37 protein-coding genes and 1 pseudogene are annotated in these 57,671 nt (G+C 42.8%); 19 read left to right on the forward strand and 19 right to left on the reverse strand.

Annotated features, from left to right (window positions below):
• Positions 1-68 precede the first annotated feature (68 nt).
• Positions 69-296, reverse strand: a complete 228-nt coding sequence (locus GL182_RS24160; RefSeq protein WP_205603694.1) for a hypothetical protein — start codon at positions 294-296, stop codon at positions 69-71.
• A 210-nt stretch (positions 297-506) separates the two neighbouring features.
• On the opposite strand from GL182_RS24160, the gene GL182_RS19890 reads away from it, so the two are divergent.
• Together GL182_RS19890 and GL182_RS19895 are read left to right on the forward strand one after the other, a co-directional pair.
• The gene (locus GL182_RS19890) at positions 507-1,394 is read left to right on the forward strand and encodes a hypothetical protein (RefSeq protein ID WP_163381541.1); all 888 of its coding nucleotides are present in this window, start codon (positions 507-509) and stop codon (positions 1,392-1,394) included.
• 180 nt (positions 1,395-1,574) lie between these two features.
• Entirely contained in the window at positions 1,575-3,428 is a 1,854-nt protein-coding gene (locus GL182_RS19895; RefSeq protein ID WP_163381542.1) for a ChbG/HpnK family deacetylase, read from the forward strand.
• 300 nt (positions 3,429-3,728) lie between these two features.
• On the opposite strand, the gene GL182_RS24345 is transcribed toward GL182_RS19895, so the two are convergent.
• From GL182_RS24345 to GL182_RS19905, 3 genes and pseudogenes are all read right to left on the reverse strand, one after another.
• Positions 3,729-4,487 carry an energy transducer TonB gene (locus GL182_RS24345; protein WP_240469902.1) on the reverse strand — a complete coding sequence of 253 codons (759 nt, stop codon included), beginning with the start codon at positions 4,485-4,487 and terminating at the stop codon, positions 3,729-3,731.
• Between the two features lie 9 nt (positions 4,488-4,496).
• Positions 4,497-5,249: pseudogene (locus GL182_RS24525) on the reverse strand (M56 family metallopeptidase); the annotation flags it as partial.
• Positions 5,246-5,617 carry a BlaI/MecI/CopY family transcriptional regulator gene (locus tag GL182_RS19905; RefSeq protein WP_163381544.1) on the reverse strand — a complete coding sequence of 124 codons (372 nt, stop codon included), beginning with the start codon at positions 5,615-5,617 and terminating at the stop codon, positions 5,246-5,248. The pseudogene GL182_RS24525 and the gene GL182_RS19905, both read right to left, overlap by 4 nt.
• A gap of 962 nt (positions 5,618-6,579) precedes the next feature.
• Between GL182_RS19905 and GL182_RS19910 the strand changes: the two genes are divergently transcribed.
• Together GL182_RS19910 and GL182_RS19915 are read left to right on the forward strand one after the other, a co-directional pair.
• Complete coding sequence (locus GL182_RS19910; protein WP_240469908.1) at positions 6,580-7,566, forward strand: M56 family metallopeptidase; 987 nt, start codon at positions 6,580-6,582, stop codon at positions 7,564-7,566.
• Positions 7,567-8,247: 681 nt separating this feature from the next.
• Positions 8,248-9,057 carry a sugar phosphate isomerase/epimerase family protein gene (locus tag GL182_RS19915; protein WP_163381546.1) on the forward strand — a complete coding sequence of 270 codons (810 nt, stop codon included), beginning with the start codon at positions 8,248-8,250 and terminating at the stop codon, positions 9,055-9,057.
• A 115-nt stretch (positions 9,058-9,172) separates the two neighbouring features.
• Here GL182_RS19915 and GL182_RS19920 read toward each other — a convergent pair whose 3' ends face one another.
• On the reverse strand, positions 9,173-10,825 hold the full coding sequence (locus GL182_RS19920) for a TonB-dependent receptor (RefSeq protein WP_163381547.1): 1,653 nt from the start codon (positions 10,823-10,825) through the stop codon (positions 9,173-9,175).
• A gap of 271 nt (positions 10,826-11,096) precedes the next feature.
• Here GL182_RS19920 and GL182_RS19925 point away from each other — a divergent pair, with 271 nt between their 5' ends.
• From GL182_RS19925 to GL182_RS19950, 6 genes are all read left to right on the forward strand, one after another.
• Positions 11,097-13,907 carry a DUF6797 domain-containing protein gene (locus GL182_RS19925; RefSeq protein WP_163381548.1) on the forward strand — a complete coding sequence of 937 codons (2,811 nt, stop codon included), beginning with the start codon at positions 11,097-11,099 and terminating at the stop codon, positions 13,905-13,907.
• Between the two features lie 26 nt (positions 13,908-13,933).
• Positions 13,934-14,845: an isochorismatase family protein gene (locus GL182_RS19930; protein WP_163381549.1), complete on the forward strand. Its 912-nt coding sequence runs from the start codon at positions 13,934-13,936 to the stop codon at positions 14,843-14,845.
• Positions 14,846-15,033: 188 nt separating this feature from the next.
• The gene (locus GL182_RS19935) at positions 15,034-18,132 is read left to right on the forward strand and encodes a SusC/RagA family TonB-linked outer membrane protein (protein WP_205603695.1); all 3,099 of its coding nucleotides are present in this window, start codon (positions 15,034-15,036) and stop codon (positions 18,130-18,132) included.
• 81 nt (positions 18,133-18,213) lie between these two features.
• On the forward strand, positions 18,214-19,872 hold the full coding sequence (locus GL182_RS19940) for a RagB/SusD family nutrient uptake outer membrane protein (RefSeq protein WP_163381550.1): 1,659 nt from the start codon (positions 18,214-18,216) through the stop codon (positions 19,870-19,872).
• 280 nt (positions 19,873-20,152) lie between these two features.
• Positions 20,153-20,590 (forward strand): Hsp20/alpha crystallin family protein, encoded by a 438-nt coding sequence (locus GL182_RS19945; RefSeq protein ID WP_163381551.1) that lies wholly within the window; start codon positions 20,153-20,155, stop codon positions 20,588-20,590.
• Between the two features lie 44 nt (positions 20,591-20,634).
• Positions 20,635-20,832: a hypothetical protein gene (locus tag GL182_RS19950; RefSeq protein ID WP_163381552.1), complete on the forward strand. Its 198-nt coding sequence runs from the start codon at positions 20,635-20,637 to the stop codon at positions 20,830-20,832.
• A 424-nt stretch (positions 20,833-21,256) separates the two neighbouring features.
• On the opposite strand, the gene fdhD is transcribed toward GL182_RS19950, so the two are convergent.
• Together fdhD and GL182_RS19960 are read right to left on the reverse strand one after the other, a co-directional pair.
• Positions 21,257-22,129: a formate dehydrogenase accessory sulfurtransferase FdhD gene (gene fdhD, locus GL182_RS19955; RefSeq protein WP_163381553.1), complete on the reverse strand. Its 873-nt coding sequence runs from the start codon at positions 22,127-22,129 to the stop codon at positions 21,257-21,259.
• The gene (locus GL182_RS19960; RefSeq protein ID WP_163381554.1) at positions 22,126-24,399 is read right to left on the reverse strand and encodes an FdhF/YdeP family oxidoreductase; all 2,274 of its coding nucleotides are present in this window, start codon (positions 24,397-24,399) and stop codon (positions 22,126-22,128) included. Before GL182_RS19960 ends, fdhD begins: the two co-directional genes overlap by 4 nt.
• A 625-nt stretch (positions 24,400-25,024) precedes the next feature.
• On the opposite strand from GL182_RS19960, the gene GL182_RS19965 reads away from it, so the two are divergent.
• The 7 genes from GL182_RS19965 (at position 25,025) to GL182_RS19995 (ending at position 37,753) form a co-directional block, all read left to right on the forward strand.
• The gene (locus GL182_RS19965; RefSeq protein WP_163381555.1) at positions 25,025-29,161 is read left to right on the forward strand and encodes a two-component regulator propeller domain-containing protein; all 4,137 of its coding nucleotides are present in this window, start codon (positions 25,025-25,027) and stop codon (positions 29,159-29,161) included.
• Positions 29,162-29,358: 197 nt separating this feature from the next.
• Complete coding sequence (locus tag GL182_RS19970) at positions 29,359-30,378, forward strand: glycoside hydrolase family 43 protein (RefSeq protein ID WP_163381556.1); 1,020 nt, start codon at positions 29,359-29,361, stop codon at positions 30,376-30,378.
• Between the two features lie 465 nt (positions 30,379-30,843).
• Positions 30,844-31,995 carry a DUF4856 domain-containing protein gene (locus tag GL182_RS19975; RefSeq protein ID WP_163381557.1) on the forward strand — a complete coding sequence of 384 codons (1,152 nt, stop codon included), beginning with the start codon at positions 30,844-30,846 and terminating at the stop codon, positions 31,993-31,995.
• Entirely contained in the window at positions 31,985-33,109 is a 1,125-nt protein-coding gene (locus GL182_RS19980; protein WP_163381558.1) for an imelysin family protein, read from the forward strand. Before GL182_RS19975 ends, GL182_RS19980 begins: the two co-directional genes overlap by 11 nt.
• Positions 33,110-33,118: 9 nt before the next feature.
• Positions 33,119-34,474, forward strand: coding sequence for an HTTM domain-containing protein (locus tag GL182_RS19985; RefSeq protein ID WP_240469903.1), 1,356 nt, complete (start codon positions 33,119-33,121; stop codon positions 34,472-34,474).
• Positions 34,471-36,897 (forward strand): TonB-dependent receptor, encoded by a 2,427-nt coding sequence (locus GL182_RS19990; RefSeq protein WP_163381560.1) that lies wholly within the window; start codon positions 34,471-34,473, stop codon positions 36,895-36,897. Before GL182_RS19985 ends, GL182_RS19990 begins: the two co-directional genes overlap by 4 nt.
• Before the next feature lie 514 nt (positions 36,898-37,411).
• On the forward strand, positions 37,412-37,753 hold the full coding sequence (locus GL182_RS19995) for an EthD family reductase (RefSeq protein WP_205603696.1): 342 nt from the start codon (positions 37,412-37,414) through the stop codon (positions 37,751-37,753).
• A gap of 160 nt (positions 37,754-37,913) precedes the next feature.
• On the opposite strand, the gene GL182_RS20000 is transcribed toward GL182_RS19995, so the two are convergent.
• The 9 genes from GL182_RS20000 to GL182_RS20040 form a co-directional block, all read right to left on the reverse strand.
• Positions 37,914-38,849, reverse strand: coding sequence for an alpha/beta fold hydrolase (locus tag GL182_RS20000; RefSeq protein WP_163381561.1), 936 nt, complete (start codon positions 38,847-38,849; stop codon positions 37,914-37,916).
• Positions 38,850-38,906: 57 nt separating this feature from the next.
• Entirely contained in the window at positions 38,907-40,277 is a 1,371-nt protein-coding gene (locus GL182_RS20005) for an FAD-binding oxidoreductase (RefSeq protein WP_205603697.1), read from the reverse strand.
• A 152-nt stretch (positions 40,278-40,429) separates the two neighbouring features.
• On the reverse strand, positions 40,430-40,657 hold the full coding sequence (locus GL182_RS24530; protein ID WP_163381618.1) for a helix-turn-helix transcriptional regulator: 228 nt from the start codon (positions 40,655-40,657) through the stop codon (positions 40,430-40,432).
• A 34-nt stretch (positions 40,658-40,691) separates the two neighbouring features.
• Positions 40,692-41,108 carry a type II toxin-antitoxin system VapC family toxin gene (locus tag GL182_RS20015; protein WP_163381562.1) on the reverse strand — a complete coding sequence of 139 codons (417 nt, stop codon included), beginning with the start codon at positions 41,106-41,108 and terminating at the stop codon, positions 40,692-40,694.
• Entirely contained in the window at positions 41,108-41,335 is a 228-nt protein-coding gene (locus tag GL182_RS20020; RefSeq protein ID WP_163381563.1) for a hypothetical protein, read from the reverse strand. The genes GL182_RS20015 and GL182_RS20020 overlap by 1 nt, the downstream gene beginning before the upstream one ends.
• Before the next feature lie 221 nt (positions 41,336-41,556).
• Positions 41,557-42,654 (reverse strand): nickel-binding protein, encoded by a 1,098-nt coding sequence (locus GL182_RS20025; protein ID WP_163381564.1) that lies wholly within the window; start codon positions 42,652-42,654, stop codon positions 41,557-41,559.
• Positions 42,655-42,786: 132 nt separating this feature from the next.
• Complete coding sequence (locus tag GL182_RS20030) at positions 42,787-45,225, reverse strand: outer membrane beta-barrel protein (RefSeq protein WP_163381565.1); 2,439 nt, start codon at positions 45,223-45,225, stop codon at positions 42,787-42,789.
• 731 nt (positions 45,226-45,956) lie between these two features.
• Positions 45,957-46,322 carry a carboxypeptidase-like regulatory domain-containing protein gene (locus GL182_RS20035; protein WP_163381566.1) on the reverse strand — a complete coding sequence of 122 codons (366 nt, stop codon included), beginning with the start codon at positions 46,320-46,322 and terminating at the stop codon, positions 45,957-45,959.
• Between the two features lie 443 nt (positions 46,323-46,765).
• On the reverse strand, positions 46,766-48,157 hold the full coding sequence (locus GL182_RS20040; RefSeq protein ID WP_240469904.1) for an FAD-binding oxidoreductase: 1,392 nt from the start codon (positions 48,155-48,157) through the stop codon (positions 46,766-46,768).
• A gap of 252 nt (positions 48,158-48,409) precedes the next feature.
• Here GL182_RS20040 and GL182_RS20045 point away from each other — a divergent pair, with 252 nt between their 5' ends.
• Entirely contained in the window at positions 48,410-49,837 is a 1,428-nt protein-coding gene (locus GL182_RS20045) for an FAD-binding oxidoreductase (RefSeq protein WP_163381567.1), read from the forward strand.
• Between the two features lie 71 nt (positions 49,838-49,908).
• Complete coding sequence (locus GL182_RS20050) at positions 49,909-50,787, forward strand: SDR family NAD(P)-dependent oxidoreductase (RefSeq protein WP_163381568.1); 879 nt, start codon at positions 49,909-49,911, stop codon at positions 50,785-50,787.
• 429 nt (positions 50,788-51,216) lie between these two features.
• Here the strand turns inward: GL182_RS20050 and GL182_RS20055 are convergent, their stop codons facing one another.
• From GL182_RS20055 to GL182_RS20065, 3 genes are all read right to left on the reverse strand, one after another.
• Positions 51,217-51,750, reverse strand: a complete 534-nt coding sequence (locus tag GL182_RS20055) for a VOC family protein (RefSeq protein ID WP_163381569.1) — start codon at positions 51,748-51,750, stop codon at positions 51,217-51,219.
• Positions 51,751-52,038: 288 nt separating this feature from the next.
• Positions 52,039-54,804 (reverse strand): response regulator, encoded by a 2,766-nt coding sequence (locus tag GL182_RS20060; RefSeq protein WP_163381570.1) that lies wholly within the window; start codon positions 54,802-54,804, stop codon positions 52,039-52,041.
• Between the two features lie 362 nt (positions 54,805-55,166).
• Positions 55,167-57,635, reverse strand: a complete 2,469-nt coding sequence (locus GL182_RS20065) for an outer membrane beta-barrel family protein (RefSeq protein WP_317167819.1) — start codon at positions 57,633-57,635, stop codon at positions 55,167-55,169.
• Positions 57,636-57,671: the final 36 nt, after the last annotated feature.

Raw genomic sequence — 57,671 nt, forward strand, 5'->3', positions numbered from 1 at the left:
AAGGGATGCGTTACGTTTGGCTTAATTTTAAAGAAGAGGAAAGGCAGCACCATTAGTTCTCCGAACCATTATAGATTTTGCCCGAAGGTCAGCAAATTGTTATCTGGATCGAGCAGGGAAAATTCCTTTTGCCCCCAGCCCTTGGCTGCCAAATGCCCATTTGTATGAATGGGTATGTTTTTGTCAAGCATTGCCTGATTATTGTAATCATAGACCTTTGCAGCAGGAATATCAAAACCAGGCAGTAAACCTTTGATGTATCTTTCTGACCTCAAAGTTTTTTTTATCAGCCTCATTTTAAGATTTAAATAAAACCTTTTTAATATTTATTTTTACAGCGATTTCTTATAGGGTTACTAGTATGCATTGATGGAGAAGACCTTTGATGTTTGAGAAACCTCAAAGGTCATCGACACTTTTAATCAGGGTTCTTTAAGCAACTTTGAAAAAAATTACGTCTTAGTTTCAAAAGAAAAAGTTATTTTAGCCTAGAATCCTAAAAAAAAATGAAAAACTGGTACCGGACAATCTTTCTACTTTTGGCCCTTGTGTCTGCTTGTTCTATAGACGGGAACGAGGGTACACCTGAGGATTTGAAATTGATAAACCAGGGCAATGTGGTACTTGATCTTTCCGACATTGATTATTATGATTTTTCTACCCATGTCGTTTACCTCAAGGAAAACAACAGGCTTAAAGGAGATTTTGATCAACTACATGGTGCCAACCTTGTGGTAAATGGATCTGAGATTTATCCGCTCAAAATTCATGATCTTTATTCGTCAGCGATGCCTGTTGGGCCACATATCCAAAGCTTAATAGATAATTTTGGTGACTTTGCATTCAGAATTAGCTTTAGCGACTTTCCAGATGGGTTCGGCAGTAGTATTCAAGACCCCAGGGCGGATGCAAGAATAAAATCTGCATTAAAGAAACACCATAAATACCGGGCTGGACTTTCCTTAGAAGCCGAATCCATTTTGCGACAGGGAAATCAGATAAAACTTAAAATCAAAATAAGAAACCTGGACAGCCAAAACTATTATTTTTTAGATCCAAATAAAATGGGAGATGCCCTGTTTCATTATTTTACCAATGGGCTTGTGTTTTTTGATCCACAGGAAATGGAATATCAGCAAAACAAAGTAAAACATGAACAACCCGAATCCATCCAATTTTGGTCTTTGGATTGGATGTCTGTCATCAAAGGAAAAGAAAGCAAAACATTCGAATTTACCTACCCTTTTGAAAATGTACCAACAGGAAGAGACTTGAAGTTTTCTTTTTTCTTTCCGAGTCCTGAACGCAGTATACAACTAGGGTCAGATTTGGACCAGCAAAATGGAAGGATTTGGTTAGGTAATGTTGGACTGGAGTGGACCAAAAAGTTTTGAATTATAAATTTATTCAATTTCTGAGATTTTTTTCGGAAGAATATTCCTGTCACTATTTATTAGTTAACCTTCTTTTATAAAATAAAACAGGTTCTTGATCCAATTTCACCTGACATTTGAAGAATATAATGAGTCGTTAACAAAAATTTGTTATTTTCCTGTTCCCAAAAAAAACGATCCATGAGCCAATTCAAAATAACCTTTCCCATTCTATTTTTTACCCTTTTGTCTTTTCTTTCCCCTGCCCAGGAACTTTCAGGACCAAGGCTCATTGTCAGGGGTGACGATATGGGCTCCTCCCGTTCCTCCAATTTGGCCAGCATAGAAACCTTCGTTAATGGGATCGAAACATCCATAGAAGTGATGTCAGTGGCTCCCTGGTTTCCTGAGGCAGCGCAATTGTTAAGAGAAAATACGGGCATCGAGGTCGGCCTGCACCTGGCCATTACCAGTGAATGGGATGGTGTCAAGTGGAGGCCCCTAAGTAATTGTCCCAGTTTGACGGATGACGACGGGTATTTACTTCCTTTGATAAGACCTAACCCAAATTATCCCGGACTGGCTATTTTGGATAATCCCTGGAAGTTGGGGGAGGTGGAGCAGGAATTCCGTGCCCAGATAGAGTTGGCCCTGAAGCATGTTCCTCAGATCAACCACCTTTCCGGCCATATGGGATCTACCGGATTTCACCCTGATGTGGCCAAAATGGTAACCCGCCTTGCAGCGGAATATGACCTTCTCCTGATCAGCCCTGACTTAATGCAGGAATTGAATATTTCCCGAGCTACCTATGAGGGGCCAAAGGGAACAACTCAGGAAAAGGAGGATTCTTTTATCCGCATGTTGGAAAATCTGGAGGCCGGAAAGACCTACCAGTTTGTAGACCATCCAGCCTACGATAATTTGGAAATGCAGGGGGTAAGCCATGTCGGCTATGAAAACGTGGCATCAGACAGACAGGGGGTCACCGATACCTGGACCAGTGAAAAGGTAAAGAAAGCTGTTGCCGAAAATGGGATTGAACTGGTCAATTTTAACACCATAGCCAAAGCTTTGCCCAGAAGTGATCCGGAAAAAGAAAAGATAAATCCCATAGCGATAACCGACTACCTTGAAGCGGTCCAGGAAAATGAACAGGACCTTCACAGCCTAATGATCCTTAGAAATGGGAAAGTGGTATTCGAGCATTGGTTGGGAGACAACGCAGCCAATAAGTCCCATGTCATGTTTTCCGTCAGCAAGACATTTACGGCTACCGCCATCGGTTTTGCCATTCAGGAAGGGCTGTTGGATGTGTCCGATCAGGTTATTTCCTTTTTTCCGGACAAACTACCCAGTGAAATCAGTACCCATCTGCAGGCACTGGAAATACGGCATTTGCTGACCATGACCGTAGGCCACGATGTGGATCCGACTGGGGCAATACGCAACAGCACTGATTCGGATTGGATAAGGGCTTTTTTGGCTTTTCCCATGGAGCACAAGCCTGGGGACCAATTTGTTTATAACAGCCTGGCAACCTACATGTTGTCTGCCATCCTTACCAAAGTAACCGGAGAGCAGCTGTTGGATTACCTGCAACCGAGGCTTTTCAGGCCTTTGGGAATAACAGGAGCCATTTGGGACGAAAGCCCTCAGGGGATTGCTATCGGAGGCTGGGGGCTTAAGGTAAAGACGGAAGATATGGTCAAATTGGGCCTCTTTTACCTTCAAAAAGGCCAATGGAAGGGCCAGCAGCTCCTGGCAGAATCCTGGTTTGATGAAGCAACTGTGGCGCAAGTGCCATCGTTACCCGCTGGTGCCGATAGAGATGAATTGAAAATCAATGCCGAAGATTCCGATTGGTTGCAGGGTTATGGCTACCAGCTATGGCAAAGTCGGCACAATTCCTACCGGGCAGATGGTCGTGATGGGCAGTTTATCCTGATCCTTCCTGAAAAAAATGCGGTAATTGTAACTACTGCCAATATTCCCAATATGCAGGCAGAACTTAATCTGATTTGGGAGTATTTATTGCCGGCTTTTGGGGAATAGCTTTTTTTCAAGAGACCCCTAAAAATCTATTGGGAAATCATTTATTGGCCAGTAAGTAGGAGCAAGTTGTAGTTTCGGCTATGAAACATGGAGATTAAAATACATAAGGGGAATCTTATTCTTAATTTAATAATCCCTATGTCTGCTAAGTCCCTAAGTGGTTTAAATATAACCGGAATTGGATTTCGCTTTTAAAGAAGCATAGTGCAAGTAGCAGCTATGGTTTTTTAAAATGGTGGATTAGGAATATGTCCATATGTGCACTTGTCTAAATGGTAGGATTTTTTTAACAACCAAATTTCAATTTCCTTGTAACTTCACAGACTGATATCCCACAAAGCTGGCCAAAAGGTTCTGGGATGGATTGGCAGATATCGTAAAATCCCCGTTTATATCCGTTACTGTACCTTTGGTAGAATCCACAATCAGGACGGTTGCCCCTGGAAGCGTATTTCCCTCTGGGTTTCGCACTTTACCCGTCCAAAGACCATCCGCATAGTTGGCATCAACTTCCAACCTACCGTTTCTTTGCTCTACTCCCTCAACGATTACTTTACCTATAGGGTGACCGTCATGACCTACCTTTTCCTTATCAAGGATAAAGTGTATGGGCAATACCATTTGTACCCTGACCGGGCGGCCCCCTTGTATACCCGGTTTGAAATCCGGAGAATTCCTTACCACCCTTTCAGCTTCCTCCTCACAGCCACCTGCAATCTCGTTCATGGCCGATACGTTGGAAACGGAACCGTCTTTTTCCACCACAAACTGTACGACAACCTGTCCTTCAATGCCATTTCTCCGTGCCCGAAAAGGATACCCGATGTTCTCTATGACATACCTGTAAAAGTCTGTCATCCCACCATTAAATTCAGGCTGTGACTCAACCACAAAATAGGTGTCATCCGTGGCCTGATCTTGTTTTTGGCTTGTAGAAGGCACAGGTATATGCTGGGCATTAATTTCCAATGAAATACCTGCGATAAACAATGAGGTTAATAGGCTGAAACTGAAAATTCTCAATTGCATACGCTTTTTGGTTAAGGGTTTGTTCATCATGATTAATCGGTTTTTTAATGCGGAGGAAGATATTGAACTGGTCAGAATTTCCAAGTTGTTATTGACGGCAACTTCAAGCAAGAGCTGTTTGTACTTTGTTGGATGAGCAATTTTTTGGACTTCTTGATCAGCAAGGTATTCGTGGTTAAGAACCATGGCTTTTTTTACGAAATACACCACGGGGTTGAACCAGCATAAAGCCGTCAGTAATTCCATCCAAATAAGGTCAACATGGTGCCGATTTGCCATGTGGTATCGTTCATGTGCTAGAATCATTTCAGTCTCTAAACTGCATTTTTTATAAAGATTTGGGGGCATGAAAATGTAGTTGCCAAAACTAAAAGGGGATGAGACTTTTTCTGATAAAATCAGCAATGCTCCGTGAATGTGCTGCACTGAGGCATTTTTTGTCCAGCTAATTAACCGGTTCAGCGCTTTTATTTTTTTTAGAAGCAGAAAGAAGAACACCGGGATGTAAACAACAAGAAACCATTGTATCGGTGAGAAAGGGGCTTTATGACTTGTATAGGATTGGTTAACCGTGGTAGATTGAGGAAGGTCAATAGGAAGATAATCAATCTGTACAGGGTTTTGCTGCGGCAAAAATATCGGAATATTAAGGAAAGGAATGATCATGGCGGCGGGAATAAGTGCCAACAGTATCCAGCGGTTTAGCTGAAATGATTTTTCCTTTGCCAAAAAGATTTGGAAAAGCAGCATTAGAAATGCCGAACAGGCGATAAATTTGACCAGGACCATCATATTTTTCTGCGTTCGATTTCGGTCTCTACCAGTTTTTTCAATTCTTTTAACTCCGCTGTTGTCAGGTCTGCTTTTTTGGTAAAGAAGGAGGCAAATTGAAGGGGGTTGTCAGAGAAGAAATCTTTGATTATGGTTTTTACCTGACTGGAAAAATAATCGGGCTTCTCTACCAGGGCGTGGTACTGCCTGGAATTTCCATAAAGCTTGAATCCCACATATCCTTTTTCCTGCATGCGTTTGAGCAAGGTGGCGATGGTACTGGGAGCAGGTTTTGGTTTCGGATGGATTTCCAGCAATTCTTTCATAAATATGGGCTGGTTGGACCAGATCAGTTCCATTAGCTTTTCTTCGGTTTTGGATAATTTCATTCTACACTAAGAAGTTTGTTTCTACAAACATAGAAAAAAATATAAACAAAAAAAATTAATCCATTTAATTTTGGTAAAATAAGGCTATTCAATGATGCTTTTCCAAAATTTTGCATAGAGAAAGGAATTCATGGCATTCAAAAATAAGGATATTTATCTAAAAACACCTGCCAGATATAGGAAGCATTAACTCCCTTTTTTACTGCCTCAGTGTAATCAAATATTGCGTTAACTTATTGTATTGAACTGATAATTTTTAAATTCCTTGTGATATAGTTTGTTAGTTTAAAAATTAATTCTACATTTGTAGAGTAAAATATTAACATATAGAGCCATTCCATTTTCAAAAACCGAAGAACAATTCATGGGACTTATTTGTAACCAGCAAAAGTTTCTCACAAAAGACTTTATTGAGAAATATCCTGATCCAAAACCTGCAACGGCAACTATTGCCCCTCGTTTTTCAATGCCGGCATAAATTTCACGTCTTCAGAATTGGAAGACTTGAAAACGATTGTAGAAAAAGAAATTAAACGGAAGCTAAAATGATAATTTACCTCATAAAGATAATTCTATGTTCTGCCTTATTGATATCGGTTTACAAGGCATTGTTGGAAAAAGAAAAAATGCATCAATTCAATAGGGCCTACTTATTGGGCAGCTTGGCATTTTCCATACTTGTGCCCTTTTTTACCTTTAACCAGGGCACACAACCTCTTCCTTTTGCAGGAGGTATGGTCACGGAGACAGCATTTTCTCTTGATCATGGGGTTTCTGAACAAACCAATGAGGAGACAAGTATAAATTATCAGTCAATTATTTATTTGACAATTTATATATCCGTTGCGGTGCTGTTATTTTACCGATTTACTGTAAATCTGAAAATGATTTTGCAAAGGGCATGGACAAATCCCATAATTAAATATAAAAATTCCAAAATTGTTCTCATGCCTCAAAATGTAATGCCACATAGTTTCCTGAATTATATTTTTCTTAACGCTGAAGAATATATTAATGGAAATATCCAAAGGGAAATATTGATCCATGAATTAGCACATGTCAGACAAAAGCATTCCTGGGACATTATATTTTTTGAAATCATTCAGGTTTTATTCTGGTTCAATCCATTCCTTTTTATTTACAGGAAAGCTTTATTGCTAAACCACGAATTTTTGGCCGATGATGCCGTAGTCGGTACAAATAATGATGTCGGCTCATACCAAAGGCTACTGCTTGAAAAAATAGGTCAGCAAAGCAGTTCATTTATCACCAGTCAGTTCAAATATTCCATCACTAAACAAAGAATACTCATGATGACGAAGACAAAATCTTTCAGAAATGCCCTGTGCAGGCAAATAGCGGTTGTTCCAATTTTGGGAATTTCATTGCTTTTATTTAGCACAAAAATCAATGCTCAAGAAACAAAAAAGGTTGAAGAATCAAATCAAATGGAGGTTCAATCCACCAAGGAGGGCATAACCGAGGAGCAGCTCTCCGAGTTTGGTGACATAGTTAGCAGCATCATGAATGATAAAGGCAGGCCGGCTTTCTACAAATTGACAGAGGAGAAAAGAAATAAATTGGAGCGCTTATACCTGTTAATGAGTAAAGAGCAGCAAGAAAAGCAATTGGTAGTATTTAGGCTAGCGCCTGAACCATTACCAAAATCCACTCCTAGCCAGGACCAGATTGAATCCTGGAAAGATTCTGACATGTATGGTGTATGGATAGATGGGAAAAGGATAAACAATACCGAATTGAATGAATATTCTCCGGCCGATTTTGATCAAGTGTTTGTAAGTAAGCTAGAAAAGAATGCGGTTAATTATGGAAAACATTATTATCAGGTGAACCTAATGACAAAAGAATATTATGAAAACTATAACAAAAAAATGAAAGAAAGCGGTAATAAGTATTTTATGGGTTACCGTATGCCACAAAATCAATAATTTCAGGTAAGCCTGGCCCTGGATTTTTTCGGGGTCAGGGTTATTAAAACCATTTAAAAAAGCGAATGGACTAGCGAGCATAATCCAATTTTTTGAATTTGGCTGTTTACCAATAACGCTTACTTAGTACCATGGTAACTTTGGAGAATCTTGTAAATATTGAATTTTGGGGAATTTCCCAAATTTTAGTGAAATAGGGTCTGGATAATGGCATTGATATAAGAAAGCTGATCCTAAAATTGTAATCCTATGATATTCCATAAATTCATGCCAACACTTCCTCAAAAAGAGATAGCCCATTAAAAAAATAGGAATAAAATATACCGTGGCTTTAGCCAAAATTATTGAAATAAAAGGGCAATGGTCCAGACAATTCCTTATTGCCGACTTCAAGTGTTAGGCATTTGATTTAAATTTCATGCCTGCCTCAATAGGAATGCGGCTTTGGCCCATTCCGATAAATAGGATTCCAAAACCCGGGCTTTAGCCAAAAATAGCAAAATGTAAGGCTTTGTTTTGGCTACATCCAACATAGGATGCGAGATCAGATAATTATCCTTATCTTTTAATTTGCCGCATGAAACCCATACCCTTCAAATAAACCAGGTCAAAGTTTGTTTTTACGCAGCAATTTAAGAGATTAAATGCTGATACAATAATGCTTAATTAAACGGACCTGAAATGCCAATCAAATTTTATGCACCCCTATGGGGCAATACCCTTCCCTTTGCCACTTTTTGTGAAAATGTCAAAGAGGCGGGGTATGATGGGGTAGAAATGGAACTGCCCCTGGAAAAGGCTGAAAAAGACAAGGTGCTCGATGTGTTGAAAGATCACCAACTGGAACTGATAGGTCAATATTATCAGTCTTTTGAAGCTGACCCGAAGGAAAATCTCCAAAACTATGAGCATTACCTCAGGCATTTGATGGCTGCTGAGCCTGTGCTGATCAATTGCCAGACGGGAAAGGATTTTTTTGATTTTGAAGCCAATGCACGTCATTTTGAGCTTGCCGCAGAATTGTCAGCCCATTCCGGCATTCCCATCACCCATGAAACACATCGGGGCAAATGTCTGTATGCTGCCCCTGTTGCAAAAATGTATTTCCAAAGGCTGCCAGACCTTCGGATATGCCTGGACATTTCCCATTGGTGCAATGTGCACGAATCATTCCTGGAGGACCAAAGGGAGGCAGTTGAGCTGGCCATTTCCCGCACAGACCATATTCACAGCAGGGTAGGGCATCCTGAAGGCCCTCAGGTTAGTGATCCACGAGCCCCGGAGTGGTCTGAGGCCTTGCAGACACACCTGGAATGGTGGGATCGGGTAGTACACCGGCACTTAAAGGAGGAAAGCATCCTGAGGGTTACTACGGAATTCGGCCCCTTTCCTTACATGCCCAGCCTTGCCTACACCCAAATGCCTGTTGCCAGCCAATGGGATATCAATGTGTATATGCTGAACCTGCTCAAACAGCGCTATACGAATTGATGCTGTTAGAATTCAAGCTTGTAATAGAATATCGGTAAAAAACCCAATTGATAATTTGGGATAATCGATTTTTCCGGATCAGGGTTTTCCAATTCATCCGGTGCCCAGGCCAGATTCAGGATATTTTTTGTGTTTCATCCAGTTTCCAGTTCATTCCCAGGCGAGGTTCAAGGGGAGACCAGCTATCTGTTAGTGAAAAATACTGCTGGTGCAATCCCACTACCAAAGAGAGGGTTTCGGTGGGCTTATGCTTCCATTGCAGGTAAGGTTGGGCCAACACAGCCATTGTACCATCCACATTCCATCGGTTTACCCAGGGTGTACTTTGGTACGGTAAGGGAGCGCTGGGATCGTTTTGGGGTAAAATACTCACCTGCCGGGCGGAGTCCGTCAGGTTGAACCCGAAAATATCGTTTTGAAACCCATAATTGAGGGTGTTTTTATTATCGATTTTTTTAAAAAAGCTCAAAACCTGGGAATACTTGTTGGTGGTAAAGTTATAGCCAAGGATGGCAGGCAAATCCTGGACATTGATGAAGCCATTGGGCTGTACCCTGCCCACGATATAGTAGTGGTCTGCTTCGAGCCGCTCCTGAGAAGCGGCCAGGGTGGCTTTCATATAGGTTTGGTTTTGAAGTACTTTTTCATAGGAAAGGCCCAGTACAGCCATTCTGGATCCAAAATACTGGTCCCTGTCCTTTTCACCGTAGAGGTTCCTGTCTTCGATACTTTCCTCTGAAACCTTGATATCGATGTTGCTTTTACCTCCCACGGCAAAAACAGAAAGGTTGCCATTATTTTTTAGGGGAAAATTGAATTTGAAGGCAAAATCCTGGTACCTGGGAACGGCAGAAGTGCCTACATCAATACCCAATGCTGAAAAAAGCTGCAAGCTGGAATAGCGGTATCCTACCAGGTACGAGGAGCGGGAGGATTTATTGATGGGACCTTCAAGGAAAAGTTCAGCGCCCATAAATCCCAGTTGAAAGCTTTTTTCATGCTTTTCATTATTGCCTTTTCTAAATTTCAGGTCAAAAACGCCGGAAACGGTATTGCCAAACTCTGCAGGAAATGCCCCGGTGTAAAAATCTGAATTGGCCAAAATCTTGTTGTTGATGATATTCACCGGTCCACCGGAGGTACCAGAGGCACCGACGTGATTGGGATTGGGAATATTGATACCTTCCAGTTGCCACAATACCGAACCTGGAGCATTTCCCCTTATTACAATATCATTTCTGGAATCGTCCGCTCCCTGCACCCCGGCAAAATTGGAAGCCATTCGGGCCGGGTCGCCCCGACTTCCTGCATATCGGTCTGTTTCTTCCACCGTAAAAGCGCTGCCACTAACAATGGCCATTTCATTTTGAGCTTCGCCAGAACGGGTAGCACGAACTTCTACATCTGCAAGGGAAATGGCCAGTTCTTCCATGGCTATCTCAAGGATCAATTCTTTTGAGGAGGTAAGTATCAGGTTACTAAGCAGCACCTCCTTGTATCCCATAAAGCTGAATTTCAAATGATGCCTTCCCAAAGGTACATTTTCCAGTCTGAATTCCCCATTTTGACCTGTGGTAGTGCCCACCAATTCCTCCAGGCCTTCGTCAGCCAATAGTACGGTGACTCCTGTAAGTGGGTATTTGCCATCGGTATCGATGACCTGGCCACGAATGGTTTGGGAGATATTTTCCTGGGCCTGAAGGGAAAAAACCATCATAGAAGCCAGGCAAATCAGGTAGGGTTTAATCATGTCCGTATGTATTAGCATGGCGTGGGTAAGTTTGTAGACAGGGAGCTATCCTGGCTATGGCCTGTTTTTGCCTAATTTTTCGGTTTTTGTTAGCATCAATCTATAAATAAATATTGGTTATTGTTCGGCTGAAATTAATAATTCTCATTCGGGTTTTTGGCAAAATCAATAATGGCATCAACCAGCATGATCGCTTTCAACCATTGCCCTTTTGATTTGATCCGGTTTAGTTTTGTACTTACATCTTTTGACCGTATTTTGTGCCTTCAATAAATTCAATGACAACCAAATGACAAATTCCTTCCGATTGAACGAAGTACTACGAAGTATCTTATTGGATAATAGAATAAAAGCCACCCTTTCAATCCTTATTTTAATTGCTTTTCTTTCATCCTGTGGAAAAGAGGAAATCAAGATTACTGAAGTGGACTTTGAAAAGGAGGAATTTGCCGGATTTGTTGAGGCTGGCTTTCCTTTTATTACTACCTCAGTAGATGCCAGAGAGCTGGGGGAAGGGTTTCCGGAGAATAATATTTCTGCCAGGGTCCTTGCTTTGCAATTGGGGAATGAGGCTTATGCCTGCTTTGACACCGATATGTTGCGTTGGACTGTGGCCTGGACGGGGGATTTTATGCCCATGGTGACCATGGCTCAGGTATCCTATGATGATTTTTATAATAAGGGCAATCAACTCCCTACCATTGGAGGCGAACCAAAAATTGCTACTGGGACCTATCCGGGTTGGTCAGCCGGTAATCCCCTGCTTACCGATCCCAGAAAACCTTCCCCCCATCCCCAAAGCCCTCCCTGGGGACCGGTTTCTCCTGAAATGGCTCGGTGGAATGGCATGTATACATTTGGAGACAAGGTGGTATTGTCCTATCAGGTAGGTGCTACTGAAATCAGGGAACTCCCAGGTAGCCTATCCCTGGATGGCCAAGCTGTTTTTTCAAGATCTTTTGCTGTGGAGCCTTCAGAAGAGCACCTGTATTTGGCAGCAGCAGAGGTCAGCGATGGGTTCCGGACAGAAGTAAAGGATGACCAGGTATTGGTTTATCAGGGGCAATCGGAAGAGCTTGTCACTGCACTAGCCCTGGCTCCGGGCACAAGTGGCGTAAAGCTACTTGTGGAAGAAAACAGGTATTTATTGGTAGAAGTGGAACCCCGGCAGCAAGACCTGGAATTTGGGTTACTGATCTGGAAGGGTGAGGCTGCTGAAATCCCTGCTTTTGAAAGTGCTGTGCAGGATTTTGAGGTAGATATACCCGATGTAAGTCAGGGAGGCAAGCCTTATTGGACGGAAGAAATACTCACAAAAGGTAAGGTTTCTCCGGATACCGCGGCCTTTGTTACTGATCGGCTTACCCTACCTGTGCCCAACCCCTGGAAGAGAAACGTCAGGTTGGTAGACATGAGTTTTATCGGAGAAGAAAAAGCGGCTATGGTAACTTTTGAAGGAGATGTGTGGCTATTGGATGGCATAGATGAAAGCCTGAACAGGCTTTCCTGGACACGCTTTGCGTCGGGATTATATGAGCCGCAGAGCATTGAGGTGGTTGATGGTGAAATCTATGTTTATGGAAAAGACGGCATTACCCGTCTGCACGACCTCAATGAAGATGGCGTGGCGGACTATTATGAAAATTTTTCCAATTTGATGGCGCAATCCATAGAGACAAGGGAATGGGCGAGTGACATGGTGGCAGCTCCTGAGGGTGGGTTTTATGTGGCTAAATTTGGAGCGCTGGACATGGGCCCGGAAACTTCCTCTCCCAAGTCCCTGATGGGCTTCAGATCGGCTTCGCACCACGATGGGTCAATCCTTAAGGTTTCGGCTGACGGCCGCAGCATCAGTACCTTTGCCAGTGGTTTCAGGGGCCCCTACCTGGGGATTCATCCGGAGAAAGGCTGGCTTACCGGCTCCGATCAACAAGGTCATTACATGCCCTCCACTCCGGTAATGTTGATTAGGAAGGATGATTATTTTGGAGTGCCAGCCACTGCCCACCGGGACCCTGTTCCGGAAGTTACCCCACCCATTACCTGGATACCCCATAATCAGGACCGGTCCGGCGTAGGTCAGGTCTGGGTAACAAGCGAGCAGATGGGGCCGCTCAATGATCAAATGATCCACCTGTCCTATGGAAGGCCAGGTTTATTCCTGATAAAAGTAGACAGTGCCAGCGAGTTGGTTCAGGGAGGGGCATCTGTTATCCCCGGTACCTTTCCAGCCCCTACCATGAAAGCAGCAGTCAATCCAGGTGATGGCCTGGTATACATCACAGGTTTTTCCTTATGGGGTCACAATTCAGAAACCCTTAGTGCTTTGTTACGGCTCCGGTATACCGGTAAGGAAAGTCTTTTACCCTTGGATTATAAGGTAAGGGATGGGGGAGTAATCCTGAGATTTGAGCAGGAACTGGATGAAGAAAAGGCAACTGATCTTGCCAACTATCAGGTAAAAAGATGGAATTACCTGCGTACCGAAAAATACGGTTCAGGGCATTATAAGTTGGATGGTTCTGTGGGAGAGGAAAACCTTCCGGTTCTGGATGTTTTTTTATCGGATGATAGAAAGGCTGTTTTCCTTTCTGTTCCTCAAATAACTGAAGTGATGCAAATGGAAGTGGCCTATGATTTGGCTACTGCAAAAGGCAGTACCTGGTCGGATAAGGTTTGGATGACGGTCAATGAAGTACAGCTGCCCAACTTGATAGCAGAAGGATTCAGTAGTATCCATCAGGATGATCTGAATAAGGAATTCGATCCCTCGTCAGTAGCGAGCAATGATGAAGCCGCTCCGGATGCGGTCAAGGGCAAGGAGCTTTTTATGAACTATGGCTGCATCGCCTGTCATGCCATAGATGATAATAATGAAGGAAAAATAGGCCCGGGGGTAAAAGGTCTTTATGGGTCAGAGCGCGAGTTTAAAGATGGTAGTTCGGCCATAGCCGATGAGGCCTACCTGAAAGAATCTATCATCGACCCGGGTGCCAAAGTGGTCAAGGGCAGGGAAGGGGAGATGCCTTCTTTTTTGGGTGTATTATCTGAAAATGACATCGATTCTATTATATTGTATTTTAAAACATTAGAAAATTAAAGTATCTTACCGAAAAATCCGGTAAGATGAACTATATCACATGTACACTATTTGTGCTGGTTTTGTTTCCCGCCTGCCAGCAGCGGGAAGGAAGTACAGCTACTGAAGAAACTTCACAAAAGTCCGAGCTGATTCAGGTTAACCTGAGAAAACAGGTGCGAATCAACAACGAGAATATGGCCTGGGAATCCAGGGAATTTCGGGAATCCTGGGATCCTTCAAAAACAGCTTTTATTATCACAGACATGTGGGATGAGCACTGGTGTGAAAGTGCGACCCGAAGGGTGGCTGAGCTGGCCCCTAAAATGAATGAAACCATCAAAGCAGCCAGGGAAAAGGGGGTAACCATTATTCATGCCCCCAGCGGAACCATGGATTTTTACACTGATTCGCCTCAGCGGAAGGCGGCCAGGGCAGTTGCCTACCATGCGGCTCCAGAGGCTTTTCCTATAAACGATTGGTGCTATTTGGATCCTGATCAGGAGGCAGCCTTACCCATAGATGACAGTGATGGGGGTTGTGATCAGCCCTGTTCCAATGGTGAACCTTGTATTGAAAGTGAGGCCTGGTCCCGGCAAACGCCTGAGATTGAAATTGCAGCAATGGATTTTATTTCCGACCAGGGACAGGAAATCTTCAATATCATCCAATCCAGGGGCATAGACAATATCGTCGTCATGGGCGTTCATTTAAACATGTGCGTGTTGGGCAGACCTTTCGCTATCCGTCAAATGGCCAACCTGAACAAGAATGTCGTTTTGATGAGGGATATGACCGATACCATGTACAATCCGGAAATGCCTCCCTATGTAGACCATTTTAAAGGGACCAATTTGGTGGTGGAGCATGTGGAAAAGTATTGGGCACCCACCCTGCTCAGTACGGATTTTACGGAAAAGCCGCCATTCCAATTTGCAGCAGAAAAGGCAACAGAATAAGTCAACTGTATTACAGGCATTAAAAATCCACAAAATCCCCATCTGACAGGGTGGTCTTAAGATTCGGTTATTTTTTTATTAATCACTCGTTGTTATTCTGCCCAAACGTTGACAAATCCATAATCAGGTTTATACCATTGTTGATGATTCATTTTTGATTTTTGCAGTTAAAATCAACTGAATCAAACATGCAAAAAAGATTACACTTTCTTGGTATTTTATTCCTGCTTTGGAGTGGAATGGCCAATGCACAGCAAACAATTGAAGGAATTGTTTACGATGATGGAGCGCAACCTTTGATCGGCGCAGCGATTACCGTTAAAGGTTCTTCCTCTGGCACGATTACAGATATTGATGGTAAATTCAGGCTGGAACTACCAGTTGGGAATAACCGTATTTTGGTTTCCTACGTTGGTTTTATACCTCAGGAAATTGCTGTGGAAAATCAAAGTTATCTGGAAATCCGTTTGGCAGCAGACGATCTTTTTCTGGAGGAATTTATTGTTACTGGTTATACATCTCAAAAAAAGAAGGATGTTACAGGAGCGGTATCTACCATTGATATGGAAGAAATAGCCAATATCCCGGCTGCTGGTATAGATGGGATGATCCAGGGCAGGGCCCCTGGAGTAAATGTGGTTTCCGACAATGCTCCTGGGGGCGGAGTGGCCATTAGGGTACGGGGTTTTAGCACAATCAGAAACAATGACCCCCTGTATGTTATAGACGGGGTGCCTACCACTTCGGGAATCAATATGATCAATCCCAATGATATCGCTACTTTTCAGGTGTTAAAAGATGCCGCAGCTGCATCCATCTATGGCTCCAGAGCCGCTAACGGTGTCGTTATCATCACTACCAAAAGAGGCAGTACCGAAGAAACCAAAATGAATTTCAACAGCTATGCAGGAATACAAACTGCGTTTAATCTTCCCCGGATGCTTAATGCAGCGGATTATGGCAAGCTGCTGTGGGAGGCTACAAGCAATGATGGGGGACAGCCTACCAGTGATGTATATGGTTCCGGACCCGAACCGGTAATACCTGCCTGGATTGACCAGGAAGAGACTGTACCTTCAGCGGATGTTGATTGGGTGAATGAGATATTCAGGCCGGCTTTGATACAATCCTACAACCTTGATTTTTCTAAAAATACCAGGGATGCCAATCATTTTCTTTCTTTCAATTATTTTGATCAGGAAGGTTTGATCAAGTATACTGGCTTCAAGCGTTTTGCAGCAAGGTTTAATTCCGAATTCAAAGTTTTTGACCGACTGACCATTGGTGAGAATGTCACGGCTGCCTATACCTGGAACACGGATGTGACCACCAATGCGGCTTTGGGAAGTGTGGTGTACGATGCCTATCGTTTCCCTTCCATTTCTCCTGTTTATGACATCAATGGTGATTTTGCAGGATCTGCTACCAGTGATAATCAAAATCCAATCGGAAGGTTGTATAGAAACAAAGACAATGTCCGTAAAAACCTGAAAATCTTTGGAAATGTGTATGCTAACCTGGATTTGGTGGAGGGTATGGATCTGAAAACCAATTTGGGTATTAATTTTGAAAATTATAATTACAGGAGGTTTAATCCCAGTTTCGAAGAAATTTATACCCAGCGCGTGTTGAGTGATCTCAATACCACTAATCAGTATCAATACGAGTGGGTCTGGTCCAATACCCTGAACTATAACCGAAACTTTGGTCAGCATCAGGTGGGCTTATTGGCAGGCATAGAAGCCATTTCTTTTTACCGGGAGGGCTTTTCGGCCAGCCGCTTTGGTTTTCCCTATGACGATCCTAATTTCAGGTATCTTGATGCCGGTGATGGTGCCGATCAGCGAAACTCCGGCTCTGCTTCAGACTGGTCTTTATTTTCCTATTTGGCAAAGGTAGATTATGCTTATGATGACAAGTACCTGGCTTCCCTGACAATGCGAAGGGATGGCAGTTCCAAGCTGGCCAATAATCGATGGGGAAATTTCCCGGCTTTTTCTGCGGGATGGAGGATATCGGGGGAGGAATTTTTTGATTTCCCAATGGTTGACGATCTGAAAATAAGGTTGGGCTGGGGTGAAACCGGAAACCAGGATATACCACCTTACTCTACTTTTTCCAGTTACAGGAGTTATCCCAACTACTCCAACTATCCCATTTCTGGTTCTCAAAACAGTGTTGCTTTGGGCTTGACAGAAACCAGAAACGGAAACCCAAACCTGAAATGGGAAACCACTACCCAAACGAATTTGGGAGTAGATGCCACCCTATTCAACCACCGCCTGGGTCTGAACCTGGATTATTTTGTCAAAAGGACCAGTGATATGCTCATCGAGAGGCCGCTTACCCCCATGCTGGGAGGATCCAATATTTCCAGCTGGGATAATGCTGGAGAAATGAAAAATCAAGGGATAGAATTAAACCTTCAATTTTTTGGTAAGCCAGAAGGAGATTTCAATTATTCCGTTGGCCTGAACCTTACAGCACTTAAAAATGAGTTGACTGCCCTGCCAGATGAGGTGGATTATATTGCACTTCCCAGTTCCTTGTTACATACGGTCAACTTTGGCCAGGAAGTGACCAGGTCTGCAGTAGGTCAGCCCATTGCCTCTTTTTATGGGTTTGAATCCTTGGGGATTTTTTCAAGTCAGGAAGAGATTGCTTCTCATGCTACTCAGTCAGAAGCCCAGCCTGGGGATTTGAAGTTCAAGGACATCAACAATGATGGGATCATAGACAACCAGGACAGGACTTTCATAGGGAGCCCGCATCCTGATTTAACACTGGGGCTGAATTTTTCCGGCAATTACAAACGGTTTGATGCTTCCTTCTTTTTTTATGGAAGTTTTGGTAACGAAACCTACGACCTGACGAGGTACTACCTTGATTTTTTCAATCTGAGCGCTTACAACAAACATGAGCGGGTACTGGATTCCTGGCGGCCCGATAATACAGGTTCCTCCATCCCCAGGTTATCTCTAAATGACAGAAACAACAATATCCGCCCCAGTTCTTATTTTATCTCTGATGGTTCTTTCATGAGGTTGCGTAATATGCAGATTGGTTATGCCTTGCCGGAGGTTCTTTTGGAAAAATTGAATCTGAGTAAATTCAGAATTTACCTGCAGGCTCAGAACCTGTTCACCATTACCGGATATGAGGGTTTGGACCCGGAAATCGGTTTGCAAAATTATGATTCGGAATTGCGTAACCTTGATATAGGAGTGGATAGAGGAATTTATCCGCCAAACCGGAATTTTACATTAGGAGTGAATCTAACCCTGTAATGTATTTGTATAAAATTTGAATTATCCGGAATACTAATCCTGGACAACATTACTATTACTTGAAAATAAAGCAAATATCAAATGAAAAATACCGTATTTATCTTTGGATTATTGTCCTGCCTTTCGTTGGCTTCCTGCTCTGAGGCTTTCCTTGACGAGGAGCCGGTAGGTGAAATTTCTCCGGATCAAATCCTCAGGCCTGAAAATCTGGAAGGAGCGATTCTTTCTGCTTACAGTATATTGAACGGGCAAATGGATGATGCGTCAAGTGCATTTAATTCTCCGGCCTCCAACTGGAATTTTGGAGATGTGGTTTCAGATGATGCCTATAAAGGTGGAGGAGGCACGGGGGACCAAAATCAAATTCATCAGATGGAGCTTTTTCTGACCAATCCCACTATTCGGGATGTAGAAAGGAAGTGGATGGCATTATATGAAGGAGTTAAAAGAGCGAATCTGGCCATACGACTGATTCAGGAAGGCGATGAGATGGATGCAGAAACTGCCAAAATGAGGTTGGGAGAAATGCAGTTTTTGAGGGGGCATTTTTATTTTGAACTGAAGAAAATCTACGACAGAATTCCTTATGTGGACGAAACGGCAGCGACTGCAGCAGACTATTATGTTTCCAATACCAGCCTGAGCGACGATGAACTTTGGGATAAAATTGTAGCAGATTTCGATCAGGCTTATGATGTTTTGCCAGATACGCAAACAGATGCGGGAAGACCCACCAAAATGGCTGCCAAGGCTTACCTGGCTAAAGTTTACCTCTTTCGTGAAAACTGGTCTGCGGCAGAGGATGCTGCTGATGAGGTTATCAACAGTGGTAAATATGAATTAATGCCCAATTTCAGGGATGTTTTTTTGCCGGAAAATGATAACGGACCTGAAATTATTTTTGCTGTTCAACACGCTATAAATGATGGGTCACCAAATAATTACAATGGATCTATTGGTGACAGGCTGATGGCTCCGGGAGGACCTTTTTATCCGCAATATGGCTTTTTAAGACCTACTCAAAATTTGGTCAATGCTTTTAAAACCAATGCAGCAGGTATGCCGGTTACTGATAACCTGGATCCTGAAGAAAATCAAAGCTTTGATCCCCGAATTGATCACACATTGGCCAGACCGGGTATTCCCTACCTTGACCTGCAGATCAACTATGAAGCTTCCTGGGCAAGGGACTTGTCTACTTATGGGCCCTATGGACCAAAAAAGCGCATGGTTTCTGCCAATTCACCACACCATCTACAGATTTGGCCTTATGTCAATAGCCTCAATTATTACATCATCCGATATGCTGACCTGCTTCTTTGGAAGGCCGAAGCAGCAATTCAAAATGGAAAATTTGAAGAGGGAAGGGAATATATTAACAAGGTCAGGGAAAGGGCTCAGTTGGGGAGTAAGGTAATGAATCTTGAAGGGACTTCAGAAGCGGACAACTACCAGATTCAGCTTTATTCCCAGCCATTTGCGAATCAGGAGCAAGCTTTGGAGGCATTAAGGACAGAAAGAAGGCTGGAGATGGCCCATGAAGGACACCGGTTTTTTGATCTGGTACGATGGGGTTTGGCAGATAAAGTGCTTAACGAATATTTTGAGGTTGAAAAGACAAGGAGGCCACATTTATCCGGGGCAAACTTTGTTTCAGGAAAAAATGAGTATTTCCCTATCCCTCAAAATCAGATTGATCTGGGAAGGGATTTAATCACCCAAAATCCAAATTACCAGTAGTTTAACCTGGTTTTCCTGATTAGGCAGCACCTTTGGTTTCTGGCCCAAAATGCAAAATCCAAACAGCCTTGACAATTTGGCAGCCATCCACTGGCAGCAGATTTTTCAGTCCCTTTAGGAGCTGTCAAACTGACTTTTACAGCAAAGGAAGCTTTTGATTGATTTAGAGTTGGCATGGGCTTTGAACATTGTAAACTGATGGTAAATAGTTGTTGTTTGATCGACAATTTGTAGCCCATTGAATGTAGTTATTTGATGTTTTACTTAAAACTTACACGCCATGGAAAATGTAATCAGTAAAAACGGAAGGAAACAAAGTCCACAATTCTTTGAGGACTTGCTGTCCAATGATTTACTTAACCTAAACCGCAGGCATTGGAATACTGCCTATGTGCCAATGGTCAATATCATAGAGACCAATGAAGAATTTAGGATTCAGGTTGGGTTGCCAGGAATGGAAAGGAAAGATATCAAAGTGGAGCTGGACAACCAGGTAATTACTGTAAGCGGTAATATGGATCAGCAGCGGGATACTGAAAGAAACCAGTATGTACTTAAAGAGTTCAATTATCACTCCTTCAGCCGCTCATTTCAACTACCCGATACGGTTAATTCGGAAGGTATTGATGCCAGTTTCAATCAGGGCATGCTCACCTTGTTTTTGCCAAAGCGCGAAGAAGCAAAAAGAAAACCAATAAAAATCATTGATATTTCCTGATCAGTATTTCTGGAAAATAGTTTTTAAAACCAAAATGAATACACATGAAAACATCTTATTTGGATTATTACAAAATGATTTTGGAAAAAGTTAGCTTTGATTACAGTTTATTAAAAAAAGAGTTGACTAAAGCCAACCAAATACTGACGAAAGAAGAGAAATCCAAATTGAGAAAATGGATGTTGCAAAATGGATTGTTCACGGAGGTGTCCGGAGATAACCACAGGCTAAATATGTCCTGATGGTTTCTAATTCCCATCACCTGAGATGACATGCAAATTAATTTTATAGAAGGCCCGTTTTTTGGGCCTTTTTCCATGTATAGGATGGGAATTGGAGTGAATTTTTAAACCCGGATGATGTATAAGGTTTCGTTATGAAGGCTGAAAATACAAGAAAATCAGGCAGTTTGGAAACTAGCACCGGTATGGTGCAGTTGAAAACTGCAACGATTGACCGATTTTGAAGTAATTTCAGTTTGCAATAGAATTCCTATTTCATTTTCGGGTTAAATAGTAGCGGGAAGCCCTTTTCCCTTTACCTGGTCTGAAAATGCATAAAAAATACCCTGATCAGGGTATTTTTAAGACCTGGGCTATACCTACCTTTGTTTCAGGTGATAAATAAACTTTTCAAAATGGATTTTTCCATTGCAAATGGTGGGTATTATTTCAATGATTTTTTTACCCACTGTTTTATCCTTTCCTTACCACTATAGACGTTAAATCCATCCTTTTTTAAAAAGCCGATTAATGTCATATTCTTTTCCTTAGCCAGGTCTACAGCCAGGCTGGTTGGTGCACCAAATGCCATCAAAAGAGGAATACCTGCTGTGACTGATTTCTGAACCATCTCAAAACTTACCCTTCCGGAAAGCAATACCATCTTTCGTTGATCAATGGGGATATTTTGCCTTAAAGCGCCTCCGATTAATTTGTCCAGGGTATTGTGCCTGCCCACATCTTCTCTGATCAATTCCATTTTTCCGTTTGCATCAAACAATACCGCAGCATGTAAGCCACCTGTGTATTTAAAGCCTGTTTGGTGCTCCTGTAGGTTACCTGACAGGGACATCAGAGTATCCGGATCTACCTGCCATTCCGGATCCTCTGACAGGCTGGCAGCCTTACATCTGACAGCATCTATGGCTGTTTTTCCACATACCCCACAACTGGAATGGGTATAAAAATTTCTATCCAGCCCCAATAAATCCATTTCCGGGTTGGGTGCCAGCCGGACCAGCAAAACATTTCCCTTTTCCTCTTCCTTTACCTGTCGGCAGTAGCGCATCAGCAAAATGTCCTTTTCCCCATGGATAATCCCTTCGGAATAAAGAAAGCCTGTGGCCAAATCAAAATCATCACCAGGACTGCGCATGGTTACCAAAAGGTCCTTTTTGTGCCAGACTCCCGCTTTTTCAAACTCCAATCTGATTTGCAGGGGCTCTTCCATGGCCATCAAATCCTGAAAGGATGTAGCGTTCTCCTTTTCATACTTAACGACCAAACCATGTACTACCAAACTGCTGCTACCCATCATGCCTTCATCTTTTCCAAAAACACTTCTATATATTTGGAGGCCGGACAGTGACTTTCATCAGATTTATTGTTCAGGGCCACCAAAACATTGCCTTCAGGAAAATAGACCGCCAGGCAACCCCTGCTGATATCATAAGGCACTACTTGGAAGCCTTCCAGAACCCTTTTTTCCCCTTCAAAAACACTGGTGATTTTCACCAGATCACCGGTTTGGCATCCCGTATTTTTCATGTCTTCCCGGTGCATCATGACCACCTCTCTGCTGTTTTGAATACCCCTGTACCGGTCGTCGTACCCGTAAACGGTGGTATTGAACTGGTCATGGCTTCTTACCGTCATCAGAATAAAGGGCATTTTTGAGGCCGGTTTTTCTGCAAGTGGATTTACGGTCAGGTGGGCTTTGTGGTCATCGGTGTGAAACTTGCCCTCTCTGGCACCATTGGGCAGATAGAATCCACCGGGCACGCGCACCCTTTCGTTATACGCTTCAAAGCCCGGGATTACCGCCTCAATTTTATCCCGTATCAGGTCATAATTTTCCGCCATTCCTTCCCAATCGGTGGCATTCCCGGCACCCAGAACCTTTCTGGCCAAACCGCAGATGATGCCCACTTCACTTCTCAGCAGATCGGATCCAGGCTCAAGGTCGCCGGACGACATGCGGATGCGGCCGGCTGTATCTTCGGTGCTGACAAACTGTGGTCCATATGCCGAAATGTCTGATTCGGTTCTACCCAAACAGGGCAGGATCAACGCAGTTTCGCCATGTACCAGGTGACTGCGGTTCAGTTTGGTAGAGACATGGACTGTAAGGCTGCATTTCCTCATTCCTTCAAACACTTTTTGGGTATCGGGTGCGGCAAGCACGAAGTTGCCACCCATCCCCATAAATACCTTAGCCTTTCCGGAAGCCAGGGCCTCCACGGTGCCTACGGCATGCACACCGTGATGTCTGGGTGGCTCAAATGCAAAGGCCCGGCCCAATCTATCCAGAAAGGCATCGGACATTTTCTCCCAAATGCCCATGGTGCGGTCGCCCTGCACATTGCTGTGTCCTCTTACCGGCAGGGTTCCTGCCCCCTTTTTTCCTATTGAACCTTTTACCAGGAGGATGTTGACAATTTCACGTATGGTATTTTCTGCATTGCGGTGCTGGGTAATGCCCATGGCCCAGGCAATGATGACGTTTTTGCTTTCTGTTAGCATTTGCACTGCCTCCCTGACCAGGGCCTCGTCAATACCACTTGCGGCGATGAGCTCATCTACGTTGCAGGCTTCCAGGTGTTCGAAAAGGGCCTCATGGCCACTTGTATTTTCTGCTATAAAAGCATGGTCAAGTATTTTGCCCTTATTTTTCTTGTCTGCCTCCAGAAGTAATTTTAGCATGGCTTTTAGCAGCGGAAGGTCTCCATTGACTTTAACCTGCAGGTGCAGGTCATGCAAAGTGGTGGGTTTGCCCAGCCATTCCCAGGGTTTCTGGGGGTTTCTAAACTGTATCAGCCCGGTTTCAGGCAGGGGATTGACCGAAATGATCTTGCCCCCATTTTTCTTGAGTTGCTCCATGGTGGTCAGCATTCTGGGGGCATTGGTGCCCGGGTTCTGCCCCAATACCAGCAGCAGGTCTGCATGGTGGATATCTTCCAGTATGACGGAGGCTTTGCCTATGCCTAGGGTTTCATTCAATGCCTTTCCGGAAGCTTCGTGACACATATTCGAACAATCGGGCAGGTTGTTGGTCCCAAACTGCCGGACAAAGCATTGGTAAAGAAAAGCGGCTTCATTGCTCGTTCTTCCGGAGGTGTAGAAAATGGCTTGGTCGGGATTTTCCAATTCATGGAGTTTTTTCGCTATCATTGAAAAGGCTGCATCCCAAGAAATGGGGCTATAATGGCCGGTATTTTCCTCCAGGAGCATGGGTTGGGTCAGGCGGCCTTGTTTTTCCAGCCAATGATCCGATTTTTCTGCCAACTCCCTGACGCTGAATTGCTCGAAGAAGGAAGGTGCTATTCTTTTGTATCCACTTTCCCAGGCCACAGCTTTGGCCCCATTTTCACAATATTCTGCTATTTTAGATACATCCTTTGGGTCAGGGTCTGGCCAGGCGCAACTTGGGCAGTCAAAACCCTGGGGCTGATTGATTTTGAACAGCGTTTTCACTCCCCTGCCCACATGCGTTTCCTCCCAGATGCTGCGGGCAACAGATTGGATGGATCTGGGACCGGCTGCAATTTGGCCCGGAGAGCTTATTTTTACTTTTCTTTTTGGATTCATGTTATTAGGGTCACAATACTTGATGCTGGTATGGTTAAAGAAACGCAAACTTTCTATAAATCCCATTAATTTCAATGAAAAAAAGATAGCTCAATTAGTATGTAGAGATAGCATATCGCTGCAGCAATGAATTACCAGGCTTGAGTTTTTACCATATGTAACGATAGTTTGAATATTTTGAACATGCGTACTAATCGGATAAAGGGTCAGTAGATAGCTTTATGCTTGAAAATTATTATTGAAACCCGAAGGAAAAATGATGTCCCCATGAATCCCTTCCTGGCTTCTCCATCACTATAGCTTAAAATGGTATTTGCCCTCTATTTGGCTGAATTCTTCAACTTGGATTTATTTTAATGAAAAAGGTATTTATCGCGCAGGTTGATGCCTGACAGTATTATTGGATGAGGATAATTGCCGGGATTTAAGGAATAAAAATTGATTTATTGGCATAATCATGGTGTAATTGAATAGTATACCTCAAGTTATAGATAGATAAGTCTGTATGCTATCGGTTTTTATTAATATTATTTTGATCGAGTTCTGTTTTTATAAAATAATTGAGTAGATTTAAGTATAAATCATTGTTTGTCAGATGGGTAAACTGATTTCTATATTCGTGTTAATGATCTCACAAGTTTTGTCAGCCCAAAACAACGACCTGATTTTTCAGCGTTATTCTATTCAGGAAGGGTTGAGTCATAATAGTGTGCTCAGCATCATTCAAGATCGGAGAGGGTTTATTTGGATCGGTACCTATGATGGACTGAATCGTTTTGATGGGTATCAATTCAAAGAATACAATTATGACTATCAGGACACTACTACCATTTCCCAAAACCTAACCATGGCTTTGCATGAAGACAGTAAGGGTAGGATTTGGGTCGGTACGGCTGGTATGGGTTTATGTCATTTTGATCCCCAAACAGATAAATTTGTCAGGTATTCCACCACATTTAAAGAAAACGGCGAATACAAAGAAGTGCCTACTATAAGTACCATTCAGGAAGATTTAGAAGGAAATATATGGTTTGGCTCCGTAAATGGCTTGTTTAAATTAGGACCGGACAGCAAAAGCCCCGTTCAATTTCCTTTGGGGTCCGAAAGGCCCGTGATTAACAGTTTAACATTAGACTCTTCTGGAAATATTTGGGTAGGAACCTTTGGAGAAGGCCTTTTTAAAATTTCTGATGATGACCATCCATCCGTTACTCAATGGACTCATGATCCTGAAGCCCGGGAAAGTGTAGCCAGTGACAATGTAATGGCGGTATTTGAAGATCACCGGGGTACCTTTTGGATTGGATACATAGGAGGAATGGATAGTTTAGACCGAAATACCAGTGAATTTATTCATTTCAGGCACAAGCCGGATGATCCCAATTCACTAAGTACAGATATCCTTAACACGAGAGCCATTACTGAGGACAAATGGGGGAATTTGTGGATTGGCACCACCAATGGGCTCAATAAATTGAACAGGGAAAGAACGGTTTTTACCCGCTATCATTCAGACCCCAATAACCCCCATTCCATAGGGAGCGACGATATCCACGCAGTGCTGCTTGACGATATGGGGAACCTGTGGCTGGGGACGGTTAATGGAGGGGTAAGCTTATCCAATCTGCAACCTAGAGCGTTTAATCTGCTTCAGAATGAACCGGACAACCCGAATTCTTTAAGCAGTAATATGGTAAGGGCTATATTTGAGGATAAGGATAAAATGCTCTGGATTGGCACGGAAGGAGGAGGATTGAATAAATATAATCGGAAGGATGGGACTTTTACTCATTTCAAACATGAGCCTGATAATCCGAAAAGTCTCTATAATAATCTCGTCAGTTCTGTTTTGGAAGACAGTAAGGGAGATTTTTGGATAGGTTATGGGGGGAATAATTTTTATGTAAATAATGGAGGCGTGACCAAAATAGATAGCGCCTCAAATAGTTTTATTCATTTTGATATTCAGGCTTCAAAAATTTCCGGAGAAGGAGATAGGGATTTGGTTTCCATTTTTGAGGATAAAAGTGGCACCATTTGGCTCATTACACAAAATGGGCTAAAAAGATTTTCAGCGGAGACAGCAACCTGGGATCATTTTTTACACAGCACATCCAAGCCGGAGGGAATAAGTGATTTTTGGTGCTATGCTATTTTTGAAGACAGCAGGGATGATTTATGGATAGGGACTGGGGCCAAGGCTTTGAATAAAATGGATAAAAAAAGAGAAGGCGTTTTTCAACACTACATTGCCGACCAAAATCTATCGAATGGTTTGAGCAGTCATTCTATCAGGCACATTGTGGAAGACCATCAGGGTTATTTATGGTTTGCTACAAGTGGGGGCGGATTGTGTCAATATGATCCAAAAACCGAATATTTCACACCCTATACCCAAAATGATGGGCTACCCAGTAATACCATCAACCGTATTGAAATAGATGATACGGGTAAATTTTGGATGAGTACCAATAAAGGGATTTGCCGCTTCGATCCTATCAGCAAGGAAGCGCAGAGTTTTGACCTGGGGTACGGATCACTGAAGCATCATTTTACAACTGGTTATTTTAATGCGGGATCGAGTACGAAGGGGAAGGACGGCACCTTGTATTTTGGGGGGAGTGATGGCGTTGTTTACTTCCACCCGCAGAAAGTCAAAGCTGCTCCAAATCCGGCTCCTGTAGCGCTGACGAAATTCAATATTTTCGACCAGGAGGTAGCCGAATGGAACGAGTCAACGGCCATTACCCTGCCACACCATCAAAATTTCATTTCCATGGAATTTGCAGCATTGAGTTTCGTCAATGCCCATAACAACAAATATGCGTATTATTTGGAAAATTTTGACCAAGACTGGATTTATTCCGATGACAGGAGATTTGTCAGCTATACCAATCTGCGTCCCGGGGAATATATTTTCAGGGTTAAAGCTTCCAATTATGACGGCGTGTGGACTGAGACAGGAATCAATTTACCCATCACCATCCTCCCCCCATGGTGGCAGACCTGGTGGGCTTATTTGTTGTTTATCATGCTGAGTGTGATGGTGCTTTATTGGATGAGGAGGAGTATCATCTATTGGGAAAGACTAAACGCTGACCTGAGATTTCAACGCCTGGAAGCGGAAAAAATGCATGAACTTGACCAGGCAAAATCAGCATTTTTTGCCAATATTTCCCATGAGTTCCGGACTCCACTCACCCTGATTTCCGGGACAGTTGAGTCATTGAAAAATGAGGAGAAATCAAGCCTCAGAACTCAGTCTTATGAGTTCATCGAGAGAAATGCGGCTAAGCTGCTCCGTCTGATCCATCAGTTATTGGATCTGTCCAAATTGGAATCGGGCAAGCTTAGGGTGGAAGCCCAGCCCGGGAATATCACAGAATTTCTGGAGCAGCTTACAGGATCCTTTATTTCCTTGTTTGAAAGCAAACAAATTTACCTTCAGACTGAATTGCCTGAGGAGGATATGTTTGTTTATTTCGATGCTTCAAAGTTGGAAATGATCTTTTCCAACCTTTTATCTAATGCCTATAAATTTACTCTGGAAGGAGGGGAGGTTGGTTTTTTGGCCGAGGTGAAGACTGAAAGGGACAATCTTTTGAAACTAATGGTAGAGGTAAAAGATACCGGGATCGGAATCCCTAAAGACAAACTATCACACATTTTTGAACGCTTTTATCAGGAAGAATCTTCCAAAACCAGAACCTACGAAGGTACCGGAATCGGCCTTTCACTGGTGAAGGAACTAACCGAACTTATGCATGGGGAGGTGTCGGTAAAAAGTTCGCCTGGAAAAGGTACTGCTTTTAAGGTAGAACTTCCCCTGAAACGTGTAGCTTCACATGAACTGAACCAGATACAGTACAGTGCTAAACCAAACGGTTCATTCAGAAAGGACCATCAACAGCATTTAAACATCAAAACCCCAATTCAATCTGAAATGGCGGTTTTGGACAAGCCAAAGATTCTTCTGGTGGAAGACAATGCGGATCTGAGGAGTTTTATGCGGGGACATCTCCAGGATGATTATGGGGTATCGGAATCAGAAAATGGCGCATCAGGCTATGAAATTGCATTGGATACCATTCCTGACCTAATTGTAAGTGATGTGATGATGCCCGTAATGGATGGGATATGTTTGTGTGAAAAGCTAAAGCATGAAGACCGGACCTGTCATATTCCGATCATCCTGTTAACAGCAAGGGCGGATATGGATAGCCGACTGGAGGGCCTGAGTATTGGGGCGGATGATTATGTGACCAAACCCTTTAAAATGGAAGAGTTGCTTGCCAGGATTGGCAACTTGCTGGAGTCAAGAAGAAAATTAAGGGAAAAATACAGCAATGCCATTTCACTTGACCCCAAAGAAATCTCGGTGACCTCCGTTGAGGAAAGGTTTGTCCGAAAGCTGTTGGAGATAATGGAAAAATACCATGCTGATCCATCCTTTGACGTGGAGACATTGGGCAGGGAATTGGGCATGAGCCGAACTCATTTTTACCGAAAGCTAAAAGCCATTGTCAACCAGCATCCTACTGAATTCATTCAGACCTTCAGACTTAAAAAGGCCGTCCAGCTTTTCAAAAGCAATTATGGAAATATCAGTGATGTGGCCTATGGTATAGGCTTTAATAGCCTGACCTATTTTACCAGGCTGTTTAAAAAACACTACGGCATAACACCTTCGGAATATATTCAACAATTTTCAGAAAATAACCACCAGTATAAACACCAAAACTATGAAAAAGGGAATGATTAAACTTAGCGTATTTTACCCGATATAATTTTTCATCAATTTCTATAATTGTCCTCATGATGTATATCTTTGGATTAAATAGGCACATCATATCCTTTCATTGAAATATATGCCTGATATTGATTTCTAGCCTTTGGGAAAAAAGGTTGCATTTTCTCAACTCAATTCTTCTAAATTTAGATTTCCGAAATTGGTGTACTATGAAAATCAACACTGCTTCTTTACTTGTTATCTTGGTTTTAGCCTGTTCTCCCAAATCAACTAACGAGGATACTTCTCCGAAACTTTCAGGAAACCCCATCTTCGAAGGTTGGTATGCCGATCCGGAGGGGACGATTTTTGGGGATGAATACTGGGTCTACCCGACCTTTTCGGCTCGGTTTGAGAACCAACTTCATTTCGACGCATTTTCATCCAAAGATTTGGTCACCTGGGAAAAGCACGAATGGATTCTCGATACTGCTGCCATCAAATGGGCAAGACAAGCCATGTGGGCTCCTTCCGCAATCCAGAAGGATGGTAAATATTTTCTCTTTTTCGCCGCAAATGACATTCTTACCCCCGACCGGCCCGGGTATGATCCCGATAATGACATCAACCATAGCGGAGGAATCGGAATAGCCGTGAGTGATGCTCCTGGAGGACCATATAAAGATTATTTAGGTAAACCTTTACTTTCGGACTTTTATCATGGTGCCCAACCGATTGATCAGTCTGTCTTCAAAGATGTGGATGGAACCCATTATTTCTTTTATGGTGGTTGGGGGCATTGCAATTTGGGTAAACTCAATGCGGATTTTACCGGGTTTGAACCTTGGGAGGATGGGCAGCTTTTTCATGAAATCACTCCCGAAGGCTATGTCGAAGGACCTTTTATGTTTTTAAGAAATGACATCTATTACCTGATGTGGTCCGAAGGTGGCTGGACCAATGAGAGCTACAAAGTAGCCTATGCCATGGCGGACAAACCCACAGGACCCTTCGATCGTATCGGAACAATTTTAGAAAAAGACAGTATCGCTACAGGAGCGGGGCATAATTCTGCGATAAATAAACCCGGCACAGATGATTGGTACATCGTTTACCACCGACGACCCATTCCCAATGAAGACCGGGATCATCGGGTTACCTGCATTGATTTGATGGAATTTAATGAAGACGGTACGATCAAACCCATAGTCATGACCTTTGAAGGTGTGGCTGCTAATCCCATTGACTGAAAAATTTGTAATTCCCCGTTTCTAGCTTTCTGATATCGGTAGGAAGCCCAGGGGAATAGGCATACATGAATTTTTCGTTGCGATTGTAATGATCGTATGGGAATGGGCTTGAGCCTGACTAGAGGCCAATTTCTGGTGGATTTTCCCAGGACATGTTTTATCAAAGACTACAGAAAGCGTAGCCTTTTTCAGCTTTGCCTGCAGCATGGTTTGTTTTTCTCTACAGGGGCATTAACCCCACTTATTTTTCTTGAATAAAGCCATCGGAGTCCAATTTATCAATTTTTTCCCCGTCAGGGCCTCCTGTTTTATTTGGCCTTTCAGATGACGATTTCTTTCGGAAACTACCTAATATTTTATTTAAAATTAATCTAAATAATATTTGTATTTAAATTTTCTGAATTTAACTTTGCCTTATATTATAATTAATCTAAATAAAACCCGATAGCGTAAATCTAGATAGAAATGAATTACAAACAAGCTTCACTCATTGCTTTTTCCGGATTGATGGCCTTTTCCTGCGTGGAAGAAAATGTGCCCGAAAATGAATCCATTAATCCGCCTGATACTTATGTTTTTGAAAGAGATGGAGCCTCCACAGTATATTATCAAGGCCAGACCGATCGCTTGAACATGCTTTCAGAAATGAAAAGTTATTTGGTATCCGGAGACGGGGGAGAGGCACTTTCTTTTCAGAAATTACTGGACATGTATTCCAATTCGAATGCGCCTTTTTCCGATCAGGATTTGAATGCGGCCAACACCAAACAACTGGAAAATAAAACCAATGCAGCTCAGGTTGAATTTTTTAAGAATTTGATGTCTGAGGCAGCTGAAGTCAGTCAGGATGTTGCCGCCAACAACACTGCTGCCGCCAATGGTGTTGCCGGAAAGGTAGAAAGAGGTACCACGGGAAATTTTGTCAATGTAAATGAAAAAGGTTGGGAATTTACCCAACTCATTGAAAAAGGATTGATGGGAGCGGTTTTTTATGACCAGATTTTTAATACCTATCTAACTGAGTCTAAAATCGGAGATGGGGTCGATAATGAAAATCTGGAGGAAGGAGAAAATTTCACTGCCATGGAGCATCATTGGGATGAAGCTTTTGGTTATTGGGGTGTACCTGCAGATTTTCCAAAAGGGGATCCTGTTTTATCACTTGAGTACAAAAGGTTCTGGGCCAACTACACCGACGGTAGAGATGATTTACTCAATGTGAGTCAGCCCCTGATGGATGCCTATATTTTAGGAAGGGCGGCTATTGTAGACAACCAACACACAGTTAAATGGGATCAGGTTGATGTGATCATTGATTTGCATGAATTGGTATCTGCTGCAACAGCAGTGCATTATATCAATGATTCCATGGGTTATTTATCGTCAGGAGATCAGGGAAATCTTTTACATGCCATGTCTGAAGCGTATACTTTTGTCAGTGCACTTCAATATAGCCCCAGTAAAAAGATCAGTCAAAGCGACATCAATGAAATCCTGAATACTGACCTGGGCACGGATGGTAATTTCTGGCTCGTCAGCGTAGAAAGCCTGCAGAATGCAAAGGATAAATTGACCGCAGCTTATCCGGAATTAAAAGACCATGAGGATGCGTTGTAAATCACTAGGCATTTCATTGTTTATGGTAACAGGCCTGATTGGCCTGTTACCTTCTTGCGTTGAAGATTCCGCAGAGGAAAATCAGCAGGAGACCTCCAGAATACCTGTTTTGGAAAATCTTGCAAGCAATATTATCGTTCCCGGATATGAAAACCTCCATACCCAAATTTCGCTTTTGGATCATTCCGTAAAAGATTTTACCACAGAACCGAATCAAGCTAATCTGACGGCACTTCGAACGGATTTCATAAGCGCCTATTCCCAATGGCAAAAAGTCTCGTTTTTGGAATTTGGTCCTGCATTTTCCCAGACCTTAAGGGCAGAGTTCAACACTTTTCCGACCGACAACTTTTCTATTGACAATGCGATTGAATCCGGGGAGTTTTCTTTGACGGGTTTCAGCACGCAAAATCGACGGGGTTTGCCTGCCATGGATTACCTGATTTATGGCCTGGCGGATACAGATGAGGCAATCATTGAGAAATACAGCACTGATGACAACGCCGGGAACCGCAAAGAATACCTGTTGGCCCTCAGCCAACTTATTTTAAGCAAAAGTGATTTGGTCTATAACCAATGGCTTCCTTCAGGTGGGAATTATCAGGAAGAGTTTATCCAAAAGGACGGTACAGATGTAGGCTCTTCTTTTGGTGAAATGGTCAATGCCCTTTCCCAATACCTGGAGCGATTCACCCGGGATGCCAGGATGGGTATTCCTTTGGGCAAAAGATCTCAGGGGGTGATCATCCCAAGAAATGTGGAGGCCTATTACAGCGAGCAATCTGTTCCTCTACTAAAAGCGCATATTTCAGGAATGAAGGATTTTTACCTTGGAAAACAGGGAGACAATGATGGCAAAGGCTTTTATGAATTGCTTCAGGAAATCAGAGCTGGAGAAGACGAGGGCCTGGCCGATCGGATTCTGGCTCAATTTGACCTGATTCTGAGCAGGCTTGATCAGGTACCGTCTCCGCTTTCAACTATCATTCAGACCAACCCTGCCCCTGCGGAGGCAGCACATCAGGAATTGCAAAAGCAGGTCATCCTCATCAAAACAGAATTTTCCTCTGCACTGGGAGTGCTGATTACTTATCAGGACAATGATGGAGATTAAATGAAGAAAGTGAAAACACGGATAATCAATGGTATCAATAAACCAATTTCAATAGCACCCCTGGTTCACTTTAGGGTGCTTTTTGGTTTGATCATGTTTATCAGTGTTGCCAGGTTTGTATTCTACGGGTGGATAGCAACCCAATACATTGAGCCTGAATTTCATTTCAGCTATTATGGCTTTTCCTGGGTAAGCAATCCTGGTGAAACAGGCATTTACCTTCTTTTTATCACCATGGCATTGTCGGCACTAGGCATTGCCATGGGCTATTACTACAAGGTGTCGGCACTGCTTTTTTTCCTTTCTTTTACCTATGTGGAATTGATTGATGTCACCAATTACCTCAATCATTATTACTTTGTAAGCCTGGTCGCCTTTTTGATGCTCTGGATGCCTGCTCATTTAGCTTTTTCAGTTGATTCAAAAAGGAAAGGGTTCACGATTTCCCGGATTCCCTATGGGTATGTGCTCGCTATTCAATTGCTGCTGAGCCTGGTCTATTTTTATGCGGGACTGGCTAAGCTGAATCCGGCATGGATGATGGAGGCCCTACCCCTGAAAATATGGCTTCCCATGTTTAGCCATTTACCACTGGTAGGAGCCTGGATGAGCGAACTCTGGGTGGCCTATGCCTTCAGTTGGTTTGGGGCCATTTACGATCTCAGTATACCGTTTTTTCTTTTTTATAGCCGGACCAGGCCCTATGCCTACATGGCAGTGTTGATTTTTCACTTGTCTACCTGGCTGCTTTTTCCCATAGGGATGTTTCCCTTTATCATGATTCTGGCCACCACTATTTTCTTTTCTCCGGAAAGCCATTTAAAAGTAGCCTCTTCCCTCAGGAATATTTTTCGAAAGAAAAGTGCCACTGCGTACAGCTCTTCGAATGAGCCATACAAAACACCCTACCAAAAGCTGATTTGGAACCTTTTCGCTTGGTTTTTGGTGATTCAGCTCCTTTTGCCCCTGCGGGCTTATGCTTATCCGGGTAATCTGTTCTGGACGGAGCAGGGTTACCGCTTTTCCTGGAGGGTCATGTTGATGGAAAAAGCAGGATATGCCATTTTCCATATCAGGGATAAAGTGACAGGGAGAGAATGGGAAAATTATGCCAGCGATTACCTCAGTCCCATGCAGGAAAAACAAATGGCAACCCAACCGGATTTGATTCTACAATTTGCCCATTTTCTGCAGCAAAAACTGGCAGATGAGGGATTTGAGGAAGTGGAAATCAGGGCTGAGGTATATGTCAGCTTAAATGGTGGAATGAACCAGTTACTGATAGATTCCAGTGCTGACCTGACCCAGATAGAAGATGGTTTTGCTCCTAAAACCTGGATTTTACCTTACAAGAAAAGTTTATGAAATGCTTGCTGACCATATTGCTTTTTTCCCTGTTTTTTCTTCCGTTACAGGCGCAGGTTACGGTAAATGGAACCGTGGAAAGTATGGGTGAATCCATTCCCGGAGCCAATGTTTTCTTACGGGGAACCGGATTTCAAACAGTAACCGACCAGAATGGAGCATTTACGCTTGCTGCTATTCCTCAGGGAGATTATATCCTGCAAGTGTTTTTTTCGGGTAAAAAAATGTTCACTACAGACCTGTCTATCCGACCGGAAGAGCAGCCCATTCAGCTAAGGATATCCTTGGAGGAGATCAGCGCTGAATTGAGCCAGGTAATCGTAAATGGTGACCATTCCGATGCTTATGGCATCCGCAGGTTAGGCGCAGTAGAAGGAATGGCCATCTATGAAGCCAAAAAAAATGAAGTCATTCAGCTCAATAATATCACCGCCAACCTGGCAACCAACAATACCCGGCAGATATACGCCAAGGTTCCCGGGTTGAACATCTATGAAAGTGATGGTGCAGGTTTGCAGTTGGGCATAGGTGCCCGGGGGTTGGACCCGAACCGGACTTCCCATTTCAATGTGCGCCAAAACGGATATGATATTAGTGCTGATGCATTGGGATACCCTGAGAGTTATTATACCCCTGCCGCAGAAGGAGTGGATCGCATTGAGGTGGTCCGTGGTGCCGCTTCTTTGCAATACGGTACCCAGTTTGGCGGTTTGCTTAATTTTGTCATGAAGGAAGGCCCGGAGGATAAAAATCTCAGCCTGGTGCTCAGAAATACCGTTGGCTCCTATGGCTTTTTGAATACTTTCAGCAGTGTAGGCGGGCAGACAGGCAAATGGAACTACTATGGATTTTTCCAATATAAAAGAGGAGATGGCTGGCGGGAGAACAGTGAATTTGATTCCAAAATGGCCTATACTGCGCTTTCGTACAGGCCAAATGACAGGTTCAGGGTAAAATTGGAGTACACCATGATGGATTACCTGGCCAGACAGGCAGGGGGGCTTACCGATGCGCTTTTTGAGCAAAATCCCAGACAATCGATCCGCTCCAGAAATTGGTTCAAGGTCAATTGGAATTTACTGGCTTCCCATTTGGATTACAAATTCAACCAGCAACTCAAACTAAACTTCAGGAGCTTTGGCCTGATCGGAGGCCGTGATGCGCTCGGCAATTTGGGTAGAATTGACCGGCTGGATGATGGGCTGGGGCGAAATCTTTTTGTTGATGATTTCAGCAACTATGGTTCCGAGCTCCGATTGATTTATAATTATCGCCTGGGAAATCAGGAAAACGCATTTTTAATCGGGGGCCGCTATTACAAAGGGTTTACGGACCGGAAGCAGGGACTGGGTCCGGCAGGGGACGATGCGGACTTTCATTTTCTTAACCCGGACAATCTGGAGGATGCAGATTATGATTTCCCAGGAAGAAACACCTCCTTTTTTGCAGAAAACGTATTTAATCTGACGGATAAAATCAGCCTTACACCAGGTGTAAGGTTTGAATCCATTCATACGGCTGCAGCAGGCTATTACACCGGCAGCACCCTGGTTCCTGATCCGGTTACGGGATTTGCCAGAGACTCCACCTTTAAAGTATTTGAGGAGCTGGACAGAAAAAGAAGTTTTGTGTTTGGGGGGTTGGGGTTTAGTTACAAGCTCAGGGAAAACCACGAGCTGTATGCCAATTTTTCACAGAATTACCGGTCGATCAATTTCAATGATATCCGGGTCAATAATCCAAATTTGGTGGTAGACGAAAATATTCAGGATGAAAGAGGCTATAATTTTGATCTGGGTATCCGTGGTAGCCAAGACAGGAAATTCAATTATGACATCAGTTTATTCTATTTGAAATACCAGGATAGGATAGGAGCCATCCTGCGAACCGACCCAGAAAGTTTTAGGATATACCGCTACCGAACCAATGTGGCTGATGCCTACAGCATGGGCCTGGAGGCTTTTGGGGAAATGGATCTGTTCCGGGTCCTGGAGCGGAATGAAAAATACAGATTGAATTTGTTTACCAACCTTTCCGTAATCGATGCCCGCTATCAAAGTTCAGAAGAAAGGGTGCTTGAAGGCAACAGGGTGGAATTGGTGCCCCCCTTCAGCATTCGTTCCGGGCTTACCTTTGGCCTGGGCGATTTTAACATGACCTACCAATATTCCCATGCAGCCGAGCATTTCACAGATGCCTCAAATGCGGTCAGGACCCCATCAGCGGTGGAAGGGATCATCCCGGCGTACCAGGTGATGGACCTTTCGATGAGTTATTTATACAAATTTGTCAAACTGGAGGCCAGCGTCAATAATCTGACAGACCAGCTTTATTTTACCAGAAGGGCCGCTGGCTATCCCGGACCGGGAATTATCCCCTCGGATGGCAGGACTTTTTTCCTGACAGTGGAATTGAATTTTTAGAAATGATTCCTAACCGATTTGAAATTTAACCCGGATTATGTATTAGGTTTCAATATGAAGGCCGAAATTGCAAGAAAATCAGGCAGTTTGGAAACTGTCACCGCGATGGTGAAGTTGAAAACTGAAACGAAGTGACTGGTTTTGAAGTAATTTCAATCTGAAATAGAATTCCAAATACATGTTTCGGGTTTAAGTTTTAGAAGCACAGTATGCCCCATCAAAAGACGGCTTCCATTAAAAATTTAGATCACTTTTTTCATTCTTCAGGTATTCTCACAATCCCAGGATGAGGGGTATCTGAGCATTTTCTTCTATACACTTTTACTAATGAGATTTGGCGGTAGCCTTTTATTATTAAACAAGGTCGAAAGGAACGATTGTTTCAATTTTTGCAACATGTGTACTATAGGGTGATGCTGTTAGATATTATCTTCATTGCAGAAATATATTTACAAAAGGACATGTCCCATATGGTACTAAAAATAAACTCTTCAAAGAAACAAATAACTGGCATATGAAAAAAGGAATGATTAAACTCAGCGTATTCTATCCAAATGGAGGTGACATAACTTTTAATATGGATTATTATTTCGATCGCCATATTCCCCTGGTAAGGAGCTTATTGGGAGAGGCTTGCAAGGGAGTTGAAGTGGAGAAGGGTTTGGCAGGATTGGGAGAGCCGGACACCCCGGCACCCTACTTGGTATGTGGGCATTTATTCTTTGACTCAATGGGAGATTTACACAAGGCTTTAAATGTAAACCTGGATCAGATGGCCGGAGATATCCCAAATTTCACCAATGCACAGGCAGATCGGCTTGCTTTTCGCTTTTCAAGGTATCCGTTGCTGCATTGAGGTTGGTTTCTGTTTTTGCTGACTGGTCGCAGACTATTAGGCAAAGGGTGGCCAACAATAGACTGGATTTTAATAATGTTTTCATCATCGGGGGGGTTAAATTTTTTGTGTGATATGGGAATAGTACGCTATTCAAGCACGTTAATATTGTATATAAAGTCTAAAAGTTTCTATTAAGAAATGAAAGGACGAGATCGCTAAATAGCGAGGTTTCGTGGATTTTTAAATCGTGAGAAGATGCTGGAATGGGAGCCCGGACCACATTTGGAAGGCACTGCTCCAGCTGATCATGTATCAAACCAAACATTTCAGGACTATATTCTCCTTCAATTAACAGAACAGGTATTGTAAATTTTCTGGCCTCATTGCACGTAAAAATCGGGAAGAAACCCACACCTTCATTGTTTATTCCAGCCACTCCTCCCATCAATTCCCTGGAATTTTCCAGCATTGAGATATGACTCGAAGATGGAATATTCTCATAGATTCCTTCACCCAGAACCCCGTTGATAAAGAACTGCACCCCTTCTTCAATTTTGCCATTCTGAATGGCACGATGGGAGGGGATTATTGAATTTTGCATAAAGCCTTGGAAGACAGTTTCACCATGAGCTGTGGAGACCAATAACGACATTAGAGGAGGTTCACCTAGTGTCACAGAACGGACAAGCTCCGGATGATTGCGAGCTACCAGAAGGGAGGTTAATCCACCGTACGAATGACCAATCAGATGAACTTTGCCAAGATCCAATGTTTGTATGAATTCAGCAAGATCTTCTGCATGGATGTTCATTGTATAGTCTGAAGCATCATTGGGCCAGGGGTTTGGATAGTGGTAACGGCGGCTATACGAAATCACTTTGTGATTTTCTGACAAAGCCTCCATTTGGACCATCCATGATCTGTAATCTCCCAGGCTTCCATGTACCAATATCACCGGATCTCCCTCTCCGCAGACAATGTAGTGTAGTGATGTTTCATTGATTTCTGCTGTGTAAATAGCTGAAGCGCATTCTAGCTGCTGAGCAACACTTTGCTTTAGATCGACCGTAATGATTAATAGTAAGACAAACAGTGACTTTATTATTAGTTTCATATAGTTCTATTATTGTTGTCTTCAATGGTCAGGTTACCATTAAAATGGACAATTTTATCATTTCCCTGGCTTGATATTCTGATTCACATGAAAGAAATTATGGGGATCGTATTTGGTATTTATTTTCTGCAAACGCTTATAATTTTCACCGTAGGAGGCTTCAATGCGGTCCTGTCCTTCTTCCATCATGAAATTGATATAAGCACCTCCAAGCTCATGGGGATGCAGCGCTTCCCAGTAACTTCTGGCCCAGGTTTTGATTTTTTCATTATTGGCAGGTTCGGGGTCTACCCCAACGATCACCATAGACCATCTGGCATCTCGTTTGTCCCAGGCGGTTTCATTTTTACCAACCTGGTGTGCAGCACCATCCACGGGATATAAATGCATGGTTGAAAGGGGAGTAGGTACCCGGGAGAAACGAAGATGCTCTTCAATGGCCTCATCACTGATTTCTCTGACAAAATCCCCTTTCCAGTACCATTGATATCCCTTTGGATAAAGGTCATCGAACATGGATTGAAGTTCTGGATAAGGCATCTCAGCGGTGTATTCAAAAAGTGGCTTGGCTACCTCCCGGGCGGGCTGGATAATCCTTTCAAATTGGTCTTGCGGACCGGTATAGCACCATAAAAGTCCGCAGACTTTTTTGCCATGAATCTCCTTCGGAAATGGATCGCCTGCGGCCACTTCCGCTACAAGATAAAATGCGTACACTTCGTCCGGCATCGTAGGTAGCCAGTTCCGGTACCATTTCAAGGTGGTTTCAAGCTGTTCTATCGGCCAGAACATCGGTCCTGCAACCACATTTTTAACGGGATGAAGCCGGTATTCAAATGAAGTAACGACACCGAAATTTCCGCCCCCACCGCGCAATGCCCAAAATAGACCCGGATTTTCATCTTTACTGGTATGGATAACCTGTCCATCTGCGAGCACTACCTCCGCACCGACCAGATTATCAATGGTGATTCCAAATTTACGCGTCAGGTAACCATGTCCTCCACCCAGTGAGAGCCCCCCTACTCCTGTAGTGGACATTATTCCGCTGACTGTGGCCAGTCCGAATTCATGGGTGGCTTTATCCACTTCTCCCCATGTACATCCGGCTTCCACCGTTACCGTTTTCTTTTTTGGATCTACCTGAATCCCTTTCATCAGTGAAAGATCAATGGCCAGACCGTCATCCACCAGTGAAAGTCCGGGACCGTTATGCCCGCCACTTTTAATGGAAACTTCCATTTTATTTAATAGGGCATAATTAACCGCAGTAAACACATCTTCCACATGCTTGCATTTGACGATAACAGCAGTCTGCTTCTCTATCATGGCATTATAAATGGTACGGGCTTCCTGGTAATTGAAGTCTTGGGGGAGAATGACTTCTCCTGAAATTTTCATTTTCAGGCTATTTGTTTGCGTTTCCATAGCAGGTTCCTGGTTTAGGGTAGATAGATTTGAATGGGTAGTAAAAATTTATTATCAAAGCTATCTTTAAAAACCTACTAATTCCACCGCATTTAATTCAAAAAATGCAAGATTTGATTCACCTGAATTTTAGGTAGGGCCAGAATGAAAAATCAAATGGCTATCTGTGAGGGGTTGACACCATATTTCTCGTTAAAGCATTTTGAAAAGTAAGAAGGATTATTATATCCTACTTCCAGGGCTATTTCCGAAATATTATACTTGTTTTCCTTCAAAAGAGAAAGGGCCTTTTGCAGTCGTTTATCGCAAATAAAACTTACGGGAGAGCGGCCTGTAAGTGCGGAAATTTTGCGGTAAAGTTGGGGTTTGCTGATGCCGATTTCACTACTAAGGAGATCAACGCCAAAAGTTTAATCAGAAAATCTGGTTTTTGAGAAATTCCGAAGGTGAAAAAACTTTTAAATTTGAATGTTCAAAGTCCTTTACATTTCTGGTAATCACAGTTTCAATACCAAAGGAAGCTGCAGAAAATACTTGAACCGCATCTTCAAAGTCTTTAAAGTTGGATTTGATGGCGTTTACAATAATTTGCTTATCAACTCCAATTACTTCTACAATTTCGATTACGTTGGAAATAAACTCCAATGCCAAATCGTGGCCTTTTACTTTTTTTGATATATAATAAATATCAGTAACTGTAGCCGCAGTAATGTGTCCTTGGATTATTCCCTGATCAATAAGGCCAAAAATTTGGACAGCGTTGTCAAAAAAAGAATTTCTCTTCAAGGCAATATCAAGAATTACATTCGTATCAAAAAGTACTTTTTCCATTATTTGTATTTTTCGGACAAATAATCAAACTTTTGTTTTTCAATATCGATTCCTTGAAGGAAGCCTGCCCATTTCTTGACAAATTCAGTAGCTTTCATTGGTTCTTTATTGATTTTTTCCTTAGGTAATATGATTATTTCAACTTCTTGATCAAAAAGATCAGGATTGTTCGGAAGCTGTATAGTTCCGGAATTGGAAATTTTTGTCATGAACCTAAATGCTTTCATTTATAATAATTTTTGCTTTGTAGTTTCTTTTAAGTTAATTAACAAAATTTGAATTTGAAAACCAACGACCATCCATTTAAAAAGATAACAACCTGGCTTTAAAAATGATTGCTTATTATGATGGTTCTACCAAAAAAGTTTTGGATGGAGATTTAAGTGTCCATGGAAGAAGAGTATACCTCATTTGATTCATTTGAAATTCGAGTCAGTAGCATGAAAAATCAAACGGCTATTCGGGAGGGGTTGACCCCATATTTTTCCTGAAAGCATTTTGAAAAATAAGAAGCGTTATTGTAGCCTACTTCCAGGGCTATCTCCGAAATATTGTACTTGTTTTCCTTTAATAGTGGAAGGGCTTTTTGCAGGCGTATGTCCCGAATAAAACTTACCGGAGAACGGCCTGTAAGTGCAGAGATCTTTCGGTAAAGTTGTGGCCTGCTGATGCCGATCTCCCTGCTGAGCCCATCCACACCGAAGGTATAATCAGAAAATCTGCTTTCAGTAATGTCCAAAAGATTTTCCAAAAAAGATTGATCTGAGGGTTTTACTGACCGTAAGCCCGTGTTCTTTTTGACCGCTTCATCAATTTCACAGAGTTCTTCAAAAAGACGTGAAGTCATGATTTCTTTATCTCCGGCAATCAGACACAACCGTTGGCTCATTTGGATTGCCTTGACAAAAAAACCTTCCTTTTCTGTAAGGGGTTGTCCTAAACTGATTCCCATATTAAAGAGGATCTGATCATTAATGTCTTCCTTGGAATACTTTAATAATTCCTTTTGGATCTCATGTGCACTCCTTAGTACTTTTTCAGGAGACCCAAACACTGCTACGATATGATGGAATCCTCCGGTTTTTACTACATTTCCTCCAAAATCTTCGATCATCTGAAGGGCAATCCGTTTTGGTACCAGCGGAAGGATCAATTGATTAAAATCAATTGAACCGGAATTCATCGTTTTTGCTGTAATATCCAATGTTAGAATATAGCGGTATCCTGTATCAATTCTCCCGTCCTCATGCCTTACCAGGCCGTGACCTAAATTATGAATCTTTCCCATAAAAAGATCATATATACCTCCTTCTACTTCCACAATCTGGCAGGCGATTATCCCACTGGCTTCTCTATGAGTTGCTTCACAGGATTCTCTATCAGGTCCCTCCATCAAACAATAAACAGTTCCCGCTTTTTCATTAAACCAATATTGATGGTAAGTTACCCCATATTTTTTCTGTACTGCTAAATCCTTTATATGGGCATTTCTGGCATTTTCTAACGATACGTCTTCAACAAAATGGATATCCATATACAGTGGCATAGCTTTGGGTTTTGGAGGTTGGCTGGATACAAGTTAATGAAATAAACTGAATATCAAACGGTTATATTTTTAATGGATATGTTTTTTAAAATACCTTCCATTTAGAGGCAATTTTTCTTCTCCCTCTTTATTTCAATTCGTCTGTACCCTTTTTTGCAGTTCTTCAGAACCGGATTTGATTTTGACTCCCCTCAATTTTTTGTTTCCAAAGTTCCGGGTGTAATTTAGTCGAACAGCTTGCACATGCCGGTCCAAAACAAATAAGCTGCTCATGTTATATTCAGGAATAAAAGATGTTAAGTCTAAAACGTTATTATAGAAAATGTCATCAAAGGTTAACCTTAAGGTTCCCCTATTATTGTTGAGTTTTTTTTGAAAACCTACATTCAGATTGCTTATGGGGTCAAATTGCCATATACCCCAATTCATTTTTGACTGATATAAACCAGTAATTTCTACAGAAAAATCGTGGGGCAGTTTGAAATTATGGGTCACATTTGCCGTAAAATTGAAAAAATTCGAATTTTTATTTTCTTCCAGGTGCGCTGTCCTTAATTGGGTATAAAAACTTCCCGTGTTCAATTGAATATCCCACCAGTCCGTGATGATCCAGGGAAGGCTGAGGTTGATGCTGTAGATCTTTTGATAGTCCAGGTTTTGGGAGCGAAAAACCTGTCTACTATTAAGAGAATCGAACTCAGGCTGAAAGGGGGCAATGGGATCTTTAATATGACTGTATTCCAAAGACATACTGGCCCTTTTGAAATTAATATCCGTTTTTACCCCATTTATTTTCGCAGGCAGCAAAGCTGGATTTCCTGAGAAAAATGAATTGGGATCCACAAAAAACACGAAGGGAGCCAGGTCATTAAAGTTAGGTCTCTCAATTCTTCTTGAATAGCTAAAATTAAGTGAAAATTTGTTGTCAATCACCCTCCTGTAAAATATACTTGGAAAGAAATTACCAAAATCCCAGTCCACAACCCCTTTTTCTGTAGCGGTACTGATATAGGTTTGGGTATTTTCAAACCTAAGACCTCCAATGATTTGGCTGAATTCATTGATTGTCCATTCAGCTGATACGTACCCGGCCAATACGTTTTCTTCCAGGTAAGCCAAAATGGATAATTCTTCATTTCTGGAAGTCCTTTCATTTTGCGTAAAAAGCACTTCCACATTATTTTTAAAATTTGAAAAAGTACCCTTAAATCCGGCTTCAAATTTAAAGGCATCAGAGGGATGGAGGGTATAATCCAATCCTGCTACTTTCATGTGAATAGGCGTTTCCTTAGTCACATCGATTATTTCAGAGGTGGAAAGCTGGCGTTCTGGATAATTGGAATTAATCAGATAATCCGAAGGGTTGTTGTTTTTGGACCAATTATAATCCAGGTCCAGCCTGAGGGAGCTATGCTGATTGATTTTATGGATGAGGTGTATATTTGAAGTAAAGTGGTTCCATAAATTCAACTCTTCAATTTTGATCGTACCATACCTTGAGGAGTCTGCTGTAATTTTATTGTTGAAAATCGAGGAAGCAAACATGTGATGGTGTCTTTGAAAGCCTGATAAAATGCTCCCGATCCTGGTATTGCTGTTCAATTCCCATTCTAATCCGGTCCTTACGTTCTGGGTGGTGAGCTTATAAGGCCTGTCCATAATAGAATGGAAGCTGGATACAAACCCTGGATTACTAATCTGAAATCTGTTTCTAGAATTCTGAACATTGTGATCATACAGTAATGAATAGTCAATAAAAAAAGAAAATTTGTTTTTTCTGTAGTTGAGGTTGAAATTAACTCCCAGGGTTTCTCTGGCATTCATTCCTCCCGTTAATCCAAAACTGCCATTCGTACCAAGATCTTCACTTTCAGCCAATATCAAATGAATGATCCCCCCCATACCCTCGGCATCGTATTTGGCTGGAGGGGTGGTGATCAGTTCAATCTTTTTGATGTTGGCTGCGCTCATGCCATCCAGCATCTGGAATACTACCTCCGAGGGTAATCTTTGGATCCTGTTGTTAATCATGATGGTTACCCCACCTTTACCGTTCAGTTGGATCGCATTACTTTGACTGTTGACCATCACTCCCGGTGATTTCTGAAGCACCTCCAATACCGAATTGCCTGCTGAAGTGATACTGGACTGTACATTGATCACCATTCTGTCAATCTTTTTTTCATAAAGCGGGAGTTGGGCAGTCACTTGTACTTCATCGAGTTCATTTTCTGATTCTGTGAGTCTGATGATTGGCAGGTCAATTTCAGTATTGGCTTGAACCATAATATGGTCCCAATACTTAGTATAGCCGATCAGGGTGACGCTTAGCAGGTATTGCGCTTTGTTCAGATCATTAAAATAAAAGCTGCCGCTTTCTTCAGTTACCGTGCCTTTAATTACCGAAGAGTCTGTGGCCGACAACAAAAGCACGTTGGCATAGGGTACGGGGCTACCTGAAACATCCTGAACTTTCCCATCGATACGCCCCTGGCAGTTTGCCTCAATTAGGGAGGAAAACCCGAAGTTGATCAGGAAAATAATTGATATTAAAGATCGATACTGTTTCATGGCCAATCAATTAAATAGACGGATGAAGCTTATTTCAATTACCCAAGCTTTGAGTAGGGCATGCAAGTTTTAGATAGGGGTAAGTAAATTGTCGATCAGCTGCCCAACAAAGCATTGTAGTAGTTGGGGGTAAATTTGCGAAAAATGGAAGGAACTGATTAGCACAGATGTTTCAATTAACCGTATAATTGTACCGTCTTCGTACTTCTGAAATTAAATCGTTGTTTTTCATTTAAAAGCCTGCACAATCAATCCTTGTAGGGTGAAAAATCTTGGCTATTGAGTGTTGTGAATAGCTTCGGCAAATGCTGTGCGAATGATGAGGTCCCTGGGAGTCGGTGTACAGGCACAGGCTTCAAACCGGCTTTAAGCTGCTTGGGTTAAATACCCCGGTAGTGAGCGTTAGAGGAAAAGGCCCTGATAAGGGTCAGGTAAGGAATAAAAAGACGAATGTAAATGAACTGCCGCAGAGGAGTCGAAAGGGTTAGATGATGTCAAAACCAAGTATTAAAGGTAGAATAATAAGGGCAGTATGAGTAGAGAGATTCTCGTACGGTTCTGTGAGAATCTCGGGCTGAGATGTACGGGTTTACTCGACAGACCTGATCAAAGCTAAAGGATATTTGAGAAATGAATGGAGCCAAATGTTCTAAAAATCAGAACAAATCGTCCGTGGGTGAAAAGAAGAAGTAGCTATAGCTATGCGACGATCAGGATAAAAAAGGAATGGGTCAATTGGTAACCCTTTGCTGTTCTTCCTGGAATCCTACTTTTCTCTCTCTGGTTCCTTTGATTTTGCTATTCCCAAACTTATAGGTATAGGTGGCCATGAATACCCTTTTTTCTGTCCCCAAAAATCGGAACACCGGTGAATAGTTTTTCGCATATCCCAAAATGGTTACTTCCACAAAGTATTCCCCTTTTGGGATATCTGTAAAAATATAGTCGCCGGATTCATTGGAAATCGCACCTTTGGTCAGGGAGGAATCAAGTTCAGTCCTAAGCAGCACATTAGCATACGGGACGGGCTTACCTGAAACATCCTGGATGGTGCCATTGATCTGGGATTGCCCAATTCCATCAAAAGCAGTGAGCATTCCAATAAGGATTACAACAGTTATGGCGCGTATTTCTTTAAATAATGGCCTGCTCCTTTCGAAAAGATTTCTTTTAGAATACATTCTAGCATAGACCGCCTCCATATAAGGGAATTAGTTGGAATGGATTTTTTTTGTAAAATTTTCAAAATTATTTAAGCCCTTATGTGGAGTTGAAAACCTTGGTGTAAGCTAACGTTTCCATCTTGCCAATGCTTTCGTTATTGTTGCGATGTCTTTCCATATTGTCGTGAAAAAGATGAAATAAGCTACTAATTCCCTATGACAGTGGCATCAGAACCGGATTTCCGGAGTTTTTGAGACACATGCCAGGCGGTGCCAACCTTCTATACAGGATCGATCGATGGTCTTTTATTGATCCACTGACCTGTCATCCGGTTTTCTTTGTCTTTTGGATAGCATCAGCCTTTCACAGATTAATTCTACCCGTTTGCATTCGGTAGTATATTGTTGTTTAACCGGAAGAAATTGTCCGGATCGTATTTGTGCTTGAGCCGGGCCAGTCGGTAGTAATTGGGGCCGTAAGCCGCCTTGACCCGGTCTAAGCCGTCGTCAGGAGAGAGCCAGTTGACCGCAGTGCCCTGGGTATGGGGTTCCACTTCGTCCCAGAATGCCCTGGTCCAGGCAATCAGGGAATCAGCCTCTTCAGGATCGACCCACTGTGGGGTAATGTCAAAATACCATTGCCTGCCCCGGTAGGGGAAGGGAGTGTCTTCTGGCCTCACCCGAGTCACTGCTCCTTTCATTACATTAAATAAAATCATGGAATAGGGACTGACTTCCTTCGTGTTTCTCACGATAATGTCGATCAGTTCATCCGTTATTTCCGGTATGTACCCCATTTTGTTGTACCGATGCATGCCATGAGGTACTGCTGCATCAAAACTTTTCTGAAGTTGGACATAGGGGACAGGAGCTATCAAATCGGCCAGGGGTGGTGGTAGTGCTCGAAGCGGTTCCAGTTGGCGATTTCCTTCATCGAAATCTCCCATCCAGCAGACCACAAATCCAAAAACCTTCACCCCATCGGGAAGTGTAAAGATTCCGGCAATAACGCTCATTTCGTCGGGTGTATTCATGGAGTACTCCCGGTAAAATTGCAACATTTTTTTAGCCTGATCCAGGGGATAGAGGATCATGCCAGCCAATACTTCCGGCCCCACCTTATGCAATTGGTATTCAAGCGAGGTTACCACACCAAAATTTCCCCCGCCGCCGCGAATGGCCCAAAACAGGTCTTCGTTTTCGGATTTAGACGCTTTGACAAAGCTTCCGTCTGCCAACACCATGTCCACCGAAAGCAGGTTGTCAATGGTGAGCCCGAATTTATTCATCAGGTACCCCTGTCCCCCGCCCAGCGTCAATCCTGCTATGCCGGTGTGTGATACCACCCCCGCTGTGACCGCAAGACCGAATGCCTGTGTTTCATGATCCAGGTCTGACAACAAGGCACCGGCTTCAGCCCTGGCGGTTTGCTTTAAGCTATCCACACGGATACCTTTCATATTGGATAGGTCAATTAATAGTCCGCCATCACAGGTAGACCTTCCGGCAAAACTGTGTCCCCCCGCTTTAACTGCCAGTATCAGTTTATTTTCCCGGGCAAAATTCACTGCGGCAATCACGTCTGAAGGCCCGGCACATTTGACTACCATGGTGGGGTACTTGTCAAACATACCGTTCCAGATGGTCCGGGATTGGTCGTAGCCTTCCTGATCGGGAAGGAGAAGCGCTCCCCTCAGAGATGATTTAAATGCTTCCATCTCAATTTCTGCGATTTTTTTATCGTCTGAAATCAATTCGTTGGTTTTCATAAAAATTGGGTTTTAGTGTGACAGGTTAGATAAGCCCCTTGAGTACTTGGTAGTTGTTACCCGCGTCCCTGGACCTGAACAAACCTAGGCAATAAAGAGAAAAAGGACTTTTTCAAATGTTCCAAAAACCGGTGCAGATGTTCCAATGGCTATTGTAAAGGATCGATTCTCAGGTGAAAAAAAAAGATGGAACAAAAAGACAATCATTTGAAACATTTGTACGATAGCTACAAATCCAAACCATATAAATTTATGAGAAGTAACAAAACACATTCTTCCATTGATCTTTCACATAAATTCTTTTATACATGGAAACGCTGCAAAAAACCCTATCAAAAAAAAACCTGGGAAGACCTGAAAAAGACCCTGACTGGTTTGCTCATATTGCCTGATTCAGAAAATTATGATGCATCCAGGGCGATTTGGAATGGCATGATCGACCGGAAACCTGCCTGTATCATCCAGTGTGCCCATGTCAACGATGTCGTCGCTGCTGTAAATTTTGCAAGGAAACACCAGCTATTGGTGGCAGTAAAGGGAGGCGGACATAATGCTGCCGGATTTGCCATCTGTGATGAAGGGATGGTCATTGACCTTTCCAATATGAAGGAGATCATTGTAGATCCTAACACAAAGCGGGCAGTAGCGCAGCCGGGAGTTTTGTGGGGGGAATTGGATAAAGCTACCCAGGAGCATGGATTAGCGGTGACCGGAGGGGCAGTAAGCACCACTGGTATAGCTGGACTGACATTAGGCGGGGGAGTAGGCTGGTTGATGGGAAAATACGGTGCTACCTGCGACAACCTGCTTTCCGCACAACTGGTAACCGCCGATGGAGAAGTTTTGCAGGCCAGCGCAGAAGAAAATCCAGACCTTTTCTGGGCCATCAGAGGAGGCGGGGGGAATTTTGGGATAGTGACTTCCTTTACTTATCAATTGCACCCGGTCGGAAACATCATAGGAGGCATGGTGCTGCATCCCATGGAAAAAATAGAAGAAATGCTGAAGTTTTTCCGAAACTTTACAAAAAATGCGCCGGATGAATTAACCACCTATGCTTTCACCATGACGAGTCCTGAAGGCATGCCCATGGCTGGTATGGCATTGTGTTATTGTGGTCATGACCTGAAAGAAGGAGAAAAGCTTATCGCTCCTCTGCGTGCGTTCGGTCCCCCATTAGTGGACATGATTGGACCCATGCCTTATCTCCAGCAGCAGGCAATGCTCGACCCAACGGTGCCCCATGGACAATTTAGCTATTGGAAGGCAAATCAGCTCACTTCCTTAAGCGATGAGGCCATTTCAACCTTTAAAAATCAAATTCCATCCGTAACATCTCCCCGTACCATGGTCCTCATTGAACACCACCATGGTGCCATCAACCAAGTAGCTCCGGATGCAACCGCCTTTAGACAAAGGGAATCTCCCTATGATTTTGTGATTATTTCCTTGTGGAACCAACCTGATGAAAATGATATCCATATTGGTTGGACCAGGGATTTCTTTGAGGCCATGAAACCTTTTTTTAGCAGTGGTGTATATGTCAACGCACTTTTCAATGATGAAGGGGCAGATCGGGTTCGGTCTGCCTATGGAGAAAATTATAAAAGGTTGCGGCAGGTAAAACAAAAATATGACCCCAAAAACTTCTTCAGGTGTAACAATAATATTGCTCCCTGACTAAAAAACGCCGTATGGCAAATAGCGAGTTTTTGACCTTGGAATAATAGTAAACATAACTTAACTTAATCATGAAAACTGTATTGATTACCGGAACAAGTAGGGGGATCGGGAGGGAAACGGCCCTTGCCTTTGGCCGGGCTGGCCACAAGGTTTTTGCAAGCATGCGAAATCCGGAAAAAGCTGCTGATTTTAAGCAACAAATCAAGGATGAATCCTTGTCTGTCCACCTCTATAAAATGGATGTGGATAGGGATGAATCCGTAAAACACTGCATCGATTCCATCACTAAAGAGCATGGCCTTATTGACATTTTGGTGAACAATGCGGGAATCGAACGGCATGGTTCAGTAGAGGAAATGCCCATGGCTGAATTTAAGGCAGTAATGGAAACCAACTATTTTGGAGCCATTCGGTGTATCAAGGCTGTTTTGCCTGCCATGCGGAAAAATAAAAATGGCTTTATCATAAACGTCAGTTCCATGGCCGGTAAAATTGTTTTAAGTCCACTTGGAACCTATAGTGCCAGCAAGTTTGCGCTGGAAGCCATTACCGAAGCATTGGCACAAGACTTAAAACCTTACAATATCCGGGTTTCTTTGGTTGAGCCGGGAATCATCAACACGGAAATGGCCTTTGGTATTTCAAAAAATGACGAATCTTTTTATCCGCAGGCCCGACGGATCGGGCATTTCTGGGTCGAGTCCCTTAAATCAGCGGTGCCTCCTTCGCTTGTTGCTGACAAAATCCTGGAAGTTGCCGAAAGTCGTTCCTGGCAATTGAGATATCCTGTGGGACCGGATGCAGAACCCTTTTGGAACTGGAGAAGCTCCATGAATGATGAACAATGGGTGGATTGGAACGCTCAGTCCGATGAAGATTGGTACAATGCGGTGGAGTCCACCTTTGGGCTGAATTGCAGACCGGAGAAAATGGAAAAGGAAAAGTAATTCGACTGTGACCCTTGAGGTTTCCAAAACCTCGTCTTGAATAAATCGTTTATGAAAAAACCGTCGAGGTCTCGCAGACCTCAACGGTTATCGAGCATGCAGACCTTTGGGGTTTTCCGAACCCCGAAGGTCTTGCTCAAAGCGTTTACGAAAAAATCATCGAGGTCTCAAAGACCTCAACGGTTATCGAGCATGCAGACCTTTGGGGTTTTCCGAACCCCGAAGGTCTTGCTCAAAGCGTTTACGAAAAAATCATCGAGGTCTCAAAGACCTCAACGGTTATCGAGCATGCAGACCTTTGCGGTTTTCCGAATCCCGAAGGTCTTTCTCAAAGCGTTTACGAAAAAACCATCGAGGTCTCAAAGAAATCAACGGTTAAAGACGATTGGGGTTTACCGACCCCGTATTTCTCGGGATGCACCTTGAGCATTAATAATCCCCGGTTTTTAATTGTTCGATAAGTTGGTTCCCGGCCTCTGTAAGTCCAATTATCTCCGTTGCAACCCCTATTTCTTTATAAGTATCAAAATAAGCAACGCTTGCCACGGGTAAAACCAGGCTTTGGCTGACACTGTACCCCTTGCTTTTCAACTGGTTAACAGCATTTTCAAATGCTGTAACTTGTACTGCATAAGCAATATGCTGAATGCCCCCATTTTTATGATCGGCCAGAAAATCGGTATACATGCTTTTGCCAGAAACCGGCTGGATCAACTCCAACATGGTTTCGCCGGACATGGACAAATACAGATGAAATTTAAAATCGGAAGGTTGTCCCTTATAGGTGCCTTCCAAGTCCCGGGACTGTAAATTTTCCATTTTCAGAAAACGCGGAACCCCCATGGTCTCTTGAAAAAATTTTGCAGATTTCTCAATATCTGGGACCACCCAGGCTACTTGCTCAAAATGCTCTCCTAATAAAGTGTTGTTAGTTTGTTTCTTTGTTTCTATTTTTTCTTTCATGACTTATTGGGTTTGTTATCTGGTTTAAAGCTAGATAATTACCCTCTTGCGTTGTTAGTACATAAGTTTCAACTGTTGATACAGATGTTCCAAGACTGGTTGAAGTTTCCCATTTTAAGAAGGACTCTTACTATAAAATCTTATACTTAGTTGAATCTCTTTGGAACAAATGTTCCGGTTCTTTTTAGTTGGATTTGAAATTCCTCTATTCCATGTTCGATTTCAATCCGGATTTCGTATTAGGTTTCTTTATTAAGGCTGAAATTGCAAGAAAATCAGGTAGTTTGTTCAGGAAGAAATAAACCCAGATGGTGTTTTTCCAAACTGTTTCTTGAAACACTTATTGAAATAAGATAAGCTGTTGAACCCGACGGCATAGGCCACTTCAGAGACATTTCCAGCTTTTTGTTCCAGCAGGTACATGGCCCGTTTCAGTCGGACTATCCGGATAAATTCGGTAGCCGAACAATCGGTCAATGCCTTGAGCTTCCGGTGAAGGTTGGTCCGGCTCATCCCGATATCCCGGCTGAAGGCTTCTACATCAAAATCCGTATTGTCCAGGTTTTCCTCCAGGATGGCCAGGGCTTTTTTCAGGAATTTTTCATCCGTTGATGTCACCGCAAGTTCAGAGGGCTTCAGGCTGAGTGAACGACTAAACCTTTCCCGGAGTTTTTTACGCCCTTCAATAAGCTGTTCCATGCGTACCCTGAGCTCCTTCATGTCAAAAGGCTTGGTGAGGTAGGCATCGGCTCCGGTTTGCAGCCCACTGATTTTGCTTTCCGAATCCGCCCGGGCAGTAAGCAGGACGATGGGGATATGACTGGTCCGTTCGTCGTTTTTTAACTGCTCGCTAAGGCTGACACCATCCATTACCGGCATCATGACATCGGATACTATCAGGTCGGGCGGGGTTGCAGTAGCCATCCGTAGCCCTTCCTGCCCATTCTCAGCTTGCAATATCCGGTACTGCCCCTGCAGGCTTTGGGCAAGGAAATGCAGCAGTTCCTGGTTGTCTTCGACGATAAGCACAGCAGGTAAGGTACTGGGGCTGTCTGCTACTTGCTTGTGGTGGTTAATCCCGGAGTGATTGGTTTCCTGCGTTTTCCAGACAGAAGCGATAGGCGGTTCTGTTGGTTTCAGTCTGGGAATCGCATTGGGATCGACCCGTTCCAGGGTCAGGTTTACGGAGAAGCAGGTTCCCGAATCGGGAATGCTTTCCATCTTGATGTTTCCACCCTGCAGCTCGGTAAGTTCCTGGACCAGTGCCAGCCCGATGCCGGTACCTTCGTAGCTGCGGGTGGCAGCGGACTCTCCCTGGTAAAAGCGGTCAAAAATAAACGGCAGCCTTTCGGCGGGTATTCCGATGCCACTGTCGGTGATTTGGAAATGCAGTTGGACACCCGTCTCGGTTTCGGCCAGGATCATAACCTCAAACTGCACTTGTCCGCCAATTGGGGTGAATTTATAGGCATTAAACAGGAGGTTGGAGAGCACCTTTTCCAGCTTGTCCGGATCAAAGTTCAGGTAAATGGGGCTTTCCGGATAACTGCTGGAAAAAGCGATTTGCTTGCTTTCAAACCGGGAGGAAAAGGTACCGGCCAGTCTTTTGGCAAAACCGACAATATCTCCGGGTTCCTTTTCCAGGGTCAATTTACCGGCCTCCAGTTTGGAAAGGTCGAGCAACTGGTTGACCAACTGGAGGAGCCTTGCAGCATTCCTTTTAATCAGTCCATGACCTTCCTGGAGCAAGGGATGGCCATTTCGAACTCCTTCCAATTGATCTACGGTGCCGGTGATAAGGGTAAGGGGAGTTCGGAACTCAAGGGAGATATTGGCAAAAAATTCCGATTTGGTCTTGTCCAGTTCTCTCATTTTCTGGGTTTCAATCCGCTTGACTTCCATATCTAACAGGCTGCTCTGAAGAGTCCTTTTGGTTTGAGCGTATTCTATAGCCAACAAAACAGAAAAGGAAGTGGCGGAACAAAATACGGCCAAATCCAGTGTGATGGCTATATCATGAGGAATGCGTGGAAGGATGTCAAAGAAAAACAAGCAGAATAGTAACCAAAAAAGAAAATTTCCAGACCAACCTAAAAATACAATCCATGCACCCTTGAGTTTTTTCTTGACAGCTCTCCGGCTAACCAAAACTGCGACAATTGGTCCCGAAAAAAGGAAGTAGGGCCAATAATAGTTGGCTGCTTCATAGGGCCATTTCCAGGAGGGAATAAACAACAAAGCTGAAACAGTGGCCAACCAAAACAAACCATCCAGTCTTTCCTTGGCAAAGGAATATACCGCCAAAATTCCCCATATGATGTACGTGCTGAAAAACAGGCAACTGATCAATCCTATTACAAAATAGGAATCCCCTTCCCTGGGCATAAAACGAAATACATGTTCCAGGAAGTAGCCTAATGCCAAACTACTGGTGAACAGGCTGTAATAAAGATTGGTTTTATTGGATGGATAAGTGATAAAAAAGAAAAGGTGCAGCAATCCCAAAAACAATAAAAAAGTAGCTTTTCCCACCAATCTGGATGTAGATACAGCCCGTGTCTGCAACATGCTTTGTATAGCCTTATCCATTTGGTCCAATTGAATGATCAGTGCCGGATTGCCGCCCCAGAGCCCAAGAAAATTCATATAGGGATTTCTTTTTGTAAAAGAGAAACGTACCGCCAAAACCTGATCGGGATAGCCTTCAAACTGAAAACTGTATGGGGTTAAGTTTGGATTGAAGATCATTTCTTTATGGGAGTCGGGACTGACCGCACCCAATTTATGAATCAACTTGCCATTCAGGTAGATCTCAGAAGCACCCCGCTGGAAAATGGTCATTGCCAAAGGAGTGTTTAGTAACGAAGTGTCCACCTTCATACGCAAACGAAACCAGCCAATTTCGGCTTTTCTCAACTCAGTCAGGTAATGGATATCGGTGGTGGGGTTTGTTAAAGCCCAATCGCTGTCGTCCAAAATGGGATTCGCCCAGGATGGATCATCCCCGGGGTGGAATTTCCAGTTTTGATTCAGGGTAATTGTTTGTGAATCCAAGCCATTCAAGCTGAAGACTGAAGTAGGAGAGGAGGTATGATTGTTAAAGAAAAAAAATAGAAAGAAAAATAGTCCTTTACATATGATAAAATTGTTTTGGTTTAAAAAAGGCCACATATTTGAATAGTTAAGTGACTATAATTCAATTGAATATATGTTAAATATATATAAATAAAACTGTTTTCCACCATGGTTTAAATTTATTTTACAGCAGCCATAACCTGCCAAATATTGTAGATGCTAAAAGCCTATTTTGCCTCCCGAATATTCTTTTCCGGATATTCTATTTAAGAGCAGCTAAATAAAGATAAACAGCCCTGTGGATAATATCCTCTCGCAGTTCAGTTTTACAGGTTCTTCTTTTACTGAACCCTATTTCTTTCCTCTTCAGATCCAGCTGCTTTCTTCACTGATTTAATGCCGGACCGGCCGAAATTTTTCGAATAGGTCAAACGGATAAGTCGGGAAGTCAGAAAAATAACAATATCTGAATCAGATCCGATTTGGGAATTATTGTTTGTAAAAGAAAATTGATTTGTCCACAAAATATCTTCCCCCGCCAATTTAAAAATACCTTTATCATTATTCAGCTCCTTTTGAAAGCCAACATTCAAGCTCCCATATGATTTTTGTGTTAAAAGCCCCTGAAGTTGGGGACTGATATAAAATCCGGAAACCTCTGCGGAATAGCCTTTTCCGAAAATAAAAGACTGGGAAGAATTGAAATGAATGTAAATATTGGTTTCTTCTCTTGAATTTCCCTGGCTAATGGAATTTACTTTTTGATTGACTACTTGAAGAGAACTGTTGCCTTCCCACCATGCTGAAAAATTATTGGGGGCGTTAAAGGAAAGGGATATATTCCGACTTTTGTCAAAATTATTTTTTTGTATCAATTGAATATTCCGGTCTGGAAACACCAAAATATCCCAACCTATTAGATTTTTGATCTGGGTGATATCAAAATTTATGGAATAGGATTTTTTAAATTGAAAATTAGTCTGAAAGCTGTGAGAAAGGGAGGGCAGCAATTCCAAATTACCCATTGCCAAATTTAAGGGATCAAAAAATGTCACAAAAGGGGCCAGATCATTATAGGTTGGTCTGGTGATTCTCCTTCCAAAAGAAAGCATGATTTTGTGATCACCCTTGATCTCCCTGCTGATTGAAAAATTTGGGAAGAGATTGCCGTAATTTCTTGATAAAATGGAATCCCCATTGAAATTTTTTATATTGGTATAAGTTTGTTCATATCTAAGACCTGCCTGCATTCTTGTTTTGGCACCTGGATTTGCATCAATGCTCAAATAAGCCGCCCCGATGTGTTCCTTCATCAGTACATGTTGACTAAGTTCTTTGTCTCTAGACCAAATTTCTTCCTTGAATCTTCGAGCCACGATTTTATTCTCTATCTCAGAAAGCGTACCTTTTACTCCCATTTCCATGCTAATGGTTTCATTGAGGTTTTGTTGATAATCTGATTTGGCAACCCTGATGTGTATAGGAGTATGTTTATCATTGACCAACAATTCTACTTCCTCAGATGGCTCTGGATAGAATGAATAGTTGAACCGGTAATCATGTGGATTATTGTGAAAATAATACAGGTAATCCAGGTCAAAGGTGAGAAAGCTTCCTTTTGGAAATCTATGAGTAAAGTAAAGATTTGTCCCATAACCCCACCAGTGGTTTCTTTCCAAATCTCTTATTTTGATCCTGGTATTTAAAAGGTTCGCATAACTGATTTCAGTTTGGCCGAAAGCTACCTGATCCTGCTTGGTACTAATACCTGTAAGTTGCCCACCTATAGAAGTATTGGCATTCATTGTAATTTCAAATCCACCCTGACCGTTCAGTGTCCAAACCATAAAATCCCTCTGAAATTCCGAATCGTTACCAATTTTCAATCCGTCTTGATTAACATTTCGGTTTTGGGTGTTTAACATTAAGAAATGGTCCCTTCGTGCAGAAACATTAAGGTAAAAACTCAATTTTCTGCCCCGGTGGTTAATGTTTGTGGACACTCCAAACCTTTCCAGGACCTGCTTGTCAAAGGAGGTTCCAAAGTTTCCTGAAAAAGAGCCGTTGGTTCCCAATTCCAGGTTTTCTTTGTTGATGATATTAATTAATCCTGCATTTCCTTCAGCTTCATATCTGGCAGGAGGATTGTTGATGATTTCAATGGTGCTTACCTGATCCGCATTCATGCCTGAAAGCATCTGAACCAGCACGTTTAGAGGTAGCCTGACCATTTTACCATTGAACATGACCATTACTCCTTCTTTTCCGTTCATGGTGATGGAGTTATTTTGCGGGTTTATCAGAATTCCGGGAATTCTTGAAAGTACTTCAAGTACGGAGGAGCCCGAAGAAATGACGCTGCTGTTTACATTTACGACCAGCTTCCCCGGTTGCTGTTCAAATAATGGCTTTTGGGCAGCAACCAAAACCTCCGACAATTCCGATACCTTTTCCCTGAGAATAAAATCTATGGTTCGGCTGTTGTTTTCTTCCATAAAAACAGGGGAAGAAAAGAAGGTTTGAAAACCCAACATATGAGCCGACATCAAATAGCTTCCCTTGAGGATTGGTGATAAGTAAAATTTTCCTGATTCATCACAAATTACCCCCTTGATCAATGAAGAATCCCTTTCATCTAAAAGAAGAACGTTAGCAAATGCAATGGGCTGACCATATTCATTTTTCACATTGCCCTGGATTGTACCTTGACAAAAGGAATTGGTAATAATAAAAAACAAAAATATTCCACATCGTATCCCCGGGTAAAAGGAATTGTATTTTACTTTTATTGGACTTTTCATAGGTACCATATTATGTGGATAGAAAGGAACCTTTCATCAAAGGGA

This window comes from Cyclobacterium sp. SYSU L10401, from assembly GCF_010993705.1.
Classification (GTDB): domain Bacteria; phylum Bacteroidota; class Bacteroidia; order Cytophagales; family Cyclobacteriaceae; genus Cyclobacterium.

Bases quoted from the DNA above. Each gene is read 5' to 3' on its own strand.
- GL182_RS24160 (WP_205603694.1), bottom strand. From the start codon at position 296: ATGAGGCTGATAAAAAAAACTTTGAGGTCAGAAAGATACATCAAAGGT.
- GL182_RS19890 (WP_163381541.1), top strand. From the start codon at position 507: ATGAAAAACTGGTACCGGACAATCTTTCTACTTTTGGCCCTTGTGTCT.
- GL182_RS19895 (WP_163381542.1), top strand. From the start codon at position 1,575: ATGAGCCAATTCAAAATAACCTTTCCCATTCTATTTTTTACCCTTTTG.
- GL182_RS24345 (WP_240469902.1), bottom strand. From the start codon at position 4,487: ATGATGAACAAACCCTTAACCAAAAAGCGTATGCAATTGAGAATTTTC.
- GL182_RS19905 (WP_163381544.1), bottom strand. From the start codon at position 5,617: ATGAAATTATCCAAAACCGAAGAAAAGCTAATGGAACTGATCTGGTCC.
- GL182_RS19910 (WP_240469908.1), top strand. From the start codon at position 6,580: ATGCCACATAGTTTCCTGAATTATATTTTTCTTAACGCTGAAGAATAT.
- GL182_RS19915 (WP_163381546.1), top strand. From the start codon at position 8,248: ATGCCAATCAAATTTTATGCACCCCTATGGGGCAATACCCTTCCCTTT.
- GL182_RS19920 (WP_163381547.1), bottom strand. From the start codon at position 10,825: ATGCTAATACATACGGACATGATTAAACCCTACCTGATTTGCCTGGCT.
- GL182_RS19925 (WP_163381548.1), top strand. From the start codon at position 11,097: ATGACAAATTCCTTCCGATTGAACGAAGTACTACGAAGTATCTTATTG.
- GL182_RS19930 (WP_163381549.1), top strand. From the start codon at position 13,934: ATGAACTATATCACATGTACACTATTTGTGCTGGTTTTGTTTCCCGCC.
- GL182_RS19935 (WP_205603695.1), top strand. From the start codon at position 15,034: ATGCAAAAAAGATTACACTTTCTTGGTATTTTATTCCTGCTTTGGAGT.
- GL182_RS19940 (WP_163381550.1), top strand. From the start codon at position 18,214: ATGAAAAATACCGTATTTATCTTTGGATTATTGTCCTGCCTTTCGTTG.
- GL182_RS19945 (WP_163381551.1), top strand. From the start codon at position 20,153: ATGGAAAATGTAATCAGTAAAAACGGAAGGAAACAAAGTCCACAATTC.
- GL182_RS19950 (WP_163381552.1), top strand. From the start codon at position 20,635: ATGAAAACATCTTATTTGGATTATTACAAAATGATTTTGGAAAAAGTT.
- fdhD (WP_163381553.1), bottom strand. From the start codon at position 22,129: ATGATGGGTAGCAGCAGTTTGGTAGTACATGGTTTGGTCGTTAAGTAT.
- GL182_RS19960 (WP_163381554.1), bottom strand. From the start codon at position 24,399: ATGAATCCAAAAAGAAAAGTAAAAATAAGCTCTCCGGGCCAAATTGCA.
- GL182_RS19965 (WP_163381555.1), top strand. From the start codon at position 25,025: ATGATCTCACAAGTTTTGTCAGCCCAAAACAACGACCTGATTTTTCAG.
- GL182_RS19970 (WP_163381556.1), top strand. From the start codon at position 29,359: ATGAAAATCAACACTGCTTCTTTACTTGTTATCTTGGTTTTAGCCTGT.
- GL182_RS19975 (WP_163381557.1), top strand. From the start codon at position 30,844: ATGAATTACAAACAAGCTTCACTCATTGCTTTTTCCGGATTGATGGCC.
- GL182_RS19980 (WP_163381558.1), top strand. From the start codon at position 31,985: ATGCGTTGTAAATCACTAGGCATTTCATTGTTTATGGTAACAGGCCTG.
- GL182_RS19990 (WP_163381560.1), top strand. From the start codon at position 34,471: ATGAAATGCTTGCTGACCATATTGCTTTTTTCCCTGTTTTTTCTTCCG.
- GL182_RS19995 (WP_205603696.1), top strand. From the start codon at position 37,412: ATGAAAAAAGGAATGATTAAACTCAGCGTATTCTATCCAAATGGAGGT.
- GL182_RS20000 (WP_163381561.1), bottom strand. From the start codon at position 38,849: ATGAAACTAATAATAAAGTCACTGTTTGTCTTACTATTAATCATTACG.
- GL182_RS20005 (WP_205603697.1), bottom strand. From the start codon at position 40,277: ATGGAAACGCAAACAAATAGCCTGAAAATGAAAATTTCAGGAGAAGTC.
- GL182_RS20015 (WP_163381562.1), bottom strand. From the start codon at position 41,108: ATGGAAAAAGTACTTTTTGATACGAATGTAATTCTTGATATTGCCTTG.
- GL182_RS20020 (WP_163381563.1), bottom strand. From the start codon at position 41,335: ATGAAAGCATTTAGGTTCATGACAAAAATTTCCAATTCCGGAACTATA.
- GL182_RS20025 (WP_163381564.1), bottom strand. From the start codon at position 42,654: ATGCCACTGTATATGGATATCCATTTTGTTGAAGACGTATCGTTAGAA.
- GL182_RS20030 (WP_163381565.1), bottom strand. From the start codon at position 45,225: ATGAAACAGTATCGATCTTTAATATCAATTATTTTCCTGATCAACTTC.
- GL182_RS20035 (WP_163381566.1), bottom strand. From the start codon at position 46,322: ATGCTCACTGCTTTTGATGGAATTGGGCAATCCCAGATCAATGGCACC.
- GL182_RS20040 (WP_240469904.1), bottom strand. From the start codon at position 48,157: ATGAAAACCAACGAATTGATTTCAGACGATAAAAAAATCGCAGAAATT.
- GL182_RS20045 (WP_163381567.1), top strand. From the start codon at position 48,410: ATGAGAAGTAACAAAACACATTCTTCCATTGATCTTTCACATAAATTC.
- GL182_RS20050 (WP_163381568.1), top strand. From the start codon at position 49,909: ATGAAAACTGTATTGATTACCGGAACAAGTAGGGGGATCGGGAGGGAA.
- GL182_RS20055 (WP_163381569.1), bottom strand. From the start codon at position 51,750: ATGAAAGAAAAAATAGAAACAAAGAAACAAACTAACAACACTTTATTA.
- GL182_RS20065 (WP_317167819.1), bottom strand. From the start codon at position 57,635: ATGGTACCTATGAAAAGTCCAATAAAAGTAAAATACAATTCCTTTTAC.